Source organism: Spirosoma jeollabukense, from assembly GCF_054777855.1.
The window spans coordinates 922,742-980,412 of sequence record NZ_BAAHAD010000002.1 but is presented as its reverse complement, the minus strand read 5'-3'; the positions used below and the strand labels follow the sequence as shown (position 1 = coordinate 980,412).

Below are 57,671 nucleotides of genomic sequence, written 5' to 3'. Positions count from 1 at the left end.
TCGTCGGCGGTGATGAGCCAATCGGTGCAGACAACGCCATCGTATTTATATTTGGTACGTAGCAAATCGTTGATAATATATTTGTTGTAGCTGTTACCCACGTTTTCGTTGTATTTCTTGTCCTGATCGAACGAAATCGTGTAATAGGGCATCACGGCCGACGCCATGCCCGTTTTGCCTTTCAACTTAAACGCGCCATTCAGAAACGGCAGAAAGTGCGTCTGGAAATTCTTCCCCGGATACACAGCGTATTTGCCGTAGCCGTAGTGTGCATCGCGACCGCCTTCGCCCGAACCACCGCCCGGCCAGTGTTTCACCATTGCATTCACACTGTGATAGCCCCAGCCGCCCGTAATTTCATTGGCTCCGGTCGATGTTTGAAAACCGTCGATATAGGCGCGGGCCATGTCGGTAGCCAGTTTAGGGTCTTCACCGAACGTACCACTAACACGGTTCCAGCGCGGATCAGTGGCCAGATCGACCTGGGGAGAAAGGGCCGTAGCAATGCCCAGGGCACGATATTCTGTGGCCGCAATCTGACCAAAGCGTTGCACCAGGTCGGGATTGAACGTAGCGGCCAGCCCTAACGAGCCGGGCCACATGGAAATGGCACCGCCCGCCCCCGCATTAAATTCGGCATCAGCACGCGTGCCATGACGAGGGTCCGAACTGCTGTTTATGGGAATTCCTACACCAAGTCCTTCGACCAGTGCCTGTGCTTTGTTATTCCATTCGGCAGCCGCTTCGGGACTCTGCACGGATGTAATGAGTACATGCCGCAGGTTGTCTTTATTGAGAAACTCCTTCTGCTGATCCGACAGATCGGAGACGTTGGCCCCGCTCTGCGCGAAGATTTTCCCGCCATACGTACCCGCAAAAGGTCCGCCTGCCGCAGCCGGAATGGGTTGGTGTTTGCTGTAGAGCATCAGCCCGGCAATTTGGTCGACAGTTAATTTCGACGCCAGATCTTTAGCGCGCGCATCAACGGGCAATCGCCAGTCTTCGTACTTATCTAATTTCCCGTTCCTGTTCAGGTCTTTGAACGCCAACCCTTTGTCGGTCAGTAATTTTATGCCTGATGTTGGTGAATAGCCCAGCGTTTGACCACCCTTATTCGTGACCTTCGTCCAGGTGCCTACTTTGGTTTCAGCCCAGTTCTGGCCGAACGTAACGGATGCGGAGACCAAGCTCAGTACACCGATGTAGATAGTTCGTTTTCTCATAGTTATAGATTTAAATTGATAATTTTTTTTGTCATTCCTCCTGCGTTGGGATGACAAATTAACTCACTTCCCTACTCCGTAATAGTCCTCCCAGAAAGCGAGTTGCGACTTGGTTGGCAACGCTTTATGCTGAATCGTTTTGTCCAGAATCAATACATTCTCGGCAGCTGGTTTGTAGGCTGGCCAGTTTGGTAAATTTTTACCATTGGGGTTACCCGTCCGGGCAAAATTTACCCAGTAGGATGACATGGCCTCTGCTAATTGCTGATCAATGGGTTCCCACGGACGGTTTAACGTGTGCAGGTTGTTGTAGGCATACACAACTTCACCCGAGTGGAATGCGCCAAACTGGCTCTCAGGCGTGTTAGCAGGCAACTTCCGATTGAAGTTATACACGTAAACCGGCGATTTCCCTGTTTTAGTCTGCATTTTGGCCCACGTATAACCCTGAATTCCAAACGATTCGTCCCGGTTTATGTTTCCCTGCGCCTGAGCGGCTTGCTCGTCTGTCGCTGCCGGATAAATAGCCAGCAATGCGTCAGTCTTATCTCCAAACCGTTTTTTGACCTGCTCCCGAAAGGCATCCGCTTTCGCAGGTTGACCCATTGTTTTGTCGTCTTCGTTCCAGCCGACGATGAGCGATACGTCATTTTGCCTGCCTTTTTTGTAGATGTCATAGACGCTTTCGGGCATCACATAACCATCTATTATAGGCGCACTCAAGCCGCCCGTTGCTTTTTGGATTTCATCGGCGGACTTCGATCGAAGCTCGTCAAGTGAACTTGCATTCAGGGATTTAGCAAATGAAATACCCTGCTGTTCAGCGGCCTGCAAAGTCAATTTAGGCCGGTTAGGGTTAGACACAAAACTTCCGCCACTTTCAGCAATGGCGCGCTGGAAAAGTCCTTTTGCCAACGGCGACGCCGTCAGAAAATTAACGGCAAACGCCCCCGCCGACTGTCCGGCGATTGTTACGTTCGCGGGGTCGCCCCCCATGGCCGCTACGTTATTTTTAACCCATTTCAAGGCATCTATCATGTCCAGAAGAGCGTAATTTCCTGATGCCTTGTAACCGGACTCTTCTGTGAGTTCGGGGTGAGCCAGAAAGCCAAAAACGCCGACCCGGTAATTGATCGACACGAAAACAACGCCTTTTTTCGCCATTGCCTCGCCGTCATAGATTGGACAGGCGCTCCCTCCGCTCCGAAAACCACCCCCATAGATATACACCAATACAGGCCGTTTTTCGGTGGCACTTTTGGCACCCGTCCACACATTCAGATACAGGCAATCTTCGCTGATGGGCCCTTCAGGAATCAGAAACTCCGACGACCAGTACATAAACGGCGCGGGTTTGGCCTGCATCGGGCTTGGTCCAAAAGCTACACATTTTCGAACGTCATTCCATTTGGTAACGGGTTGTGGCGCTTTCCAGCGCAGATCGCCAACGGGCGGAGCCGCAAACGGAACTCCTTTGAAAATCCGAATGTCGCCCGCTTTATTGGTTGTTCCCTCAATCGGACCGTCTTCGGTATTGACACGTATCGATTGCCCGAACATCGAAACGGAAATAAGAGATAGTAACAGAATAAGTTGTTTCATAGGGAATTACGTTAATACTTTCTGTTCCGCCATCCGCAAAACGACCGGTCCGATCAGGCCAGAATCCAGCAGGGGCGAGTCTTTATTGTAATGCTTCCAGGTGGTGAACGTTACGCGTCCGTCGGCAGGTTTGGGCTTGCCCTCTTTATACCAGGCTGGCAATTCGACAATGGCGCCGTTACTCAGGCTGGCAAATCCACCGGCTCCCCCACCGGGCGTATACTTATCCGGATCAGGCAAATATTCGTCGCCAATCAGGCGGTTTGGCCACAGGTTCGTCACCTTGATCTCCAGTATATTGGTACCGGTTTTCACTACGTCGGTGATGTCAATCTGATAGGGTCGCTTCCAGAGTGTGCCAAGATCATTTCCATTTATCGTTACTACGGCAATGACTTCTACCCGGCCCAAATCCAGGAATAATCGTTTCCCGGTTGATCGGGTCGGAACGGTAAAGGTTTTAGTATAGGTAGCCGTACCCGAAAAATGCTTCACGCCATCCTGCGTATGGGTATTCAGCGGTATCAATTTAGGTAACGTAATACGTTCGGGAGCGCCCATATTGGGCGGAAAACTCACCTGCCAATCACCAGACAGTTCCGCGGGCTGATTAATCCCCGAAACGGCCAGCGCCGTATCCCGACCCGCTTGATCGCGCAGGGCATATTGACCATTCTGCCAGAAAAGCAACGCGGGTTTGCCATCTCCCGCCATTTCGACAACCGGCAACGTAGCGGTTGTCGGGCGTGCCTGCGTGGCCAATTGCTGAATCCGATCATCGCTCAGCACTTCGACAAGCAGTTGAGGTTCAGTCATATCACCGTTATAAAACGAAGCGCCATCGCTCAGGGAGGCCTGGCCTAAACCCGGATGCACAATGCTTGCTCCGCTTTTTCCAGCCTGAATGAGTTTGCCGTTTATATAAACTGCCGGAACCCCTTCTTTATACACCAACGCAACGTGACTCCATCCCGAAATCGGCGTCGGAGCACCCAGTTTGAAGACAGGTTTCCCGCTGGTACGTTCCCAGACCGCTACACCATTACGTCCCACGCAGAGGCCACAGGCCGCATGACCGGCCCCATACAATTCGACACCCGAAGGCGGGTAAATGGCGTAGTAATCCGTCCAGGGTTCTTTTACGTGTTCCAGAAACCCGTTGGGTGCCAGCATGACATTAAGCTCCGGCTTGACCCATAGGCTAATAGTAAAATTATTCGTTACGTCCTTGTATAGTTTTCGGGTCGGAACCGGAAAGGGTTTCGCACTCAGCAAGGTTTCGTTAGCGCGTACTACTGCCTGTAATCGCTTCGCCGGAGCCGGTGAGCGAAAGACTACGAACGCAGAACCAGCCGGTTCGAGCTGAATGGAAACCTGCGTTTGATTCGCCTGCGTATCGAAAATACGTAGCGGTGTTCGCTTGCCTGTATTGGCATCCCACAGTTCAGGCTGCCTGCCATTCACCCGGAATGAACAAACCAGTTTTTCGGCCGTCCGTCGCTGATTCGCCAGAAAGTAAACGTCCGTTCCTGCAATCTGCCGGTGGATGTACGTAACGGGCGCGTCGCCGGAACGAGACGTAATGGCAACATCTGGCTTAATGGCTAATGTAGTGAGGACGGTTTGAATCGATTGTCCCCAGAAAACACGGCCTTTCCCCGAGCGATTTTCCGTAACGGTTGTCCCGTTGATTGATCCCCAGATTTCAGCCGTAAGCTGCTGAAATTCCGTTTCGCCGACCGCTCGACCGCGAAGTCCCAATGAGGTTGTCGGTTTGGCTCCCACCAGCACCAGACCATTCTTCACAAAATCGCGCAGCTTACGTAACAGATCCAGGCTGATTGCTTTATGATCCTGAAGCACCAGCATCCGGTAACTCATGCCGTCGGGCAAGGTCAGGTTACCGTTGGAAATTTTGGCCCGTTTCATCAGCGTTTCGCCGTTGATCAGATCGTAATCGTAGCCCTCCCCCGGAGGTGCCGGGGTCAATTCCTCGGGCAACACCTTCGTATATTCATTGCCTTCTTCACCCGTAAAATACGCCAGATCAGCCACAAACAAACCCTGCTGCAACAGGCTTTGGCAACGCGCCAGGTAATCCAGCCACGCCCGGCCCTGATTCCACCAGGTCGTTGTGCGATCGAAATGAATGCCCCAGGGTCCCATCGTCATACCGGGCAGGGCGGTCGGATGCGGCTGGTGAGCGTAGCGGTGAAAGATAATTTTGTTCAATCCCTGGGTGAACATCTTGTCGCCCGTCGCTTTCATAGCAAACGGATATTCCTGCCAGCGCGACGATTCAGGCTCGCCGGTAAACGATTCCGCGCCAACAACCTGGGGGTTATCGGGTGTGCCGCCCCCCGCCTTCTGGCCGTTGATGTGCGCGATGGAAGCGGCCAGTTTGGTGGTTCGGCGCATGGTCCAGTTGTTCTGAAACAGCGACGACAGGCCATTCCAGAATTCGCCCATGTTCACGTCGACCCGTGCGCCAATCTGCATCTCTTCCATCGGCCCGCGGTCATAGGGTTCTGCGTAGGCAACGATATTCTGCTGATGGCACAATTCCCGAAACCGACCGTAGTAATTATCGGCCATCAGATCGGCCTGCACCCGACGGAAATCCCACAGGAATCGCTCCGTTGTGTCAATATTGCCCACAATCCGGCCGGTGAGCGCTGGCAGGTACGTCAGGAGTGAATAGCCCGAACGTTGCTGGAATTCCTGCGGGAGCTGGGCCGTCCAGTTCTGCATCCCGACTTCATAACTATCAATCAATAAACCAACTTTCCCTTTCCTGGCGAGTGGCCCCAACGTGGGCAGCAGGCTCTCCATCATCTTTTTGAAATGCGCGTCAATGGCCGACTGACTGTATTTATCGCATTCCAGCCCAACGCCCGTATCAGGTGCCGATCGATTCAGTTCGCCTTTTGGTGTATAGCCAATCCGCAGGATGGTCCAGTTTCCGGCGGGTGCCTTCCAATTCAGGACACCGTCGCTTCCCATCTGCTTACTGATATCGACAACCGATTCCAGCCTGATAGCGGCCTGCCCAGCCACCGCTTTGGACTCGCTAACGCCTATGACGCCAAACGCATTATTCGTTTTTCTGAGCCAATCATCCAGCCGCGCCGTTCCCGAAAAACGAACCTGCGAATAATGCCGGGCACCGGGTGACGAAATCCGAAAATACGTCGCTTTGGTCGCCGGGAATTCAAGCAGACTCAGTGACTCATCGGCACCACGTCCGGCACTACCTGTAGCTACCTTTCGAAATTGGATGCCATCGTCCGAGGCTTCGAGCGTGAGTGACGGACCACCCCCAAAGCCACCGCCACCCGAAGGGACGGCTCCCATCGGCTTGCTCAGAAAAGCCAGGGCGTGAGCCTCGTATGGTTGCCTGAATTCAAATTGCAGATACGCTGGTTTGCCATCCGCAGCCGGTTGCACCGCTACACCTTGTGAACCAGCCAGTTGCTCAACAGAAATAGCGTCGGCAGACCCGCTACTCGTCGCTTTACTGACCAGCGTTTGCAAGAGAGCTTCGCCGGGGAGGGACGGAAAAGCAATCACCGCTACGTCCCGATAATAGTCAAGTTTGGTCAGTGGTTTGGGTAACGTAACCGATACGTCTTTGCCGCCCGCAACGAAGGCTTCGCTCCAGGTCACCTGCTGCATCGCCATGTCGGGGGTAATCCACGGACCACCGCTCGACGACCAGCCGGGACAATTGTGCATGGTGAATTCCAGCCCCAATCGCTCGGCTTCTTTGATCGTATGCTGTTTCAGGCTGAGCCATTCCGGACTTAAATACACGACCGGGCCTTTCGGAATTCCCGTTCCGGCGTCGAAATTCTGGAACCCACCGAGGCCAATTTGCTTCATGGCTTCCAGATCGCGGGTAATCCCGTCGGCCGTTACGTTGCCATTCATCCAGTGCCACCAGCACTGCGCCCTCGCCGACATTGGCGGATTCGCAAACGCGTCTTCAAATGAGTCAGCCGCCCCGGATGCCAGGGCGGCTTGTTTCGATTTGACCTGAACGATGCCCGATGGCGTAATAACGGCGACTAAGCCAGTCGTGGCACTATTTTTCAGAAAGGTGCGTCTCTTCATCAATTAAGGCGTTACAACCCCATTTGCCTTCAATATCTTATTGAAAAATAAGACGTGAAAGGGCAGTGAATTTTCCCAATACTCCCAGGTATGACCGCCGGGATGCTCCGTATAATCGTGCGGTGTTTTATTGTAAACCAGCCGCCGATGCAGCTCCCGATTGGGTTCGATCAGAAAATCGTCAACACCACAATCGATGATGATTTTCAAGTCGTTGGCTTTTAATTTATCGACCATATTCACCACTGAATTGGCCGCGTATACGTCGGGCGTAGCACTAACGGGTCCCAGGATTCGCTCAAAAGGGGCGGCCACCTGTTTCTCAAATTCCGGCGCTATTTTCCAGTTTTTACGGTCCAGATCGACAGCTCCGCTCATGCTACCAGCCGCACAATATAAATCAGGATGGCGCGCCGAGAGATATAAAGCCCCGTGTCCGCCCATGCTAAGGCCGCTGATCACCCGGCCTTTCCGATCCCGGATGGTTCGGTACGTATTGTCAATCTTCTCGATAACTTCTTTGGTGATGTACGTCTCAAACTGGCTGTCTTTCTGAAACTGACTATCGATATAGCCGCTCAGGGGTTCCCCTTCCGGCGTCACAATGATCAGGTTGTACTGGTCTGACAGGTTTTGCAGCAGCATTTTGTCGGGCGTTTTAGAGATCCAGTCACTAAACCGACCACTGCCGCCGTGCAACAGATACAAAACAGGATAGGTTGTTTTGCCCTTACCGTACGAGTTTGGCGTAACGACAACTGCCTTCAGGTTTTTCTGCATCACTGCTGATGGAATATTCAGCGAATCGACTTTGGCGGCAAATGAAAAGGCAGGTAGGCAAATCAAGCAAAGGAAGCGTAAAAACCGAATTGGATTCATGGCTTATTGAATGAGTCAATTATTTAAAAAGCATCGGCACGTACTGGTTCAGGTACTGCCGCCAGTTGATCCAGGTATGGCCCCCCGCTGTTTCCTGATACTGGTATTTGATCTGGTGTTTGTCGAGCATTGCCAGCGTTTTTTTGTTGGCCTCCATCACAAAATCATCTTTGCCGATACTGACCCAGAAAAGCTTTTTGTTCTTGTTGAACGAAGGATCATTCAGCGCTTTGGCGTATTTCGTCTCGGCCTCATCAATTGTAGCGCCAAAGAAACCCGAACTGAACACGCCTACATAATCGAATAATTCGGGGCGTGTCAACGTAACGTCCAGCGTCTGAAAACCGCCCATCGACAGACCCGCCAATGCCCGGTTTTCACGGTTTGGCAACACGCGGTACGTCTTCTCAACGGTCGGCATGATCTCTTTCAGGAGTTCGCTGGAAAACAGATCCCGCATGCGGTTCATCATATTCGCATCGGGCATACCCGTTGACGGGGGCATGGGCATACTCCCGTTGGGCATAACAACAATCATAGGTTTGGCCTTTCCGGCCGCAATCAGATTGTCGAGAATAAAACCAGCCCGGCCTATACTATTCCAGCCAGAGTCATCATCACCACCGCCGTGCAGCAGATAAAAAACGGGGTATTTGGTATTGCCTTTTTCGTAACCGGGTGGGGTGTATACACGCATCCGGCGCTCCATGCCCAACGTATTGGATTGATACCAGACTTCCCGTACTTCACCATGAGGCACCGCCTTGTTGTCTTCAAAAGCGGTTTCGGCGCCGGGCACCACCATAACATTCTCAAGGCTACTGATTCCCTGTTTGATAACCGGATTCTTGGGGTCCATCGTCCGGACACCATCCACCATCAGCGTATAGGTATAATAATCGGGTTTGAGCGGCCCGGTTATTACGGACCACACGCCCTGATCATTTTTAGTGAGACTAAGCGGTTTAGCACCAGACATGAAATCACCACCCACCACGACCTCAGTGGCTTTGGGTGCATATAATTGAATCATGGCCCGCTTGTCGGCCAGCACTTTGGGGGACGTCAACGTATCATTGGGCGTTGGTGTCCGTTGGGGAGTTTGTGCCATTGTCAGCGACGAAGCCAGTGAGGCACAAAAGGCAAGGACAAGGCCACGTGGGTTGATTGATAGCATTTGTTTTTGGAGTTTCATTTGTACAAAAGGGTTAAGAACAAATAGGCAAAAACCTATAGCGTGTGTTTAAGTTAACCTTTTAGGATGTGGTTCGGCGAAGTTTTTAACTATGTTCAACACAGCCAACTCAAACACGCCTTACGGGTTTAACGTCATTTAGTACGCCATAAATTGGGCAGCAGTTTGTAATAGAGCAGATGCCGCCAGGTGCCCCAATCGTGCGCTCCGTCGCCACCGACGTAGTAATCGTGTTTGATGTTGTGTTTTTGCAGGGCTTCGTGCAAGGCCACAGCCCGTTTGCCAATGGTGGCTACTTCGCCGGTTCCCTGCCCAACCAGCAAGTAATCTACTTTCTGGTTGGCTGCAGGATCGTTCAGCAGTGCCGCGCTAACGGTTTCGGTTTCCAGGTCGCCCGCACTCAGGACGCCAAACGAGCTGAACAGATCCAGGTTCTTGAGCCCCACTAACTGCGTATGCCGTCCACCCATCGACAGACCCGCCAGTGCACGCCCTTTTCGGTCGGCCCGTGTGCTGTATGTCTTGTCCACAAAAGGGATAATCTGTTTTTTAAGCTCGTCCTCAAAAAGGGGAAATGTCTTTTCGGTATGTTTTGGATCGGTCCGGTGAACGACCTGATTATTCGGCATGGCAATCAGCATCGGCACCATTTTTCCTTCGGCAATGAGGTTATCCGCAATAAAATTCGCCCGACCATCGAGACTCCAGCCTGAAGCCAGTTCGCCACTGCCGCCCACCAGATACAGCACTGGGTATTTCTTTTTGGCTGAATAACCGGGGGGCGTATAAACGTACATTTCCCGTTCGCCATTCAGTACGTCAGAATGGTAGATATGGCGGGTTACGGCCCCGTGGGGGACGGGTTTGGCATCATAATAAGCGGGGCCATTTCCCTGAACCACTACGTTACTATAGCCCGGCTGATCGTTGAAACCCGTTAGCGTATTGTTAGGGTCGGGAACGGTTACGCCGTCGATGATGAATTTATAGACATAAATATCCGGCTTGACAGGCCCGACAGTCAGCGTCCAAAGACTGTCGGTATCTTTTCGAAAGGGAATTGGATCTTTTTTCGCCAGCGCCAGCAGAATGGGTCCACCAGTCAGCATCACCTGTTTGGCATCAGGCGCTTTGAGCCGGAAGGTAATTGTATGATCGTCGCCAACTTCGGGAGAAATAACGTTGGCTCCGAATGGCATCAGATTCTGCGTATTTTTCTGGGGATTCCAGTCCAGATTGACATGCGCTTGCTGAGCATGTGCCCCATATATTCCAGCCAGAAAAAGTACACTGAGCAGGGAGTTACTTCTAGTTGTGGTCATGAATTTACCTTTGCGTTAAAAGTACGCAAAGTTTCTAACCGTCAAAAGTACGCAACTACATTTCTTGTAAATTTTAATGACTAACTAGCACAATTTGACTTTTTCTTCACAATACTTATGTGGCCGTTTCGCTCGATCATCACTTTGTCTATTGCTTCAAATGTTGCTTCATTTCCATTAAGACGAACCGCTTCTTCCAGGTCCTGTTCACTGACGAGCATGGCTTTCATATTCGCCTGGTTAAGCCGACCCTCTTCGTAAAGTACCTTATTTTTTCCGCTGACGAGTCGGCTGACTACCGTACTGTGAAGGCACACGTAAGCCAGCAACCGATGCAGGACTACCAGGACTAAACAGGCACCCAACGTGCCGGTAAACGAAGAGGCTCCCACAACGCCCCGACTTAGAGTAGCCCCCAGTAACAGCGAAATAACCGTATCGAAGGGAGATTGTAGACCAAATGACCGCCGTCCGGCCAGACGGACCAGAACAATGGCTAACAGGAAGGCTACCCCTGCCCGATCAGCCATTTGCCAATCGGTTAAGTGGTCATCTTTATGCAGCAAATCGCCAAAAAGTTGGTTTATCATAACTTCGTCAGATCATATTTTTCAGTAGGCTTTAGAGAGTGTCTAAAAATATTCCTTTAGGTCTGTAAATCTCCTTTTCATCAGGCTGTTTCACCCCTAAATCCCCTAAAGGGGACTTTGCTCATCGTTAAACCAAGTCCCCTTTAGGGGATTTAGGGGTGAAACAGCTTAAAAACTAATTTTTAGACAGTCCCTTAGAGCTTTTATTTATAGCGATCCCGCCTGTCAGGTCACATGGCAGGTCTGCTTCTTAAACAATTAAATTAGGTACGTTAAACTGCTAATCTTCCTTCTTGTTGTACCTCAAATCCGTTTTCTCAGGTAATTTTTCACGGTCAAACAAATGATACCTTCAATAGTTTAGTGGCAAAATGAACTAGTAACTAAACCACATATAACTATGCCACGAGGAGATAAGTCAGCGTATACCGATAAACAAAAACGGCAGGCTGAACACATTGAAGAAGGTTACGAAGATCGGGGGGTACCTACGGAGGAAGCCGAGCGCAGAGCCTGGGCAACCGTCAATAAAGAGTCGGGCGGTGGCAAAAAGAGCGGCTCGGGCCGGGGCCATGCCGAAAATAAGGAACCAGCCCAGAAAGGAGGTCGCAAAGGTGGCGCTGCTTCGGCGTCGCGCACAGCGGAAGAACGGTCAGCCTCGGCCAAAAAAGCGGCTGCCACGCGCAAGAAAAATGCAGCGAGCGCTTAATAATCAGGCAGTTTATACGCTTTATATAAACCGGGCGGCACTTTAGGTGCCGCCCGGTTTATGTTTACAGTATCAAGCCGCTACGTCGTAGCATGGCTTTGGGCGACGGTTCGCGCCCCCGGAATTTCTTATAGAGTTCCATCGGTTTTTCGCTGCCACCTTTTTCCAGTACGTTCTTGCGGAAGCTTTCGGCAGCTGCCTTATTGTCCAGTCCCCCTTTTTCCTTGAAGAATTCGAAGGCATCGGCATCCAGCACTTCACTCCATTTATAGCTGTAATAACCAGCCGAGTAACCACCCGCAAAAATGTGCGAGAAAGCGGGGCTAATGGCAATACCCTCGACATGCGGGAATAAATTCGCCACCGAATCCACCCGACTTTCCACTTCCGTAATGGTTTCGCCGGTAGGTTTCTGACCGTGGTAGTACATATCTACCAGGCCCAACCGTAGTTGTCGTAAGTTGGCTAAGCCGGCCAGGAAGTTCTGACTGGCACGAATTTTCTCAATCAACTCATTGGGAATCACCTCGCCGGTTTGGTAATGTCTGGCGAAGAGTTTGAGTGCTTCGGGATCGTAGCACCAGTTTTCCATTACCTGCGATGGTAACTCAACGAAGTCGCGGGGAACGCTCGTACCCGACAAACTTTCGTATTGGCTATTGGCCAGCATCCCGTGCAACCCGTGGCCGAACTCATGAAACAACGTAGTGACTTCGTTGAAGGTCAGCAGCGACGGCTTGGTATCCGTCGGCCGGGTGAAGTTGCAGACGTTGACAATGTGCGGCCGGATATTCTCGCCATTTTCCACTTTTTGTCCCCGCACATCGTTCATCCACGCACCACTACGTTTGCCCGGACGCGGGAAATAGTCGCCGTAAAATACCGCCAGAAACTTACCATCCTTATCGAACACGTCGAAGGTTTTCACTTCTGGGTTATAGACCGGAATATCGGTACGTTCCTTAAAGGTGATCCCGTAGAGCTTGTTCGCTACGGTAAACGCACCATTCAGTACGTTATCGAGCTTGAAATACGGTTTCAGCGTTTCATCGTCGAGGTCGTATTTCTCCTTTTTCAGTTTCTCGGCATAATAGCTATAGTCCCAGTTCTGCAATTTATCTTCCGTAAATCCGTGGGCTTTGGCATAGGTGGTCAGTTCGGCCAGCTGGCGTTCGGCAGCCGGGCGGGCATACGTAACGAGTTCGTCCAGAAATCCCTGCACCTTATCTCTTGAACCAGCCATGCTTTCTTCCAGCACAAAATCGGCGTGGGTTTTGTAGCCCAGCAACTTGGCCCGTTCGTAGCGCAGGTTCACAATTTTCTGGATAATAGCCGAGTTGTCGTTCTTATCGCCGTGAAAACTGCGTCCGTTGTAGGCCAGGTACAGTTTTTTGCGCAACTCCCGGTTGTCGGCATACTGCATGAAGGGCATGTAGCTCGGCGCTTGCAGGGTGAACACATAGCCTTCTTTTCCTTTCTGGTTTGCGGTAGCTTTAGCGGCCTCAAGTACATAATCGGGCAGGCCGGTGAGTTCTTTTTCGTCCGTAACGACCATCGAATATTCGTTGGTTTCGTTCAGTACGTTCTCCCCAAATTGAAGCGAAAGCTGCGCGAGTTCTTTGTCGATGGCGCGCAGCCGTTCTTTGCCTTTATCGTCCAGATTGGCCCCGTTACGTGCGAAGTTTTTGTAATTTTTTTCAAGCAGCATTGCACTCTCGGGATCGAGATTCAGGCTGGCACGCTGATCGTAAACCGCTTTCACACGGGCAAACAGTTTCTCATTCAGCGTAATATCGTTACTAAATTCACTCAGCAAGGGTGACGCTGTTTTCACAATTTTTTGAAGTTCGGGCGATGTTTCGGCACTGTTCAGATTAAACAATACCGATGTCACCTTACCTAACAGATCACCTGAGCGTTCGAGGGCAACAATCGTGTTTTCGAACGTCGGTTTGGCCGGATTATTAACGATGATCTCTACGTCTTTGCGACCTTCCGCCAAGCCTTCTTTGAGGGCAGGCAGGTAATCCTCCTGTTTAATTTTGTCGAAAGGCGCCGTCTGGTGAGGTGTCGTATACGGCGTTAAGAATGGATTTTGGGTCATCTTGAGTGCTGGTGGCGATGGCTGGGCAATAGCCGTTGTTACGACTACCGCCAGTAAAACGCCGGTTTTCCTGATTTGTTGATGGCTTAACATACTGTCTTACAAAATGAGTTTCCTGGCAAACGATAAGACAAAGATAAGTCGATCAACGTAACGTTGCATAAACAGCCAGTGACCAGGGCAATTGGCAGGGGGATCTGGCTGATTAACAATAGAACACTGATTTTTATGATTGCTATGATTTTAACCTGATTCAAAACCCAAATCCTGGACCAGTAGCAACAGAAAACCATATTATTCAGGATTGCTTTCTAGCCCTGTAAGGCCTTAACAGCGTAGCGTCGGTAGAAATGTGCTACCAAAATGATTCTTGACGTGCCGTAGGTACATAACCAGTCGCGTACCTACGGCACGTCAAGGCGATGGGGTAAATGGATTTCCCCTACCGACGCTACGCTGTTAAGGCCCTACGGGCTAAAACAAACCTGTTACTAGTTGATCTAATCCTGAACTCACGTTATCGTACAAATCATGAAAAATCAACGTTCCACAACAAAAAAAGTCGACCAATATGATCGACTTTTTAACGACTTCCTTCCAGACTCAATACCTCAGTAACCGTAAGGGCCGTAACCCGACCCACCCCCGTATCCATTTCCACGACTCCGACCAGCCGTACGTTCATAAGGCCGCATTCTGGCAATCACCTGATCGCGTTGTTGTGGACCCAGTACGGCCATCATATCGAAAAATTGCCGTTGCCGAATTTGACGGAACGTATCGCGCTGCCGGGGATCACGCGGATTAAGCCCCTGCGTTTGCTGGGTATAGCGATCCCGAATCCGGCGAATTTCGCGCTCCTGCCGACGGCTTAGATTCAGCTCCCGATCCCACCACTCTAAATGACGGTCGAAGCTATAATCATCGTAATCGTAGTTGTAAGTAGGTTGGCCGTAGCCCGGGCCACCCTGCTGGTTGTAGCCAGGTTGATTATAGCCGGGTTGTTGAGGATAGGGCGAATTGGGATTACCGTACCGTTGTGCCAGCGTAGCCGTCGAGAGGAGAACAACCAACGTAGCGGCTGTCATCAATACTTTTTTCATGGTAGTAATTGTTTCAGGTTGTATTCGGCCTTTTGAACAACTTCCCACGAAATGGTTTAATTAATTCTCAAAATATATCTAAAAGTTCTAACACAGAGCGCACAGAGTAAAAAGGAGGAGGTACACAGAGGATTTCTTCTTCATCTCTGTGTACCTCCTCCTTTTTACTCTGTGCGCTCTGTGTTAGAAACGCTAATATTTGTATTCAGGCAATTCATGGTTGGTTTCCTGACGTAGTACCCGATCATACTTTGTCCGATCAAATTCACCTTCATTGTTGGCGATGAAGATGGTGGCGACGGTATTGCCAATGATGTTCGTGATCGATCGCGCTTCCGACATAAACCGATCAACGCCAAGCAGTAAGGCTAACCCTTCTACCGGAATAACCTTGATCGCGGTCATTGTGCTGGCCAGCACAATGAAGCCACTGCCCGTTACGCCCGCTGCGCCCTTGGACGTAATCATCAGAATGCCAATGATGGTCAGTTCCTGGCCGATTGTCAGGTCGACGCCGAATACCTGCGCCAGAAATATTGTAGCCATCACCAGGTAAATAGTTGTGCCATCAAGGTTAAATGAATAACCCGCCGGAACCACCAGCCCCACCACCGAACGGGAACAGCCCAGTGTTTCGAGCTTGTCCATAATCTGCGGCAACGCCGACTCCGACGAGGACGTACCAAGTACAATCAGTAGTTCTTCCTTTATAAATTTCAAAACTGCCCATAAGCTGATTTTGTAGTAGCGCATGAGCAGGTTCAGGATCACGAAAATGAACAGAAACATCGTTGCATACACCGTTCCCATCAGTTTGGCGAGTGGGAGTAACGTACTGAGTCCGAATTTACCAATGGTAAACGCCATCCCACCGAAAGCCCCTATAGGAGCCAGTACCATCACGACACCCAGAATATTGAAGAACACTTTCGACAAACGCTCGAAGGTCAGGATAAGCGATTTTCCGGCATCACCCATGCGCGTCAGGCCAACGCCGAAGAGGATTGAAAACACCAGTACCTGCAAAATATCACCATCGGCAAACGCCTTGACGGCATTGCTCGGAACGACGTGCATGAAAAATTCCGTCCAGTCCATCTCGGCCCCCTGCTCCGCATATTTGCTGATATCTCCGCCTTTCACGGCGGCCGTCTGCACACCGTCGCCGGGACGAATGACGTTGGCCAGGATAAGCCCGATGGCCAGCGCGCCCGTCGTCACAATTTCAAAATAGAGCAGCGCTTTCCCCCCTACCCGACCAACCTTTTTGAGGTCGCCCATATTGCTGATTCCCAGCACGATGGTCAGGAAAATGATGGGCGCAATGACCATCTTGATCAGGTTGATGAAGAGGTCGCCTAGCGGTTTGAGTTTCGCCGCGGTTTCGGGAAAGAAGTACCCGGTCAGAATACCAAGCGTAATGGCGATGAGTACGCGGACGGTGAGGTTGTTGAGGAAACGCACGTAGTTCGAAGGTTATGATACGCAGTATACGGTTTTCGCCCGAGAATCCAGCACATTCAGGCTGAAAACCGTATACCAGGTGATCCTCCTCCGGAAAACCAGTTTATACCCTGCTCAGATCATCGTCACAACCTGATGCTTGATCTCCCGAATCCGGTCGTTGAAATGCAGACTTGGAAAATCTATATGCGGAACGAGCGTTGCCTGTAGGAAACCCATGACAGTCTCATCATGCGGAATGCGCTTGCCCGTGAGTACGCTCACGTACTTAGACGTCACCCAGAGCACATTTTTGAGGTGTGTTTTCCCATCGTCGGTCATAATGTATTCGGTCACGGTGGTATCCTCGTTGAAGTAGATTAATCTCGACATGATACGTACCCATTCACTCACCTGAGCGGGTCGGACGTAGGCAATCTGGTGCTGATAAACGACCCAGCTTGTTTTCAGTTCATGGAATAGTTGCCCTGGATTGAAATCATAGAGCTTGGCAGCCTGATCTTCCCGGGCGTTAAAGTAATAGTCGAAGTATTTAGCATTGTTGAGGTGCTGCAACGGGTCGCAGTCCTGAAATCGAATAATCACCCGCGATTCGGTTTCGGTTGGGTAACTACGGTTGGGATCTCGTTTAAACATCTTTGAACCGGGATTTATTTGATTGAAATGATTTGTATGATCTTATCAAAAATTAGTGCAATAAAGTAGCGTACCTAGGAACTTACAGCAAGTATAATCCCGAAAATCATTTCAATCACAGGAATCCCGGTTTCAGACAATTTTCCCTCATCTTTACGTTAGTACAAAAAATCAATGGTTTAATCTAAAATAGAGGATTTATGAAACGCGTCCATTATCTGCTACCCTTATTTTTCCTGATCATTACGTTGACAGCCTTTGCACCCGCTGATGACTCTGAGGCCGTAGTTGGAACGTGGCTGAATGGCACTAAAAAAGGACACGTAGAGATCTACAAGAAAGGAGGCACGTATTTTGGCAAGCTCGTCTGGTTAGGGCAACCCACCGATCCCGCGACGGGCAAACCCCGAACCGATGAAAAAAATCAGGATGCATCCAAACGGTCGCGACCTTTAATGAACATGCCCTTGCTGTATAACTTTAAGTATGACGGCGGGAAAGTATGGACTGATGGAAAGATTTATAATCCTGAAGATGGCAAAGAATACAATTGCAAACTGACGCTCAAAGACCCAAATACACTCGAAGTGCGCGGGTACGTTGGCATTTCGCTATTGGGCAAAACTCAGGTGTGGACAAGGGTGAAATAAGTTTTTGGTTTACCGTTTTCGGTACGAGCCTCTACCGCAGATCAGAATACCGAAAACCGTAAACTAAAACCTACAATTATGCAGACGTTAATTATTGGCGCTGGCCCGGCGGGATTGGCGATGGCCGGACAGCTTGCCCACCGAGGCCTACCCGCAACGGTGCTGGAAGCCAGCGATCATATCGGCTTTTCCTGGCGCAATCATTACGACCGACTTCATCTGCATACCGTTAAGCAATACTCGGCACTCCCCCATTTCCCGTTCCCCAAAGACTATCCCCTTTACGCGTCTCGCCTACAGTTTGTCGAGTACCTTGAACGATATGCCGACCATTTCAAGATCAGGCCACTCTTTAACCAGCCCGTTAGCAGCATCCGTCAAAACGCCGATCAGACGTGGGAAGTAAAAACGAAAACCGATACGTTCACGGCCGGCCGGGTTGTTCTGGCAACGGGCTATAACCGCGTACCCAACAAGCCGGAACTGCCGGGCCAGCTCAACTTTCGGGGAATCATCTGGCATAGTCACGAATACCGGAACGGCGCCCCTTTCCGACATGAGAACGTATTGATCGTTGGTATGGGCAACACGGGTGCCGAGCTGGCGCTCGACTTGCTGGAGTACGAGGCAACCCCATTTATTTCAGTGCGTAACCCCGTCAATATCATTCGGCGCGAGGTTTTTGGCAGACCCACTCAATCTACCGCTATTTTACTGAGCAAACTTCCCAACTGGCTGTATGATCTGATAGCCGGATTTTCGCAGCGACTGACCGTGGGTGACGTATCGGCCTATGGCTTGGGCAAACCCGCTCATCCGCCATCCTATGACTCCCGCCGGGGCAAAACACCCGTGATTGACGTCGGTACGCTGGACCAGATCAAAGCGGTGAACATTACGGTTGTTCCGGGTATTAAGCACATCAACGCGAAAACTGTTACGTTCACCGACGGGCGAGAACTTCCCTTTGAGGCCATTATTCTGGCAACGGGCTACCGACCGGGCTTGACGGCTTTGCTCGGTGATACGCTGGAAGCTAAAATCCCGAGCGAGCGAGGCTATCCGAAAAGCCTTTGGTTCAACAATGCAGCGCTGAAAGGTTTGTATTTTTTAGGATTTTCGGTACCTACAACTGGGGTTCTTCATGCCCTCACCCTCGACTCGGAACGTATCGCCGAACATATTTCTGAAAACAATTTCATCCCCGCATAGTTCTATTTGTGTATTTGCAATAAGCTCATAAAACATTCAACGGTATAAACACTACGATCATGAACGAGACAACAATCAAAGGTGGCTGGAACGAACTGAAAGGTAAAATCAAACAAGCTTATGGCGACCTCACCGACGACGATCTAACGTACGCTGAAGGGCAGGAAGACGAAATGTGGGGCAAAATCCAGCAGAAGACAGGAAAAACCAAGGACGAAATAAATAAAGCGGTTGCCGACATTTAAGCGACCAATTCAACCAGTTTCTGATTCAGAATTTTCAGATTGCTAATCGGAGCTATAGAATTTACCTCTTTAAATCGGGGAATCGATTGATAGAAAAAGCCGGAGCTCAAGTTTCCGGCTTTTTCGTTTTCTGGCTATTTTATCACATCGGTGGCTCCCAGCCTTTTTCGTATTGCCGACTCCACAGCTTCATGGCAGCAGCGTCGTGGATATGGCCATTTTTCGAATCAAGCGATAAGGGTTTGTTGGTGCGGTAAGCGATGTTCGCCAAATGACACAGCAGCGTGCTTTTGGCACCTTCGTCAATCGTGGATGCCTGCTTAGCCTTCCCCCGAACAGCCTCAAAGAAATTCACGATGTGGCGGGTCGTCATATCTCCACCCCCGCCCAAAGCCGTACCCGCTTCTGATCCTTTTGACTTACTATCTTTGATGGCTTTGCCGTCGCGATCAAACAGGGTGTAGCCATTTCGGTCTACATATACGGTACCCTTGGTGCCGTAGATATAGGTCCCTCGATCGCTGCCAAATGTTTTTTGTCCATTTCGGCTGTTGCCATCCCACTTGATGATTTTATTGCCCGGAAAGCGGAACGTAGCATCCATCGTATCATAGACTTCCCAGCCATCTTCCGGGAAATACCGCTTGGCAGCCTCCACACTGACAAATTCGGGGTATTCAACCTGTAGTGCCCACCGGGCTACATCCAGTTCATGAGTAGCGTTATTTCCGGCTTCGGCAGTCCCGTACAGCCAGCCATACCAGTGCCAGTTGTAATCCCAGGTTTCGGAAGTGTACTCCCGGCGCGGGGCCGGTCCCTGAAATAACTCCCAGTCGAGGCCATCAGGCACGGCAACCTTCTTCTGGTGAGGCACTTCGCCCCGGGCACTGGCATAAAAGGCAACGGCTTTGTAGGGCGCTCCGATAACTCCATTATGAATCTGACCGATAATGTCGAGGGTTTCGACGGAGGACCGCTGCTGATTACCCATTTGAATAATTTTGCCGGATTTTTTCTGAAGGTCGATCAGAATTTCACCCTCGCGGGGATTGTGGCTGCACGGCTTTTCGACGTACACATGCTTGCCGCCCTGCACCGCCAGCCACGTGCCGGGCGCATGCCAGTGATCGGGCGTAGCGTTGATCAGCACATCCACGTTTTTGTCGGCGATGACTTTGCGAATGTCGTTTTCCAGCTTTGGCGTATACGTAATGTGTTTGGAAAATTTCTGAACCGCGGCTTCCCGCTGTTTCTTCATGACATCGCACAAATACACCAGCTCGACGTTACTGTCTTTTCGCCCAATTGGCTCATAGTAGGCTCCCAACCGCCGACCCAATCCAGCAATCGCTACGTTGAGCCGCTCATTGGCTCCGATTATTTTAGCATAACTTTTCGCCGACATCCCATTCGCCAGTCCGCCAATGGTGATGCCCGCCGTGCCTAAGGCTGCTTTTTTAATAAACTCTCTACGCGAATTTTCCATCTCAGACTGTATTTCATTAATTACCAATTCAATCAGGCTTTGCGTTTACCTGACTTTGTGGCATCGCAAACGCCCTTAAAATAACCTACCGATTCAGCAATACCGGCTAAAGGGTCTTTCATATCCTTTTCATACTCCAGGCTGCAACTGCCGTCGTATTTTATTTTCCGTAGCATACTCACGAAGGCGGGAATGTCGATCACCCCCCGACTAAGTTCGCAGGTTTTCCCCTCCTTCGAAGCGGCCGTTACGTTCTTCAGGTGAATATCGAAAATTCGTTTGGCATATTTTTCCAGGTCCGCAATGGCATCATCCCCAAAGCGCGTATCGTGGCCCATGTCGAAGCAAAGACCAACGCGTGGGTCTAAATTTTTAACGGCATTCATGACCGACGTAGCATTTGGCCAAAGCTTAATATCGGGACCGTGAATATGAATGGCGTACCGCATATCGTACTCTTTCACCTTTTTGTCGACATAGGGCAACAGCTCTTCATTGGGCACGCCCACGATGAGTTTTACCCCAACGCGTTTCGCATAATCGAAGCCATTGTCGATTTCCTGCTCCGTTTTCATGTAGATCGGCCCAACGCCATAACCCGTCACACCCGACTGCTTCAGCTTTTCATGAAAGGCGGCAATTTGCTCGGCGGTACTGGCATAGGGAAGATGAAAATCCTTGATACACAAGTAGTGTACATCAACTTTTCGCATCATCTCCAGCGATTGATCCAAATTGAAATTGACGAACGAAAAACCCGCCATCCCCAACTTAAACAAGTCGTCGCCAGCGACTTTACTGGATTCTGGTGCGGCCACTGAAGCGACGGCCGGAGCCATGCTGGCCAGTGCTACGGAACCACCTGCCTTTTTAAGAAATGTTCGTCGTGTAGTCATTAAATGTACCGGGAAAGTTATCAATTGTTACCACTCAAAAAACCTGAAGCCTCCTTTTCTACTCCCATTAGCTGTATAGTATCCTGTCAAAGCAACACACTATTGTCCAAACACATGGAATGAGCAGGGCGCAATTTGTAACTAATTGATAAAATAGATTTATTATAGTGAGTTGCAATTTCATGAACCATCAGCCTAAAAACAAGTCCATTTATACCGACCATGGGCGTGCCGAGATTTTCTTTCAAACGATTAATCTCGACCATTATCTGACCAAATACCTGAGTGATCTCAACAAACCAGATGACAAACGATTTCATCGACTAACCTTCAGCGAAATCACCAAGGTGTTAAGCCAGGGAAACGTTCTGATTGAGAAATAGGCTGATACAAAGAAGAAGTGTTTCGCTATTTCGTTTTATGAAGGACGTTACTACTGCATCGTCTTCTACTTGGAGAAACGGGAAGATTGTGATAAATTGTTGGCTATAATTATTACTTGTTATGCCACAAACAACAAAGACATCCACCAACGGTACGAAGCCTACAACCAAAAATCTAAAATCACCTTTAGACGATGAACTGGGTGTAAACGAACCTTATCTAAATCCAGAGCCTGATTTCGCAACAATGATGATGCGCGTTGATGGCAAATATTATAAGTTTGATGCTGAGGGGAATCCATATCGATTCTATCCACCCGGTTTAAGGAAACCCCGCCCGAAAGCCGAACCAAAATCATAGCCGGAGCCAGACACGCCGGCTTTTTTATGTCTAAAAACAACTGCCTCATTTATCTTTTTTGCCGCTTCGCCGAAACAGGCAAATTCGACGAGTAAAAACCCATTTCCTTTGGGCATCCATTCGACACAATCATGAATCGGTTTGCCTGTATCAGCCTATTGTTTTGTTCACTCAATGCCACCGCCCAAACGGTTGTGTCGACCGTGCAGGAAGCGCTGGTGCTGGCTCGTCGGCAGAATCCGGAGTTGGTTAATGCCCGGCAAAATCAGGTGGTGCAGGCGCAACAGCGAACCGCTACCCGCGCGACGCTCCTGCCCCAGGCTCGCTTCTTTACTAATTTCGATTACAACTTCGCGCTCCCGGTTCAGTTGGTTCCCGCCGAATTTCTAGGGGGCAAACCGGGTGAGTTTCGTTCCCTGCAATTTGGCCTTCCGTACGTACTGGCTTCTGGTGCCGAGGTAACCGTTCCCATTATCAATCGGCCCGTGCGTGCCGACCTGGGTATTGTTGAACAGAACCTACGTATCGCCGACCAGCAGACACTGGTTTTACAGGATGAACTGTCGACCCAGACAGCCCGCGTTTACCATGCTGTACTCCTGACCCGGTCGGCCATTGGGATCACGCAACGCAATCTTTCAGCCGCCGATACACTCACGCAAATTGCCCATGACCGGTTGGACAAAGGGTTGATTGAGCCGCTTGAATACAACCGGATTCGCTCGGTACAACTAACAACCGCCGACGTACTGTACCAGAATGAACTGGCTTACATCCGCAACCTGAATCAGCTTAAACTGATGCTGGGGTTAACGACGACCGACAGTCTGGTTTTGTCGGAAGATCTGGCAAAGCGACCTAATGGAATCCTCGTTCCTGCTACGTCTGTTAACCTTGTCGAGCGGCCACAGATAACGCTCCAGCAGGCCCGGATCGAATTATCCCGCTTGCAGCTCAACCGCGAACGCCTGCAACGCTGGCCTACTCTATCGGCATACGCCCGCTTTACGGAGCAGGCTCAACGTAGTGAAATCAACTTCCTGAGTACAGGTCAGCCCTGGTATCAGATTGGCGTGACAGGCTTGCAGTTCAACTGGTCGATTTACTCGGGAGGGTTACGGAATAGTAATATCGCCCGCGCCCGGCTCCAGCTAAAACTGGCGGAATCGGAATTGGCCTACGAACGTAACAAACAGCAGACCGATGCCGAAGACATCCGGAATACGTATAATCAGGCCGTTCGCTCGCTGGATCTGAATCGTCAGAATTACGAACTCAACAGCCAGAATGTACAGATCGCCTTAATTAAATACCGATCGGGTTTATTCGCTTACGATCAATACCTGAACGTATTCAACGAAGTTTTGACGGCACAGAACCGCTATCTGAATAACCTGTCGAACGTGTTTATCAATCAGACAATCTTACAGATACGAAGTGGGCAATAAAAAGTCGATAGTCGTCAGTCTCTGGTCATTAGTAGCTGACGACTATCGACTATCGACTACTATGAAAATAAAACTATCCCTATTTTTACTAATTGCGCTATTTAGCGCAGGCTGCAAACGTAGCACCGACGGTACGTCGCCTGCCTATCGGGAGTTGACCGAAGCGGTGTATGCGTCCGGCAATGTTTACCCACGCAACGAATACACCGTAACGGCCGATGCCCAGGGCGTGTTGCAACAGCGTTTGGTTAATGAAGGCGACTCGATTCGCCAGAATCAATTGTTATTTGTGCTGGAAAGCGCCACCGAGAATGCCCGCCAGCAGGCAGCAGCCAGTGCCTATCGCCAGTCGCGGGCGAACCTGGGCGCAAACTCGCCCGTGCTGGCCGAACTGGAAGCGCAGCTCCGTAACGCCCGAACCCAACTAGCCAACGATTCGATCAACTACAATCGGTTCAAAGAGTTATACGGCCAAAACGCTACGTCCAAAGCCGAACTGGAGAAGGCCGAACTGAATTATACGCTGTCCCGCAACAACCTCCGCGCGCAAACCAATACGTTCCAGCGCAGCCGGGATCAGATTCGGCTCGACGTCGAAAATAATCGCAGTCAATTGGTAACCAGTGAAGTAGCGGGCCGTAACACACGCATTCGCAGTTTCGTGGATGGCAAAGTATATGAGGTTTACAAAGAACCGGGTGAGGTGGTAAAGCCGGGCGAGCAGTTGGCCTTAGTGGGAAGCGGAAAGCAACTTTATGTTCAGTTAGCCGTCGATGAAAGCGATTTTGGTCGAATTCGGGTGGGACAGGCGGTTATCCTGAAAGCCGATGTGTATCCCGATAAAGTTTTCAAGGCCCGCGTCAGTAAGATTTATCCGAAACTCAACCGTACTGATCAGTCGTTTCGGGTCGATGCCGAGTTCGTTGGCGAACGGCCTGCCTCCTACTACGGTCTGACGGTGGAAGCCAACATCATTATCAGCCAGAACCGGCACGTACTGACCATTCCAAAGTCCTATATTTTTGGTAACGACAGTGTGTGGGTCGATCAGGATGGCAAGAAGCAAAAAGTAAAATTCCAGAAAGGCGCTGAAAACTTCGACCTGGTTGAAGTGAAAGGTGGCCTGAATGAAAAGTCAATTTTAGTGAGTAACGAATAATAGTTAAACACAGAGTAACGGAGAACTCACGGAGTACACAGAGAATCTCTATCCTATTTCTGTCAACTCAGTGCACTCTGTGCATTTCTCTGTTACGCTGTGTTTAAGAAAAAATATGGACCTTCATATCGCTTCTCAAATTGCCAAAACGCACCTGCTGGCCAAGAAACGTCAGACGCTCGTTGCCATGCTTGGCGTTACGTTCGGGATTGCCATGTTCATTACTATGATCTCGTTTATGCAGGGCGTCAACCAGTTTCTGGAAGATTCGGCGCTGGATGCCAGTCCGCACATCCGGTTGTACAACGAGGTGAATACGCAACGAAAAGGGTTGATCGAACAAATCTGGCCTAACCATTTCAACGTCATTTATCACCAGAAGCCTAAAGATGAACAGGCACGAATTAAAAATGGAATGGCCATTGCCGAACGTATCGAAAAGGAGCCGGGGGTATTAGGCGTGTCGCCCCAGGTAGCAACGCAGGTGTTCTACAACAACGGCCCGATTCAACTATCCGGAACGATTGCGGGCGTTGACATCGAACGGGAGAACCGACTCTACAATCTCGAATCCCGGCTTAAATCAGGCAAGCTCAATACGTTGAAAACCAATCCCGATGGATTAATTATGGGCACCGTACTGGCCCGGAAACTCAACGTCCAGGTGGGCGACAAAGTAACGGTGACCATCCCCAAAGGCGGCACCCGCATTCTGCGGGTGGTGGGCACGTTCGGGTTCGGGGTGGGCACGGTAGACAACACAAAGAGCTATGGAAACCTGTCAACGGTGCAGGAAATTCTGCAGAAAGACCCAAGCTACATCACCGACATTCACATCAAAATGATTGATCCGTTGCAGGCCATTCCGTTTGGCCAGAAACTCCGGGCGATGTATGGCCACTACACCGAAGACTGGGCGACGGCTAACACGGCCATTCTGGCGGGCGAAAAAATCCGGAATATGCTTACCTACGTCGTATCGATTACGCTGCTGGTCGTGGCGGGTTTCGGGATTTACAACATTATGAATATGACCGTTATCAACAAAATCAAGGACATCGCCATCCTGAAAGCAACGGGATTCGAAGGGCGCGACATCATCGCTATTTTTCTGTTGCAGGCCATATTCATTGGATTCTCGGGTGGTTTGTTAGGCCTGGGCATTGGATTTGGCTTGAGTTATCTGCTATCCATTACGCCGTTCGACGCGGGTGATTTTCTGAGTATCAAGACATTCCCCGTCATTTTTTCGGGTAAGTACTACGTTATGGGACTTCTGTTTGGTGTTATCACGACGGTGCTGGCTGGCTATTTTCCCTCTCGTAAAGCTTCGCAAGTCGATCCCGTTTCGATTCTACGTGGATAAGTCTTGATGTATGATATAGGATGTATGATTTATGTCCTGCCTCATACATCCTATATCATACATCATGCATATGCAAACCGTTCTTTCCGCTCAGCACGTCAATAAATACTTCTACGACCCGGAGAAATTTCGGGTGCTGAACGATGTTACGTTTGAGGTACAGAAAGGTGAATTCCTGTCCATTGTGGGCAAATCAGGATGCGGTAAATCAACGCTGCTGTATTTGCTTTCGACAATGGATACCGACTATGAGGGCACTATCGAGATGGCCGGTACGTCGCTGAGAGGACGCAGCCAGGATTTTTTGTCGCACTTTCGAAATGAGCATCTGGGTTTTGTGTTCCAGTTTCACTTCCTGTTACCTGAGTTCTCGGCCTTGCAGAACGTAATGCTGCCGGGCCTGAAACTAGGTAAGTACTCCGAGAAGGATGTGCAGGAACGGGCTATGGAAAAACTGCGGCTCATTGGCATGGCCGATTTTGCCCGCAAACCTGCCAGTAAACTCTCGGGCGGGCAGCAACAACGGGTGGCCATTGCCCGCGCCCTCATCAACGACCCGACCATCATTATGGGCGACGAACCAACGGGAAATCTGGATCGGGCCAATACCGAAAATGTCTTCGATATTTTTCGCGATCTTGCCGGTAAAGGACAGACCATCATTACGGTCACCCACGATCCCGATTTTGCTGACAGAACCGACCGGGTCATCGAAATGTCGGACGGCATGATCATCGCCAGCCATGAAAATAAAGTTTAACAAATACGTCGAGATCCTGCTGTTATGGATAGCGCTGGGGGGTATTGTAGCCCGGCAATGGCTTATCCCGGGTATCTCCTGGCAACGGCAGGCCCTGCTCTTCGTTATGTCGTTTCTGGTCTTCAATTTTATCTGGATCTTTCATTTTCGATTCAATGAATGGCTAAACCGACGACTTCCTTTCGAGAAAAATGTTCGCTGGCGCATCGTTGTCCAACTACTGGGCGGCTGGAGTATCGCCAAAACCATTATCTTCCTGGTTGGCTATACCGTTGTTACGTATGTGGTTCCTGAAGTGTTGACCCAGATCAATAAATTCACGATTATCATTATCGCTCTGTTGATTTTTATGGTCAACACGGTAATGGGCTTAGGTTTCATTGCCAGCCATTTATTGAAACGTTGGCAGGAAAACTCCCTCCGGGCCACTCAGTTGGAAAAGGAAAAAGTACAGGTGCAGCTCGCCAGTCTGAAAAACCAGATCAGCCCGCATTTTCTGTTTAATAGTCTGTCGTCGCTGGATAGCTTGATTGACGATAATCCCGCGCTGGCCCGGCAGTTTCTGCAGCAGTTATCAAAAGTCTTTCGCTACGTATTGCAGCATAAGGAAAAGGCGTTAGTACCGCTGGAAACTGAACTGGCCTTCATTAAAAACTACGTATCGCTCCTGCAAACCCGCTTCGATGGTGCTTTTCTTGTCATCTGCAAACTGGATGAAGATGCGCTGGAACAGCAGATTGTGCCTGTTACGCTCCAGATCCTAATCGAAAACGCCATAAAACATAATTCTATCAGCCAAACGCATCCGTTAACCGTGACAATTAGTAATAATAATGGTTATCTGGACGTAGCAAATCCAATTCAGCGCAAACGACAGGTAGAAACGTCAAATAAGCAGGGGTTAGAAAACCTGAAATTATTGTATGGCTACCTGAGTCCAAAACCCGTTAAGATTGACGAAACTGAAACAGTTTTTCGCGTCCGGATCCCGCTGCTACACGTACAGGGAAGTCTGGTATCGACTCCGCGCTAAATGAACTTACACAGGCTTTTTAGTCTTAAAAACAAATGGAACTACTCGTCACGGCAGCCATCATCGGGTATATCATTTACCTGCGCTACTACGCGGATTTGCGGAGTAAGTCGGAGCAGGATTTCGAAAAACTACAGGTTGGCATCAAGCTGTATACAAGCGGACAGTTCGATGATGCGCGGGTGTTTTTTGAGCAACACATTCAGCATGAGCCTACATCCAGCGTGGCTTATCTGTATCTGGCCCGTTGCTATCGGGCGTTGGGCAACGTATCATTGGCGGCTACGGCCTTAAAAACGGGCGAAAGCTACGACGATACCGTAGCGGACCTGCATCTGGAAATGGGACAGGTTCTGCTGGATCAACAGGACTACAATGGCGCATTTCTGGAGTTCGACAAAGCAGTATTCCATTCAAAGGGAACCCAGGCCGATGCCTACCAATGGCGCGGTATGGCTCGGCAGAAACTCCATCAACCTACAGAAGCGCAACAGGACCTGGAACGCGCCAGTACGCTCCAGCAAACCCAGGACGCTACGGAATTCGTAACCGACCCCAGCCAGGATGCATTTTTCAACCGCAAGTTCATAAGCCATGCCCTACTGATTCTGGTCAACAGCGCCATTCTGCTGGTTGTCATAAAAAACGCAACCGTTATCCACCTCCCCTACTTACTGGCTGCCGTTGCCGCGACGGTAATTGGTTTTCTTGAACCGAAAAAAGGCTGGGCGCTGGCCATTTTACAGGCATCGACGCTCTGGCTTGGCTATACGTTTTTCACCACAACTCCTCAGGCAAGTGGTGCCCGCGATCTGGAACACTTTGGCCTCTATGGTTCCATGATTTTAACGTTCATTGGCAGTTTTATCGGCGGAGTACTCAAACGCCAGTTAGCACGCTGAGTCAAGTGTTTATCTAGACCCTGACGGGTCTAATGCCATTCAATTAACCGACGTAGTAGCCGTCCTTCGTCGCCTGTATACTTTCCGGTGGAAGCAGGCGGTTTTTTCAGACCTGATCTTCCCGATGCCCATTAAACAAACCAGGCGCTAAAATACGCTTCCATTTGCTTCTCAGTCTATATTGACCGTTCTTAGTGTATTGACGGCGCGCCCGCTATAGTTAGGTATGAACCTTCTTCGATACATCCTCTTTCATGAAATATTTCTGCACTCTGCTGCTGCTGCTGACGGGCGGGAAAACAGCCCTGGCCCAAATCCCAAAAATAGACAGTTTAAATCGGCTTATCAGTCAGGCTAAAACCGATACGGCACGGATTAATCTGATCAATGCAAAAACGGCGCTACTCACTCAGGTAAATATCGATTCATCCATTAGCCTGGGACTCAAAACGATTGAACAGGCCAAACGTATTAATTATAAAAAGGGAGAGGCTGATGCCCGAATGCGCCTGTCGTACAGCTATAGCCTTAAAGGCAATTATGCAGTGGCGAAAGCCAATCTAAAACGGGCCGAAGCGCTTTCCTTAACTGATTCCGCTCAGTTAATCCGGGTCTACAGTAACTATGGCGCTACGTATGGCATGCAAAGCAAATACGATAGCTCTATTGCCTTTCTGGAAAAAAGCAGGATTATGGCCGAGCGACTGGCGGATTCGTCGGCACTGCGTAGAATCTATATGAATATCGGCATTTCCTACAGCATGCAATCGAATCTGCCCCAGGCCCTGCAATACCTGCAAAAGTCGCTGATCATCGCTGAAGCTCTGCATGATATAGGGGCACAGGCTTTCTCGCTGGTTAACATCGCCAATACCTATAAAACGATGGGCAACGTGAAAGAATCTGTGCAAACGTATCAGAAAGGCCTCAGGTTAGCGAAGCAGGAAAGCTTCAAGAACGTTGAGCTGAACGCTTACGCCAACCTGGCAGATATTTACGATGAGATGCATGATACTCAAAAAGCGTATGAAACAGCCATCAAAGCGGCTAGTCTGGCCAAAGAAATTGGGGATGATGGCATGCAGGCCACCAGTTTAGCCAAGGCCGCGAAAATGCTGGCGGATCAGAAAAAGTTTACGCAGGCGGCTCCCCTGATCAAACAAGCCATTACCATTGCCGATGCGTCTAATCAACCCCTCAATATCCACCAGGCCTATTCGAATATGGGCTACATTCTTAAACAGCAGAATCGCTGTGGACAAGCCATTCCCTTCTATGAAAAAAGCTTTGCCGTTCTAAAAGAGACGGATATATATGACCAACAGACCGGAGAGAGTTATCAGGAATTGGCTGCCTGTTATGAACAGACCGGCAATTACCCCAAAGCGCTGGCGGCCTTCAAAAAATCGGCGGCCATTGCCGATTCAGTACGTAGCAAAGAGAATGTGCAAAAAACCACTGAACTCACCATGACCTATGCCTTCGACAAGAAGCAGCAGTTGGCCCAGGTTGAACAGCAAAAACAGAATGTGCTGGCCGAAGCCCGCCAACGGGCGTTACTCTGGGGGCTGGGCTTTGTGTTGCTGCTGGCCGCTGTCAGCTTCTATGCCTACCGTTCGAAGCAAAAAGCCAATCTCCTCCTCCAGTTTCAGAAACAGCAGCTGGAAACACAGAAACTACAGCTAGAGGATCAGAAGCAGCAGTTACAAGCCACGCTCACCCAGCTCCAGACCACCCAGCGCCAACTGCTCCAGGCCGAAAAAATGGCCACCATGGGCAAGCTCACCAAAGGCATTGTCGACCGCATTCTGAATCCCCTCAATTACATCAACAACTTCTCCCACACGGCTCAGGAACTGCTCCAGGAAACACAGACGATCACTCAAAGGCACCAGGACACTTTTTCGGCTGATGAGCAGGATGACCTGGCGACTACCACGACGATGCTGGAACAGAACCTGACCAAGATCCACGAGCATGGCAGCAGCACCGCCCGTATCCTGCAGGATATGCAGAAACTGCTCAAGGAGCGCTCGTCAAGCTACGTCCTCATCGACCTCAATCCTTACCTGGCAAAGCAGATTGACATCTGTTTCCCCAAAGCGCTGGCAAATTACCCCTCCCTGCCTATTCACCTGGATCTACAACTGGCACCTCAGCCCCTTCCAGTGAGTTTATTACCCTATGAATTCAGTGAAGTGCTGGCTAGCCTGGTCGATAACGCCTGCTATGCCCTGGCTGAAAAGTGTCGGCGAGTGAAAGGCTTTGAACCTCGACTCGACGTGAGCACAGCCCTGGTCGATGATCAGGTGCGGCTCCAGGTGCGGGACAATGGCCGGGGCATTCCTCCTAAAGAAGTCAGCCAGTTGTTTAGTCCCTTTTTCACCACCAAACCTACGGCCAAGGGCACAGGGCTGGGTTTGTACATGAGCAAAGACGTAGTGGAGCATCTACAGGGCCAGATGCAGATCGATTCCGTCGAGGATCAGTACACGCAGGTGACCATTCTGTTGCCATTGAAATCGGCATTGGCCACTGCCTAGCGCAACAGAAAATCGTGTTGGCTCATACCAATCCCACAACCGAGGGCGGGTATATTCCCTGACGGCGTAGAGCAACGGAGTTTATTCGTTGTCACTGCATTCTTTTGTATTTCGGATTCCTAACTGAGCTACTTTTACAGCTTATCGAAAGAGAGTACCCGATTACTAAAAGATAGGCAACGTATGACTGATAACGAACTCATTTTCAAGATAAAAAAAGCGCTTGAACTCCTGCACACGCATGACTACTGGTTGTTGAAAAACGATTTAAGCGAGCAGAGTATTTCCCACAAACTGGCCGAACACCTGCAACGGTTGATTCCTGACTATAATGTCGATTGTGAGTACGATGGTGACATTGATTCTATCAATTGGAAACAAAAAATCACCTTCTTAAAAGGCAAATTAGAGACAAAACTTCTAAGTGAAAACAAAGTCCATCTACTCGATCATGAGCCGATTGAAAGAGCGGTATTTCCCGATATTATCATTCATCACCGGGGGACGAACACGGGCAACGTATGCATTATAGAGATCAAGAAAAGTACCAATAAAACCTCGTTTGACTATGACCGCATTAAGCTGGAATCGTATACATCAGCCATTAACGGCAAAAACTTAGGCTATCAGCTTGGTGTATTTATCAATTTCCAGACCGGCCAGGATGTGTTGAATGAAACGATTCTATATTTCAAAAACGGGGAAGAATTCCCGTTGCCTCAAAAGCTGGATGTCTGAGTACTGTTTTTGCCGTTATTGACACTAGCAAATGTTCTCTATTTCATTGACAGTTAGCTTATTAGTAACAAGCATGAATCCTCTTTTGATACGTACCATTCATGAAAAATCTCGGTACCCTGCTCCTGCTACTGGCAAGTCTGGAATTGGCCCAGGCCCAAAACCCCAAGATCGACAGTTTGAATCGGCTTATCAAGCAAGCCAAAACCGACACGGCACGAATCAATCTGGCTAACCAAAAGATTAGAATATTTACCCGTATAAACATTGATTCGGCCATCAACCTGGCCCTCAAAACGATTGCAACAGCCCAGCGACTACAGTATAAACAGGGTGAAGCCGCGGCTAGAGTGCGTCTGGCGTTTAACTATAGCGCCAAGGGCAACTATGCAGCGGCTAAGCAGAATCTGAAACTGGCCGAAGCGCTGTTTAGCTCCGTAAATGATTTGACTGAACTGGCCAATGTATATGGCACCTATGGCAGTGTGTATGGGATGCAGAGTAAATACGACAGTTCCATTATCTTCTTGGAAAAAGGGAAGGCAATGGCCGAGCGGAATCACGATACAACTACCTTAAGGACAATTTATTCGAATCTGGGAATTGCCTATGAAATGCAATCGAACCGACCCCAGGCCCTGCGGTATCTTCAAAAGGCCCTGACCATCGCCGAAGCGCAGCATGACCTAAGTGGACAAGCGTACACGCTGGTTAATTTGGCCAATACTTATAACACAATGGGTAATCGGAAAGGATCTGAACAAGCTTTCCTGAAAAGCATTCGCTTAGCTAAACAGGAAAGCCTTAAGAACGTGGAGTTGTACGCCTATTCCAATCTGGTAACTGTTTATAATGAGATGCAGGCCCCCATAAAAGCCTACGAGACTAGTATGAAAGCTGCGACTCTGGCCAAAGAAATGGGCGATGATGGCATGCAGGCTACGGCCTTATCAGGAGCGGCCAAAATACTGGCGGATCAGAAAAAGTTTGCGCAGGCGGCTCCCTTGATCAAACAAGCCATCATCATCGCTGATGGCTCCCATCAACCCCTTAATATCTATCAGGCCTATTCGAATATGGGCTACATCCTCAAACAACAGGATCGCTGCGCCCAGGCCATTCCCTTCTATGAGAAAGGCTTTGCGGGTCTGAAAGCGGCCGATATTTATGATCAACAGACGGGGGATAGCTATAAGGAACTAGCCGCCTGCTATGAACAGACTGGCAACTTCCCTAAAGCCCTGGCTATCTTTAAAAAATCGGCTGCTATCTCTGATTCAGTACGTAGTAAACAAAATGTGCAAAAGTCCACCGAACTGAGTATGACCTATGAATTCGACAAAAAACAGCAGATCGCTCAGGCCGAACAGCAAAAACAGAATGTGCTGGCCGAAGCCCGGCAACGAGCTTTACTCTGGGGATTGGGCTTTGTGTTGCTGCTGGCCGGGCTGAGCTTTTATGCCTACCGGGTCAAGCAGCGGGATAATACGTTGCTGGAAGCTCAAAAACAGCAATTACAGGAACAGAAAGACCTACTCGAAGAGCAGAAGCAGCAGTTACAAGCCACGCTCACCCAGCTCCAGACCACCCAGCGCCAACTGCTCCAGGCCGAAAAAATGGCCACCATGGGCAAGCTCACCAAAGGCATTGTCGACCGCATTCTGAATCCCCTCAATTACATCAACAACTTCTCCCACACGGCTCAGGAACTGCTCCAGGAAACACAGACGATCACTCAAAGGCACCAGGACACCTTTTCGGCTGATGAGCAGGATGACCTGGCGACTACCACGACGATGCTGGAACAGAACCTGACCAAGATCCACGAGCATGGCAGCAGCACCGCCCGTATCCTGCAGGATATGCAGAAACTGCTCAAGGAGCGCTCGTCGAGCTACGTTCTGACCGATATCAATCTTTATTTGACGCAGCAAATGGATACGTCGTTCAAAAAAGCGTTAACTACGCATAGGCCCACCGTGCCCATCAAATTAAACGTAAGTCTGGCCCCTCAAGCGCTCCCGGTAAATTTATTGCCCGTTGAGTTTGGTGAAGTGCTGGATAGTCTGATCGATAACTCGTGTTATACCTTAGTGGAAAAGTGTCGGCGGGTGGCGGGGTTTGAACCCCGGCTGGAGGTGAGCACGGCCGTGATCGACGATCAGGTGCAGCTTCAGGTGCGGGACAATGGCCGGGGGATTGCCCAAAAAGAAATAGCTCAGCTCTTTAGTCCTTTTTTCACTACAAAGCCCACGGCAAAGGGAACAGGACTGGGCTTATACACGAGTAAAGAAGTCGTGGAGGAGTATCTTCAGGGTCAGATGCGGATCAATTCGATCGAGAATGAGTACACCCAGGTGACCATCCTGCTACCGCTTAAGCCTACGTTGTTAACCCCAGCGGCCTGATAGCCATGACGATCCTGCTTATTGAAGACGAACCGCTTATTGCCCGCCAACTCCAGAAGTTAGTACGTCAACTGGAGCCGAGTGCTGTTATTGACGGACCGTTAGCAAGCGTGCAGGCTGTTTGCGATTATTTCAGCGGACTTCGAGCGGCTGGCCACCCTTTACCCAACCTTGTTATCTCGGATATTCAACTCGCCGATGGGGTGAGTTTTGAGGCATTTCGGCAGGTAAATTTAAGTTCTCCTATCATTTTCACAACGGCTTATGATGAATATGCCATCAGAGCGTTTAAACTAAATAGCCTCGATTACTTACTGAAACCGATTGACCCCGAAGAACTTAAAGCGGCTCTGGCTAAATACCACCGCTGGCTATTGACCGATACAGCCGGTTTTGGTGAACAGTTTCGGCATTTTCTACATCAGATGGCCGAACAAACACCGTCAATCCAGTATAAACGTCGATTCACAGGACATCACCTCCGGCAAATCATTTCGGTACCGCAGGAGCAGGTAGCCTACTTCATACGTAACGAACTAATTTACCTGCATACCATTGAGGGAAAGAAATTAGTAACCGATTACAAAACGCTGGATGAGCTCGAAGATCTGGTCGACCCAGCCTGTTTTTTTCGCGCCAATCGCCAATGCCTCGTCTATCTCGACGCCATTGCAGGTTACCGACCTTACGACAGCAGCAAACTACAGGTACTCCTGAAAAGTCCGAACGAGGCTCTCGAACTGATCGTCAGCAAAGAGAAAGCCAGCGCCTTCAGGAACTGGGTCGAAGGATAATAGTATCCAATATAGCTACCGTTTATCCTAAATTTTGATAAGCCACTGTAAAACCCGTTGACAGTCTATCCGTTTGTTCGTAACTATACAATTAGTTTTTGGCTACCCAACTAACCGTATTTTTATGCAAAACAATATTTCCCGGACTGGAAACTCCCGGTCCGGATTGCCTCGTACGGGCGGATTTCGAAAGGGCGCGCTAGCCGCAGCTTTGCTGGTTAGCAGTCTGACACTCTCGTCCGCTCAGAACAAACCGGCGGCCGTTGCCCTGCCAGAAGGTGTCACCAAAGGCGCATCCGTCGAAGGCATCAGCGAATACAATCTCAAAAATGGCCTGAAAGTATTGCTCTTCCCCGACCCATCGAAACCGACTATTACCGTCAATATTACGTATCTGGTGGGTTCGCGGCACGAGGGTCTTGGTGAAACGGGCATGGCGCACTTGCTGGAACACATGGTCTTCAAAGGGTCCACCAAACATACCAACATTCCGCAGGAACTGACATCGCACGGTGCCCGACCCAACGGCACAACCTGGCTCGACCGTACGAACTATTACGAGACATTTTCGGCGACTGACGAAAACCTGAAGTGGGCACTCGACCTGGAGTCTGACCGGATGGTGAATTCGTTTATCAAAAAAGAAGACCTGGCTACGGAGTTTTCCGTTGTACGAAACGAGTTCGAGAGGGGCGAAAACTCCCCCCAGAGCGTACTGAATGAGCGCGTTGTCTCTGCCTCTTATCTGTGGCACAATTACGGCAAATCGACCATTGGCAACCGGTCTGACATTGAGAAGGTGCCCATCGAAAACCTGCAGGCCTTTTACAAGAAATTCTACCAACCCGACAATGCGGTGCTGGTGATTGCCGGTAAGATCGACGAAGCCAAAACACTGGCGATGGTGAACCAGTATTTTGCGTCCATTCCCCGGCCAACGCGGGTGCTGCAACCTACCTATAGCATCGAACCTACCCAGGATGGCGAAAAACTGGTGACGCTACGTCGGGTAGGCGACACAAAAGTTGTTTCGGCGTTGTATCACATCATGCCCGGTTCGCACCCCGATTACCCGGTCATGGATGTCGTGATCGAACTGCTGACCAACGAACCGAGTGGTCGTTTGTATAAAGCCCTCATTGACACCAAAAAAGCCTCACAGGAATACGGATATTCGTTCACGACGAAAGATCCTGGCTACGTATATTTTGCCGCCGAGATGCTAAAAGATAAGTCGATTGATGAGGCAAAGGCAGCCCTGCTCTCAACGCTGGATTCAGTCGCCATCAAGGCTCCTTCGAAAGAGGAAATCGACCGGGCAAAAGCGAAAATTCTAAAAGATGTTGAGCTGAGTTTCAAAAACGCCGAACGCGTTGGCCTGGCCATGAGCGAATACATTGCTACCGGCGACTGGCGGCTGGGCTTTCTCTATCGGGACGCCCTCGAAAAAGTGACGTCTGCCGATGTCCAGCGCGTCGCCAACTACTACTTCAAACCCTCGAACCGGACCGTCGGTATGTTTATACCCGACGCAATGCCCGACCGTGTCGACGTACCCAACGCGCCCGACATTGCCGCCATGGTGAAGGATTACAAGGGTCGCGCATTGGTAGCCCAGGGTGAAGCGTTCGACCCATCGCCCGCTAACATCGACGGTCGCACCCGGCGTTCGGAACAGCCAAACACGATCGAACTGGCGTTGCTGCCCAAGTCGACACGCGGCAATGAAGTAAATGCACGCATGACACTACGGTATGGCGATGAGAAAAGCCTGATGAACAAGAGCGCTATTTCGGTCTTTACCGCGTCGATGCTCGACCGGGGCACGACCACCAGGAGTCGCCAGCAAATCCAGGATGAACTGGACAAATTGAAAGCGCAGGTTAGCGTGTCGGGCGGTGCGAATCAGGTTAATATAACCATGAAAACGACCAAGGAAAATCTGCCTGCCGTAATTCGTATTGTGGGCGACATGCTCAAACATCCGGCCTTCGATGCCAAGGAGTTTGACAACCTTAAGCAGGAACAACTGGCGGGGATTGAGTCGCAACGCTCGGAACCAGAGAGCATGGCGTTCACGGCCTATCAGCGCCAGATGAACCCCTACCCAAAAGAGGACATCCGGTACACCTCGACGCCCGATGAAGATGTGGCGGATGTAAACGCCCTCAAGCTCGACGACCTGAAACAGTTCCACAAGGACTTTTACGGTGCCCAGAATGCAACCATGTCGATCGTAGGCGATTTCGACGAAACGCCCGTTCGGAAAGTGATTACGGACGAGTTCGGGACCTGGAAAGCGAAGAAACCGTTTAGCCGCCTAGTTTCGACCTACAATGACATCAAGCCAACGCCCCAGTCGCTGGAGGCTCCCGACAAGGCCAATGCCTTTATGGTAGCGGGTGTCAACATTCCGCTACGTGACGATGATCCCGATTACCCAGCCCTGGTACTCGGTAATTATATGCTGGGTGGTGGTTTCCTGAACTCGCGCTTAGCGGTACGTATCCGTCAGAAAGAAGGGATTAGTTATGGCGTTGGTTCGCAATTATCAGCGAATCCGCTCGACAAAACGGGAATGTTTATGACTTATGCTATCTACAATCCGGAAAACGCGGAACGACTGGAAAAAGCCTTTCGGGAGGAAATGGACAAAGCCGTGAAAGAAGGTTTTACGGCCGATGAGATCAAAGCAGCTCGTTCCGGCTTGCTACAGGCACGCATGGTAGCGCGGGCGCAGGACCCTTCGTTGGCTGGTACGTTGAATAACTACCTGTATCTGAACCGGACACTAAACTGGGATGCCGAGTTCGAGAAGAAAATAGAATCCCTGACACCGGAACAGGTTAACGCGGCTATGAAGAAACACATCGACCCATCGAAAATTTCGATCATCAAGGCCGGTGACTTCGCCAAAGCCGCCAAGAAAGCAACGGACGCCCAGCCCGCTTCGGCCGTGGGTGGTGGCAAGAAAAATTAGCCTGACTGCGCGGGCGGTCCCGCCGGGATTTATCAGATTTAGGGATTAAACAGATTTTGCTTTCAACAAAAGCCGTTAACAAAATCCTGTAACTCCCTAAATCTGATAAATCCCGGTTCTTTTTATGGAATTTAACTATAAAATTAGTCATATACCTAAACCTATCGTTTTCCATGAAAAAACTACTTTTACTATTGATTTTTGGATCGTTTTCAGTACCGGTATGGGCGCAGGTAAAGGTGATCCTATTGCGGGATACAACCACGTATCAGATCAGTCGAACGGCGCTGGATAAACAATATGCCATTCTCACCGAACTGTTTCGGACACAACCACAAGGCGCCAACAGGGCAATGCAAGCCCGGCAAAAGCAATTAGACACATTTATAAAAAAACAGATTGACTTGCCCAGAAAAGCCTTTGTTCTGTTTCTTTCTGAGTATTATCAACCAGATGGTAACGCGCAATGGGTGCTGGTTGATGCTGATCGATCGCAGCCGGATTCTGTTGTGGCGAAAGCCATTGCTAAGTTACAGGAATTTTATTCTAAAACGCCCTATCCGGCAAGTGGCACAGTGCCATTCCGAATTTCTTCGGCGGTGATGTATGGAAAAGCTTATGTCCCTGCCCGCACCGTTCGGCGTGGATCGGGTATCATCAGCACATTGGAAGCAGCCGAAAGAACTACACGACCTGACACAGTTACGATGCTGGCGTTTAACCAGTTAGAGCTAACAACCATACCGGAAGTTGTTTATCGATTTCCAAACTTAGCCGAACTGGACCTGTCGAAAAACCTATTGCATGAGCTTCCTTCCCGATTGACCGCTGCTATTCCTACGCTGAAACGGTTGAGTTTGCTGAGTAACGTCATACCAGACGACAGTGTTTTTATGGCTCGCAATAAACACTTGGTCTCGCTAAATCTGCAAGGCAACAAACTAACGCGAATTCCGGTATCTGTTCGCCAAAATCGCCATCTCGAAAGCTTATGGATGGGCAATAATGAGTTGAAGGAACTGGATGTTAAAACGCTACGTCGTCTGCACCGACTTAATGACCTGAACCTCTACAACGCAGGACTAACACAACTTCCTAAGTCCATCGGGCGGTTGAAACAGGTGAAGGTACTGGATTTGTACTATAATAAGTTCACTAAGTTGCCCTATCAACTGGGCCGGATGAAACGGTTGGAGCAATTAGCCGTTGCCTACAATGATTTGCATGATTTACCGGCATCGCTGGCAAAATTACGTCGGCTGAACGTACTGTTTGCGCACCATAACCGGCTCAGTCAATTGCCCAACGCGTTTCAGCGGTTAACGAATCTACGTATCCTCGATCTGGGTTATAACTGGTTCTCGGTCGCACCAAATGTGTTGAGCACATTACCGGCACTGGAGGAACTAGACCTGAATAACAATAATTTACGTGAGCTGTCACCATCGTTGAGTGAGTTAAAGACATTAAAGAAACTGTATCTGCGGTCGAATCCACTTTCCCGGGATGACCTTAAAGCAGGTCCTTATGCGCCATTAATCCAGCAGTTGGAAGCCAACAAGACCGAGGTCTTTTATTGATCAAATAAAACGCTGGTCAGATTTTTTATAATCAATTCCAGATACCCTGAAAATATACGTACTGAACGGAGAAAAATATAACTTTTTAGTGTTACTCCGGCATCAGTAAGTCTGTTGTATGCAAGCCATTACATCTCCCGTGACCAGTACCCCAAGCCGCGCTACGCTCTGGGGAAATTTGATTTCCGTATATATCCTGTGGGGCTCTACTTACCTGTTCATCCATTTCATGACCGAACAGATGCCTCCCCTCTACATGGTATCCATACGGTATCTGATTGCAGGCTCTATTTTGTACAGCTATGCACGACTGACGGGCACACCCGCTCCCACACGGCTCGAATGGCGGTCAGCAAGTATTATTGGCGTGTTGCTATTGACAGTATCGAATGGTTGCCTGTCCGTTGGACTTCAATATATTCCAAGCGGTATGGCGGCTTTATTGGGGGGTCTATTACCAGTTTATCTGCTTACGCTCAACTGGGTTTCCTTTGGAAAAAAGCGGCCCAGCAATCTGGCTTTAGCGGGATTGATTGTTGGCCTGATTGGTATTTATCTGCTGGTTAAACCGGATAAACTACAGGGAACGGGCGGTATCGACGCCAAATTAATTGGCGTTGGACTCGTTGCCTTCGGCAATTTCTCGTGGGCGATTGGTACGCTGCTGACACCCCGACTCACATTGCCATCGGGTACGATTTTCAGTGGTATGCAGATGATTATTGGTGGAATCGCTACGTTGCTGGTGAGTTTAGTGCTGGAGCCCGTTACGCCACTGAGCATTTTTGAGGCCCCCGCAAAGGCCATCTGGTCAATGATTTATCTGGTCATTTTTGGCAGCATCATTGGTTTTTCGTCCTATTCCTGGCTCGCTCGTAATGCGCAACCTCAGCTGTTGTCTACCTATGCGTTTGTCAATCCGGTTGTCGCTATGTTACTCGGCACGACGTTCGCGGGGGAAGTCTTTTCCAGCCAATCTTTTATCGGCGCTCTTGTCGCGCTAGTCGGGGTGGTGCTCATTACGTTAGGGAAGAAGTAGATGTCTGACGGGACTGCGTTTTTAGACAAATGTATGCAGCCCTATTCGATCACATCCGGAGATTTGTGCCGCTAAGCAGCGACGAAGAAACACTACTTTCGTCGCACCTGCGGCACAAAACGGTTACTAAAAAGAGTTTCCTTCTGGAAAGCGGTCAGGTCTGCACGGCCAATTATTTTGTCATCCGCGGCTGTTTTCGAATGTACTTAATTACCGAAAGTGGCCATGAGCAAATCATCCAGTTTGGCATTGATAATTGGTGGATTACGGATTACCTAAGCCTCGATTCACAAAGACCCTCTACGTTTCATATACAAGCGGTCGAACCATCCGAAATCGTCATACTCGACAGACAAATTCAGGACGAGTTGTTCCGACAAATTCCCCAGTTAGAGCGATACTTCAGGATGATCTTACAACGAGCGTATTCGGCTTCATTAATGCGGATACAATATATGTTCAACCTATCGGGTGAAGCCCTGTATCATCAGTTCAGTAGCTCCTTTCCTGACTTTGTTCAGCGTGTGCCGCAATACATGCTTGCCTCCTACCTGGGCTTTACGCCCGAATTTCTAAGCAAAATCAGAGCGAAGAAATCTTAATTTTAACGTAAATACGGGATTGAAAATGGCCCATTAGGGCCTTCACAGCGTAGCGTCGGTAGGAAAAATGAGTTTCTCTCGGTCTTGTGTGCCGTCAGGTACATAACCGTGGTGTACCTGACGGCACACAAATCCATCTCCGCTCCATACTTCCTACCGACGCTGCGCTGTATAGGCCCTACGGGCCAAATTGGCCAATCTATGATTGAACCTAATCCTGCATTCACGTAAATTTTATTGTTCTCTGTACCGCAACGGCGGACCGCTCTGTGGAGAGCGATTTTGTCGTTTACCTGAGTTCGTTTCTTGTTCTAGATTAAGTTTTTCCGGAAAACCAAGCTCTAACTTTGCAGAAACAAATCACACGGTTATCATGGAAAAGCGAATTATTCTTAGAGAAATTGAACCGGATGCATACAAAGCCATGCTGACGTTCGACAAGTATTTGAGCACAACAAGTCTGACTCCCACGCACGTAGATTTACTCAAAATTCGCGCTTCGCAGATCAACGGCTGTGCGTTTTGCATTGATATGCATACGAAAGAAGCACGCCATCATGGCGAAACCGAACAACGTATCTATGGGCTGTCTGCCTGGCGGGAAACGCCTTTTTTCACCGAAGAAGAGCGGGCGATTCTGGCATTGACCGAAGAGGTAACGCTAATCAATCACCACGTAGCCCAGGAAACGTATCAGCAAGCCGCAACCCTTCTGGGCGATAAATACCTGGCTCAGGTACTCATGGCCATCATTTCGATAAATGCCTGGAACCGAATTGGTATCGCAACAGGCATGAGCCCTGCGCTGGGCTAGTTCCAACCCGCGCCAGCTACACCGGCGGGGGACTAATACTCGTCCAGCCACCATCGACCACCAAACTCTGACCGGTGATGTGACGTGAAGCGGGAGAGATTAGAAACAGGGCCGCATTGGCGATGTCTTCGACCGTAGCCGGGCGGCCCATTGGCGTAATACGCGACCAGATTGGCACATACGACGGATCATCTAAAGTGCGCTCAGTTAACGTAGCACCGGGCGCAATAGCATTGACGGTGATGCCGAGGGGGGAAAAATCAATGACTAATTGCTTGGCCAGCATCTCCAGACCCGCCTTGGTCATGCTGTAAACTGGTAAACCCGGATGCGCCTGATGCCCCACGACCGACGACATAAACAGGACACTCCCACCTCGCCCCTGTTTCCGCATTTGCTTAGCGGCAGCCTGCGCCAGAAAAAAACTACCCCGAAGGTTGAGATTTACAATGGTCTGAAAGGCATCGGGTGTAGTCGTGAAAATATCCCCAAAAATTGTGATGCCCGCGTTGGCAATGGCAATGTCCAGCGATCCGAACGTACTGACCGCCGTTTCGACCATCTGTTCAACAAACGCTACGTCGGAGGCATCGCCGGGGCAGGCTTCGCAGCGCCCTGCTCCCTCCTGCCGGATGGTTTCAGCCGCTTTTTTCGCTAATTCTTCGTCATAATCATTGAGAAGGACATTGGCTCCCTGCCGAACTAACGCGTTGGCAATGGCAAAGCCAATCCCGATTCCGGCACCGGTAATGAGGACTGTCTGGTTGGTGAATACTGAATTCATACTTGCGTTAAAATCGTGCTTTTCCCGCATCAAAATGATACGGTGCCGGTATTGGTAAATTGAAGTTTTCCTTTCATCGTTACTGATTTAGCCTGAACCGGTTGACTTACCGATATGGTATGGCCATTCGAAATGATTACGTCGTCATTTGCCGTAGGCAGACAGTTGCAATTCCACGTAGCCGGACTGGACCAACTCCCATCCTGAACACTGGTAATAACTATAACTTCAGCGACAAGCTGATAAAGCTTACCGTCAGCCAGCGAGAGCACATACAATTCTCCCTCGGCACCTTCGGCGAAGGAGACAGGACTTGACCCAATAACCGATGTTGCCTGCTGGATGGTCTGATACGTTCCATTCGCATTTCGCTTCAGCGTCCAGTAGGTGCCCGTCGCATAGTCACCGTACACATACCAACCTTTCAGACTGGGATACGTAGAGCCCCGATAGACAAATCCACCGGTTATGGATACCGATTGCCCGCCATTGTTAGTATAGCCGGGATAGTCCAACAGGGGCATATGATACGTTCCATTCGGTGGACAACTCAACGCGTACGGATGACTTCCTTCTAAACAGGGCCATCCATAATTCTGGGGCGCTGGTGTGTTGGGCGCCGTGAAATTTAGCTCTTCCCACCCATCCTGACCTATATCACCTAACCATAAATCACCGGTTTGCCGATCAAAACTCCACCGCCAGGGGTTACGCAGACCCAATGCATAGATCTCAGGTCGAGTGCCGTCTGTAGCATTTGCATACGGATTTGTTGCGGGAATGACATACGGATTCCCACTGTTCACATCAATACGCAGCATTTTCCCGTGTAAATCCTGCAAATTCTGCGCTAGTTTCTGCGCCAGCGAATCAGGATTGCTGACGGGACCACGGGAACCGGATGATGAATCGCCGGTTGTTAAATAAAAATAACCGTCGGGACCAAAGCCCATCTTTCCGGAGCGATGCCCACCATTGGGATACGGAATCGTCAGGAATACGAGTTCCGAAGCTGGGTCTGCCTGGTCTGGATTCGAAGCTTTTCGCGTATATCGGGCAAAAACCGATGTCATAATACTATTGGAGTAATGGACATAGATATAGCCGTTGCTGGCGTAGTCGGGGTGCAGCGCAATCCCGAAAATACCTTCCCAGGTTGGATCGCGAATTTTATCGCTAATATCTAAAAACGGAGTAGCTTGCACTACCCCGTTTCGAACCAGCTGAATTTTGCCATCCGTTTGAGAAACCAGAAATTCAGTGGGGCTAAGCACGACCACATCGCTCGGTCGGGTTAGGCCACTAGCCACTAAAGACAATTGTAGCCTAGGCGTTTGGGCCAATAACCTGGTACTTAGCAAAAGCACAAGAAGATAACGTAGTGGCATAGATACAGTCAATGGAGCTGAAAGTCTATCCACAAACATACGCATTAAAAATACGTTAAAACACTGCTTATCAGTGCGAATCCCGCTTTACTTCGCTCCCCGAACTACCCCGTAGAAAGTCGAAATCGGCCCCTTCGTGGGCTTGCGTTACGTGCCGGATGTACAGATTCACATAGCCCCGCGAGTAGCCCAGATCAATCGGTTTGAAGCTCACAATGCGCGTGGCCAGTTCTTCATCCGATACGTGCAGATGCAGGCTCCGGTTGTGTACGTCGAGCGTAATCAGGTCGCCATTCTGCACCAGCGCCAGGTTGCCGCCAACAGCCGACTCGGGGGATACGTGCAGAACGACCGTACCAAAGCCCGTACCACTCATACGCCCATCCGAAATGCGAACCATGTCATGCACCCCCATCGCCAGAATCTTGGCGGGCAGTTGCATATTACCCACTTCGGGCATTCCCGGATAGCCTTTGGGTCCAACATTTTTCAATACCAGCACGCAGGTTGGATCAACGTCCAGATTGGGGTCGTCGATGCGGGCTTTATAGTCGTCGATGTTTTCGAACACGACTGCCCGGCCTGTGTGCTGCATCAGCGCGGGCGACGCGGCCGATGGCTTCAGCACGGCTCCATGCGGGCAAAGATTGCCACGTAGCACCGCAATGCCTGACTCAGGCTTGAACGGCTGTTCAACGGAGGCAATAACGGCAGGATCATAACATTGAGCTTCAGCGCAGTTCTCTCCAATGGTCCGCCCATTGACCGTCATCGCATCATTGTTCAGTACGCCACGAAGTTCGCGGATGATAGCAGGCAGTCCGCCCGCGTAAAATAAATCTTCCACAAAATGCTCGCCGGAGGGTTGCAGGTTCGCCAGCAGCGGAATCTTCGCCGACAACGTATCGAAATCGTCCAGTGACAAATCAATACCCACGCGACCGGCAATAGCGGTCAAATGAAGGATAAAATTGGTAGAACCACCCAGCGCGGCATTGACCATTATGGCATTCTCGAACGCCTGACGCGTCAGAATTTTGGACGGTGTCATATTCTCCCGAACCAGCTCAACCATCCGAACACCCGTCATGTGAGCCAGCACTTTACGGCGCGAATCAGCCGCCGGGATCGTGGCATTATCCGGCAACGCCAATCCCAGCGATTCGACCATCGCGGCCATCGTTGAGGCTGTTCCCATCACGGCGCAGTGGCCCTGCGAGCGCGCCATCCCGGCTTCAGCCGCCACAAACTCCGACTGGCTCATTTCGCCCATCTTGAAGGCTTCGGCAAATCGCCAGAGGTCGCTTGTCCCGACTTTACGACCCTGAAAACGGCCCGCCAGCATCGGCCCGCCCGACACCACCATCGTTGGAATGTCGACGCTACAGGCCCCCATTACGAGCGAGGGCGTGGTTTTGTCGCAGCCGCACATCAGAATGACGCCGTCAATCGAATTGCCCCGGATACTTTCCTCCACGTCCATGCTCGCCAGATTGCGGAACAGCATCGCCGTAGGCTTGATCTGGCATTCTCCCAGCGACATAACCGGAAATTCCAGTGGGAAACCACCCGCTTCCCAAACTCCGCGTTTGATGGCTTCGGCCAGTTCGCGGAAGTGTGCATTGCAGGGCGTCAGTTCCGACCAGGTGTTGCAGATGCCGATAACGGGCTTCCCTTCGAATTCATGGTGTGGAAACCCCTGATTTTTCATCCAGGCGCGATAAATAAAGCCGTCTTTTCCGGTGCGGCCAAACCATTCTCGGGAGCGTAATGGCATTTTGTAAGCAGATTAGCAGTAGTCAGTAAAGGCAAAGAAGATTAAATTTTTACTTCTGGCCAATCTATTTTCCGCCTTTTAAGTTTATCATTTACCCTACCCTTAACGTATTACGTCATGAAAACGAATGTTTATCAGGCACTTATCCTATTGCTGATAACCGCGACGCTGGCTTCCGCACAAAGCCGATTCGCACTGTCTATAACGGGCGGTCCCGTGGTTAATCATGCCAGTATGATGTCAACTGTTTTTTTGCCTGATCAAAATGGACAACTGACATCGACTACAATTGATAGCCGGTCGACAACCTATGGACATGTACTTGGTGTGTCAGCGCACTATTCATTTACACCTGACTGGTCGATGTCAACGGGCTTTTGGTATAACCGATTAAGCATGAATGGCACAAATCCGTTTAACTCAACTCCCTTACCTACGCGAATTATTGCACAGACAATTCAAGTGCCTCTTTTCGTAAACTACCGGCCAGGCCGCAAGCGCTTATCGCCGTATTTTTCAGCCGGTACCCTGGCCAACTTTCCTCAGTCAACTATCTATCGGGATCAATCCAATACGGGTCAGGGCGATCTGAAAATAACCTTCAATAAAAAAACCACGTTTCAGGCCGTAGTCGGCGCGGGCGTTGCGTATACGCTCAATACCCATCTGTCATTAACCGCGCAACCTATGTTGATCTGGCGCTTCAAACCAGCAGGCGACTACGAACGCTACGTAGCGTATCAGGTGAACGGGCAACTTCAATTGATGTACTCATTCTGACGTAGTTCTCGCTATTTCTTATCGGAGTGACCGAGATCTTTTTCAGGATTCACTACGTCCCGAACGAGTTGCTTCAACTCTTTTATGTCGGGAAATCGCCCCGCCACTTTTCGGTCGAAGATGACTTGATCATCAACTTTAACCAAAAAACGGCCACTGAATTCAGACGGATGAAGCAGTACCCCATGAACATCGTCGGTGAACGTAATAAGCACTTCCTGCGCCATCCAGGCCGACCGTAGCAGCCAGCCGCACTTCGGGCAGTATTCAATCGTGATTGTGGGTTTCATGGATTTGGTTTAAGAAAATCATTGCCAGATGACCGAGCGGTCTATGCTGGCAAGGGTAGCTCTACCCGTCAGGGCCATCGTCAGTTCGAGTTCATTTCTGAGAATTTCCATCACTTTCGCTACGCCTTCTGCCCCGGCGGATGCGAGGCCGAAACACACGGGTTTGCCTACCAGTACGGCATCAGCGCCTAACGCAATGGCTTTCACTACGTCGGTGCCCCGTCGTATGCCACCATCCATCAGTATGGGCATTCGCCGGTTTATTTTTTCGGCAATGCGGGGCAGGGCTTCGATGGTAGCGGGAACAGTATCTAAATTTCGACCGCCGTGATTAGAAACTATAATACCCGATACGCCAGCCTGTAGGGCTTTTTCGGCATCGTCGGGATTCAAGATCCCTTTCAGTAACACCGGCGTTTTTGCGAACGATTGCAACCACTCGATGTCTTTCCAGGTGAGGGGCTTTTGTTCGAGTAATGAGCCGGGCATGTGCGGTGTCTGCACGTCATCCGGCAACGTAAAATTAGCCCGTTGCTGCCGATTGCGGACACCCACTACGGTGGTGTCGACGGTAACGCACAGGACGCCATAGCCGTGTGCCTCGGCTTCCTGAACAATGTCTCTGGTAAACTCGCGGTCATCCCGAACGTAAAGCTGGAACCAGAGGGGTTGCGTAGCTACTTCCGCTATTTCCCTGAGTGGGGTTGTCGTAAATGAACTGACCACATAAACAGCCGAAGCGGCCCCTGCGCCACGCGCCGTGGCCAGTTCACCTTCGGGGTGCATGAGTTTGTGATAAGCGGTTGGCGCAATAAGAATGGGATACGGCAGGTCGTAGCCAAACAGCGTGACGCGGGTATCGAGCTGGCTGACATCGGTGAGCACGGTTGGCTTGAGTTTTATGGCGTCCAGTGCTTCCCGGTTCCAGCGGAGCGTCCATTCATCAGCGGCTCCACTGGCTACGTACTCATAGGCCATTTTTGTCATGTTGCGCTCGGCCATTTTTTCAAGGTCAAACAGGTTTAGTATTCCCGATAAATCGCCCTGATCACCCGCCAGTAAATCGCCTTTACTCATCCTGATTTAGGGTCTTCCAGCACCAGTACGGTTAGCTGTCATTATAATAGATTATCTAATTTTTTAACCGATCCGAGAACCCCTAAATCCCCTGAAGGGGACTTTGCTCGTGATTAGACAAAGTCCCCTTCAGGGGATTTAGGGATTCTCGGACAGCTTCTGCTATTTAACTTTGCTAATTATGTCAGATAACGACTCTAAACAAACACCTGAATGTCACACTAGCCGGATGCCCTTTTCTTCCAGCACAATCTTTCGCTCGCGGTATAACGTACCAATGGCTTTCTTGAACGTCTTCTTACTCATCTCCAGCGCCTTATAGATTTCTTCGGGCGGGCTGTTATCCGTCAGGGGTAGGAACCCATTTTCTGATTTTAGCGTCGCCAGAATGCGCCGGGCGTTCGGTTCGACATTCTCGAAACCAGCTTTTTGTAAACTCACGTCAATAAGACCATCGTCGCGAATGTTCTTGATGTAGCCGATCAGCGGGTCGCCGGGACGTACCGTCCGGAAAATTTCGTTGGCATACACCAGGCCTTTGTAGCGGTTATTGATGATCACGTTTACACCCAGATCGGTGGGTTCGTAGGCCAGTAGTTGCACCTCATCGCCCATAACCAGATCGTGCACATCGGGGTCAAGAAAGCGACTGATCTTGGTCGATCCCACCAACCGGTTGGTGCTCTTGTCCAGATACATAAATACGACGTACCACTCCCCAACCTGCATTGGGCGGCTCTGTTCACGATGTGGCACGAGCAGGTCCTTCTCCAGGCCCCAGTCCAGAAACGCACCGGCACTGGAAACGGCAACAACTTTTAGGGCAGCAAACTCATCGCGCTGGATGGCGGGCGTTAATGTAGTGGCAATGGGCCGATCTTCGGAGTCGGTATAGACGAATACGTCAATGTCATCGTCGATGGCGAGTGTATCGGGGACGTATTTGTTGGGCAACAAAATGTCGTTGCCAAAATCCTGGGTTTTGCGATCCGATAAGTCGCCGAGAAAGAAGCCAACGCTGGTTTCGCGAAGGGCTGTAAGGGTATTGATTCGTCCGATGTCAATCATAAAGTACCAAAAGCTTCCGCGAACGGCACCGCAACAGCGGACCGGCCGGAGCTAGCCGCCTGGCCGAAAGTTATGAATTTTTAGCCGTACCACCCGCTTTGGCATACGACGTTGCTGACCGGCAACGCCAGAAAAGAGAAACAATCCGGCTTACCTACCCGATGCTTTTTTTGGTACTTTCAGCCTCGTATACATAAAAAACAGTTTGTTTCAGTAAGGCTGTGAGTGTCAGTTTGTTTGCTGCCAGATAGGTTTATACGTCAGTTGTCATTTGAAGGGTTTTTATATATAACATTGATTATCAAGGCACTAATTCACGCACGTTAGTCGTTTTAAACCCAGTACCATCCAAAATGAGTTTTGTTAAAGTGTGTTGGAATTTCATTATTGATGGCCGCCGTACGTCCGGCCGTCGCAGTTGCCGCTAAGTTTACTGCCTCTCCGCTCCTCAGCGCATCCTCAATTTTCAATCGTACTCCAGCCAGAATCAACGTAGTGGTTCGTCCTGAACTACCTCAGTCTGGCGCGATTCAGGCCGATGCAACAGTCTCCCAGGTAACGCACGCGATGATGCCCCTGGCCGCCCATGCGCCCGACCTTCCGTTGCTCGATGTTGATTTCTGTGGCGAATGCCTGCCGCTCGATCAGACCGACGTAGTTGACCGCTGGAAGCACGTTTTTACGCTGTTCCGCCCCCACATCAGCGACCTCGGCAACCTTCGTCAGCGGGCCGAAGCCTTTTTCCCGATCATTGATCCCATTCTGGATAAATACGACATCCCCGACGATTTTCGCTACGTACCCCTGGCCGAAAGTGCCCTGCGTCCGAAAGCCGTTTCGCGGGCTGGAGCGGCTGGTTACTGGCAACTGATGCCCGGCACAGCCCGGGCGCTTGGCCTGAAAGTGAGTAAACGCACGGACGAACGATTCAATGTTCAAAAAGCCACCGAAGCCGCCTGTCGCTACATCCGGACCTTATACAACCAGTTGGGTTCGTGGTCATTAGTTGCAGCAGCTTACAATGCCGGACCGGGGTACATGAAAAATCAGCTTAAACGGCAAGACCATCGCGACTACTACAGCATGCGTTTACCCCGCGAAACCCGTTATTATCTCTATCGCGTGCTGCTTTACAAAGAAGTAATGTCGCGCCCGGATGATTATTCATCGTTTCTATTGCCGGCTCCCGCCGAGCAAACGGCATTCCGGCTCTGGCCAGCGAATCCTTGGTACAGGGTGGCTTAGTTAAGCTTACCAAAACAAATAGCCGGACGAGGGTGCCCCCAGCCCGGCTATTTGTTTTCCGGTTTATCAACAATTACGGGTGTCAAAAGCTATTTAGATTAGGCTACTTTTGTCAAATTAAAACCCCAGCCTCACAAATCAGTTAATAGGGTACAGCTGACTAACCGATCGGCACTCTTTCCAGTAGTTGAATGCAATCTGACGCGACTAAACCTACAAACGAGGCCTCTGGCAGACCCATCGTTACCCGAGGGGTTGACCGATTTTTCCTGGCGCTGGCCGATGTGGCCTCTTTTATCGGTCGCTTCTTTCGGGAAGCCTTTCTGCCTCCCTATGAATTCAAAGAAATTGTGAGGCAATGTTACGAGGTCGGTTTCCGGTCGCTGCTGCTGATTTCTACAACGGGCTTCATTACGGGTATTGTCTTCACGAACCAGTCGCGCCCGTCGCTGGCTGACTTTGGGGCTACTTCCTGGCTACCCTCGCTGATTGCTATCGCTATTGTGCGGGCGCTGGGACCGCTTGTGACAGCCCTGATTGCCGCGGGAAAAGTGGGGTCGAGCATCGGGGCCGAATTAGGCTCGATGAACGTAACGGAGCAGATCGACGCCATGGAAGTATCCGGCACCGACCCGTTCAAGTTTCTGGTTGTCAGCCGGGTAATTGCTACGTCGATCACCATCCCCTTATTGACGATGTACACCATTTTTGTAGCCTTGATTGGGGCCTACATTAACGTCAGTCAGAATGAGCAGACCAGTTTTACGTCTTACATACAGGAAGTCTTTGGTGCCATTACGTACCTGGATATTTTTGCATCCATCCTTAAATCAATCGTGTTTGGTTTCACCATCGGCATGGTTGGCTGCTACAAAGGCTACCATTCATCGAAAGGCACCGAAGGCGTTGGAAAGGCGGCCAACTCATCTGTGGTAACGGCAATGTTCCTTGTGTTTATCGAAGAATTACTCTCCCTCCAGATTGTCGGCGCAATCCGGGGAAGTTGACACTATACTGAATGAAAGAACGAAGGACCGGGCTGGCGTTCCAGTGAATGAGCGAAAATTGATGCGCCAGCCACTCGTTCGCTTATTCACTCCGCACCGGCGGCCCGGTTTCACTCTTTAACTATGGCAGACGAGAAAACAGAAACAGTTATCAGCATCCAGGGACTTAAAAAATCCTTTGGTGATTTGCACGTACTACGGGGCGTTGACCTGGAAGTAAAACGGGGCGAAAACGTGGCCGTTCTTGGCAGGTCGGGCACAGGCAAGTCAGTGTTGATAAAAATAATGGTTGGTCTGCTCAAACCAGATGCCGGACGGGTCATTATCCTGGGGGAGGATGTTGAGAAATTGCAGGGTAAGGAGCTGGATGAGTTTCGACAGAAAGTTGGATTCTCATTTCAAAGCAGTGCCCTGTACGATAGCATGAGCATTCGGGAGAATCTGGAGTTCCCGCTGGTCCGGAACGTTCGGAATCTGAGCCGCGACGACATCAACAAGGCTGTTGAAAAAGCGCTGGCCGACGTTGGGTTGTCGCAGACAATCAACCAGATGCCATCTGAACTATCGGGTGGTCAACGAAAACGTATTGGTATTGCCCGGACGCTGATTCTGAAACCAGAGATCATGCTCTATGACGAACCAACGGCTGGCCTGGACCCGATTACCAGTATTGAAATTAATAATCTGATCAATGATGTGCGTGAACGATTAGGGGCAACGTCGATTGTCATTACCCACGATCTAACCTGTGCCAAAACCACCGGCGATCGTGTAGCCATGCTGCTTGACGGTAAGTTCGAGCGGGTTGGCACGTTCGATGAAGTCTTCGCTGATCCCGACGAGCGTATCAAACAATTTTATAATTACAAATTCGTGAATTAAACAGAATAAGTTGTCAGTAGTTAGTCAAGAGTCGATAGCGGTGTCACAGATGATAACTGCTTACGAATATTAACTAGCCAGACAACAACCGCACGGGCGGCCCCGTATCAACTAACGACTCCTGACTATTGACTAACTTATGAGTACCGAATCAACTAGACGCTCCGTTATCGTCGGCATTTTTGTGCTGGCGGGCATTCTGATTTTCGTAGCCGGGGTATTTGTGCTGGGTGGTCAGCAGAAGCGCTTCACTAAAAGCATCAAGCTTATCGCCGTTTTTAAGGATGTCGGAGGGCTTAAAGCGGGAAATAATGTCTGGTTTTCAGGTGTTAAAATTGGCACCGTAAAGCGCATCAGTTTCTTTGGCAATGCGCAGGTAGAAGTAGACTTAAGCGTTGAACAGAGTTCGCAACAATATATTCGAAAAGATGCCAGCGCCAGCATTGGCTCCGACGGGTTGATTGGAAACAAAATCGTTGTGATTGCAGGCGGCACCACCAGTCATCCCGAAGTGGATGATGGCGACCGGCTTAAGACGTCAGAAGCTTTGAGTTCAGATCAGATCATGGCAACGCTCCAGGAGAACAACAACAATTTGCTACGTGTTACCAACGACTTTAAAGAGTTGGTTGGCAACCTCAAACGCGGAAAAGGCACGGTGGGCGCTGTACTGACCGATTCGATGGTGGCCGAAAATTTTAAAAAGGCGATGAAGAACCTGGAACGTGCCTCGGAAAACACCACCAAAATAACGGGTTCCGTGTCGCAGTTTGCCGCCAGATTAAACACCAAAGGCACGTTAGCCAACGAGTTAGTCACCGATACGACGGTTTTCCGGCGATTGAGCCGTTCGGCGGCCCAGCTCGAAAATACAGCCAGTTCGGCGAGTCAGACCGTTGGCAACATGAACAAAGCGTCTGAAACGCTCACCAAAACCTCCGAGAATCTCAATAAGGCATCCGAGAAACTCAATAACACGAATAGTCCGCTGGGCGTGTTACTTACCGATCAGGAAACCGCCAAAAATTTACGTACGACACTCAGTAACCTGAGTCAGGGTAGTGCGTTGCTCAATCAGGATTTAAAAGCAGCGCAAAGTAATTTTCTGCTACGTGGTTTCTTCAAGAAACAAAACAAGGCAGCCGCGAAGGCAACAGCGGACAGTATCGCAGCTGCAAAACCGTAGCACATAAAAGTATTTTTTCATTCTCACCAGATTAAAACCTAGTGCAGTTTATTATCTCCATTGCATTGCGCCGGGTTTTAACCCGGCGTTTTTTTTATCAGTCATTCTGCACCGTACTGGCTCCGCTTACCCGCTGCTGCACAGTAGGTTTACCCCGATAACGGATGTTACTGGCGCCACTGGCATTAACAACCAGCGTAGAAGCTACGTTGACATTCGCGTTGCTAGCCCCTGAAGCGTCAAGACCCACATTATCAACCGGATAACCGAAAGCCTGTAAAAGTGACTCCCCCGATAAATCAGCCGACAAGGCAGTTCCCTGTCCACTTAGACGTAATACGGACGCGCCCGACAGTTTCACATTCGTTCGTGTAGCCTGCCCGGTAAATTGACTTTCGGAAGCGCCCGACAACGTAATGTCCAGCGTACTCAGGTTCGAAAACCCGGTTATGGTAGACCGGCTAGCTCCCGAAAAATCAACACCACGTAAGATCGGCATGGTGATCGTGAAGGAAGTTTTATACTCCCGACGCCGGGCAATCCGGTATTGCGCCATGAGCGTTCCGTTACGCGTATATACCTGAAGGTCGGCCAGATTTCGTCGGTCGCCTTCAACTGTAACCCCATACGTAGTGCCCTGTTGTACTGTTATAATGAAAGCACTGCCCATGTCGATCCGGTCGAAGTCAGTGAAAGCGTAGGTTTGCTGATCACCCTGATACGGTCCTACATCCTCCCGCTTCAATGAGCATCCCGCCAGGTTGAGCAATAAGATAAGAAGGGTAACCGTGTAAAAAAGAGTAGATTTTCGTTGCGTAATTTTGGTTGTGTTCATGTCTGTGTACGTTGTTTCCCAGTCATGACAACCATATTGGCAAGTACCCCTATTGAAAGAACGATTTTTTTGAGCTTAGTTTCTCGTGGAAACATCACTGCTATATGATAGCCTAACCCGATTTTACCCCTAAATCCCCTAAAGGGGACTTTGCTCACCAGCAGACAAAGTCCCCTTTAGGGGATTTAGGGGTAAAATCGTCATAATAGTAGCATCCAAAGAAAAGGTATCCTTACTAATTCCCGTAACGCAGGCCGATATGAAAGCCAATCCAGCCCCAGTGGCGATTGTTGCTAAAGGAATCTGTACGATCAGAAAAGAGCGGAATCTCGGGTTGAAGGAGTGGCCGGGTAGTGTCGTCGTTGCTGAAGTACCAGTTGACAGATGGTCCGAAGGCCAACGCCAGATGCCGACTGAGTTTGGTTTCAAGCAGTGTACTCAGCCGAATCTGACTGTTCCACTCCTCTGTGAATGGCTTATCGAAATTAAACAGATGGTGATACGTTCCCTCCAGCGTAAACAGTGTTTTTGGCGACAGCACAAAGGCTGTTCCCAGTCCATAGCCCGCGCTTAGGTCTGGGCTGCCTTCACGCTCAAAACTATAGCCCGCTGTCAGGATATTGTAGAATTGGCGTACACCGGTACGTACCGTCACGTTAAGCAGATTAACTTCATCAGCGCCGACTTCGAAGCGTTGAAAACCACCCTTTCTTACATAACTGATCAAGCCGATGGGCACATTTCCGGCCGAATCGGCGATGTTGATCAGGCCAATCTGATGACCACCTGATACGTGTTTAGCCCGGTTAAGGATACCACTGATCTGCCAGCCTTTCACATCCCGCTGCGCGTAGTTGACCAGCCCCGCTAACTGGGCACCTGTAACGGACTGCCCCGCCGTATTGATGAGACCGCCTAACTGTACCCCGTCCACATCCTGATTCGTATAGTTGACCAGGCCAGCGATTTGTACCCCGTCAAGTGACTGTCCAACGGTATTGATCAACCCACCAACCTGCACACCCTGCACGCGCTGATTCACGTGATTGATTAGTCCACCCACCTGTACGCCATGGACCCTCCCGCCAACGATGTTCGCCAAGCCGCCCGCCTGTAGGCCCTGCACATCGGCCCGAACGAGGTTCATCAACCCGCCGATTTCAAACGCCCGTACACCAAATGAATAACCGACCAGTGCATTCACCGAAATGCGATTACTGATTCGTCCGCTCAGGCGAAGGTTGGTGCCCATAAACGGCAAAAACGACACCTGCCAATCGCGGTAGAGCGTATCCCGGTTGAGGTTCACATCGTGAATTGCCTGCTGCGCTGACACAAACAAGCGCGTGATGCCATCCCGCCCCTTGTCAAGAATCGATACGGGTCGTTGCTGGGGGGTGGAATCGGCAGGGAGAACGGGCATTTCGACGGCAACCGTAGCCAGTCCTCCCACCGGTTGAAGCGTATCCTCCGTGACGCGAATGGGTGGCAGTGCTTTTACAGTCGACGTATTGAGCGGTTGGGGCGTCATCCGGATGCTCAACGAATGAGGAAGCCGGGACCGAATAATAACCGTCTCGCCCAGATAATCCCGCTTGCGAACGTCTAAACGAACCGATGGCAGGTTCGTCGGGAGCCGAAGCCGATAGTATCCAAATGGATTGCTGACGGTAGACGCCAGCGTTGTTTTCTCGAAAATGCTGGCCTGAGCGATACGTTCCCCTGTCTGCTCATCCAGAATATAGCCATCGAGCAGGAAGTTTTTAGGTGCTGTTTCGGGTAGTTCGGCACGTAGCAGAATGACGTGATTCCCCCGCGATTTGAACGTCACCCGATGCTGAAATACCCGATTCAATACGTCGCGAACAGGCACATTGACCAGTCGGATCGTTATGAGCGCGTTGCCCTCCAGGATCGTTGTGCTATATGAAAAGTCGAACCGGCCAGCGTTACTGATTTGACGTAGCGCATTTTCGACTTTCTCATTACGGATATCGACTGAAATCAACCGGTCGAGCGGAGGTGTTGGCTGAGCCAGCAGTTGACCGGTTGTGAAGACGAAAACCAGATTAATTAAATAACGCATGACACTCATAGCAGATGGTTTTCTTCTGAGACACCCATCTGTCCGTTTCCCCCTATTTACTGACAACCAGCCCCCTCTAAAATTACCTGCTTCCCTTCGTGGCGGATACGCAAACCGAGGGTTTCGGCCGTAACCGCCAGCACCGTTTCCAGGGAGGTTCTGTCGAAACGGGTAGTCAGGCGACAATTACCAAGCCGGGCATTTGCCAGCCGGACATCGGCATTATAAACCTGATTAATCGCCTGCACCACGTCGCGTAGCGGTTCCTTGTCGAATACCAGTTGGCCAGTTTTGTAGGCAAAAGCATTCTGAGACAGGAGCATTGCCCGACGGATCGTATCGGCTGAAGCCTCGAAGGTTGCCTGCTGATTTCTGGTAAGCAAAACGACTTTTTTACCCCCCGAAAACCGAACTTTCCCCGTCTGAACCGCCACACTCACATTTGCATCGTAGGCCCGAACACTGAACGACGTCCCCAGTACCTGCACCACATTTTTACGCGCCTGAATCCGAAACGGACGCGTCGGATCGGGCGTTACGTCGAAAAAAGCCTCACCGGTTAAAGTAACCTCTCGTCGTTCGTCGGCAAAGGTGGCGGGGTAACGTAGCGTCGAGTGGCGATTCAGTAAAATTCGGGTTCCATCGGGTAATATCTTGCTGATTTTCTGTTCATTCGTCGTGAGCGTCACCATGTTCCGGGCCGGATGATCCTTGCCCATGAACTGGAGTCGGAAAGTTAGCCAGCCCATCCCCCCTACTAGGGCCAGAAAAGCGGCAACCCGCCACAGCGCTTGGTACCCACCTGTCTGACGATCGCCAGGCTGGACCGGCAGTGGCTTAACAATGGGCTCCGATTTAGTAACCGGTTTCCGATCAACCGTTCGTATTTTCTGCTGTACTTTTTTCCAGGCCGCATTCGTATCAACC

The 57,671-nt window shown here is 50.2% G+C and carries 48 protein-coding genes (2 of these 48 running past the window's edge); 26 read left to right on the top strand and 22 right to left on the bottom strand.

Annotated features, from left to right (window positions below):
* The 7 genes from ACYVEA_RS12440 to ACYVEA_RS12410 all read right to left on the bottom strand — a co-directional run.
* Positions 1-1,223 carry the 5' portion of a glycoside hydrolase family 3 protein gene (locus ACYVEA_RS12440; RefSeq protein ID WP_461113744.1) on the bottom strand. It extends 1,117 nt beyond the left edge of the window, so the window shows 1,223 of its 2,340 coding nt (coding positions 1-1,223); the start codon lies at positions 1,221-1,223; its stop codon lies off the left edge, out of view.
* A 63-nt stretch (positions 1,224-1,286) separates the two neighbouring features.
* Positions 1,287-2,825, bottom strand: coding sequence for a carboxylesterase/lipase family protein (locus tag ACYVEA_RS12435; RefSeq protein ID WP_461113743.1), 1,539 nt, complete (start codon positions 2,823-2,825; stop codon positions 1,287-1,289).
* A 6-nt stretch (positions 2,826-2,831) separates the two neighbouring features.
* Entirely contained in the window at positions 2,832-6,938 is a 4,107-nt protein-coding gene (locus ACYVEA_RS12430; RefSeq protein WP_461113742.1) for a glycosyl hydrolase, read from the bottom strand.
* Positions 6,939-6,941: 3 nt separating this feature from the next.
* A complete protein-coding gene (locus ACYVEA_RS12425; protein ID WP_461113741.1) occupies positions 6,942-7,817 on the bottom strand; it encodes an alpha/beta hydrolase in 876 nt (291 codons plus the stop codon).
* Positions 7,818-7,836: 19 nt separating this feature from the next.
* Positions 7,837-9,012: an esterase gene (locus tag ACYVEA_RS12420; protein ID WP_461113740.1), complete on the bottom strand. Its 1,176-nt coding sequence runs from the start codon at positions 9,010-9,012 to the stop codon at positions 7,837-7,839.
* Between the two features lie 134 nt (positions 9,013-9,146).
* Positions 9,147-10,334 (bottom strand): alpha/beta hydrolase, encoded by a 1,188-nt coding sequence (locus ACYVEA_RS12415; protein ID WP_461113739.1) that lies wholly within the window; start codon positions 10,332-10,334, stop codon positions 9,147-9,149.
* 80 nt (positions 10,335-10,414) lie between these two features.
* A complete protein-coding gene (locus ACYVEA_RS12410; protein ID WP_461113738.1) occupies positions 10,415-10,924 on the bottom strand; it encodes a DUF421 domain-containing protein in 510 nt (169 codons plus the stop codon).
* Between the two features lie 400 nt (positions 10,925-11,324).
* Between ACYVEA_RS12410 and ACYVEA_RS12405 the strand changes: the two genes are divergently transcribed.
* Positions 11,325-11,633: a plasmid stabilization protein gene (locus ACYVEA_RS12405; RefSeq protein ID WP_461113737.1), complete on the top strand. Its 309-nt coding sequence runs from the start codon at positions 11,325-11,327 to the stop codon at positions 11,631-11,633.
* A gap of 64 nt (positions 11,634-11,697) precedes the next feature.
* On the opposite strand, the gene ACYVEA_RS12400 is transcribed toward ACYVEA_RS12405, so the two are convergent.
* The 4 genes from ACYVEA_RS12400 to ACYVEA_RS12385 all read right to left on the bottom strand — a co-directional run bounded on the left by ACYVEA_RS12400 (position 11,698) and on the right by ACYVEA_RS12385 (position 16,940).
* The gene (locus tag ACYVEA_RS12400; RefSeq protein WP_461114080.1) at positions 11,698-13,737 is read right to left on the bottom strand and encodes a M3 family metallopeptidase; all 2,040 of its coding nucleotides are present in this window, start codon (positions 13,735-13,737) and stop codon (positions 11,698-11,700) included.
* Between the two features lie 611 nt (positions 13,738-14,348).
* Entirely contained in the window at positions 14,349-14,840 is a 492-nt protein-coding gene (locus ACYVEA_RS12395; RefSeq protein WP_461113736.1) for a hypothetical protein, read from the bottom strand.
* 192 nt (positions 14,841-15,032) lie between these two features.
* Positions 15,033-16,304, bottom strand: coding sequence for a dicarboxylate/amino acid:cation symporter (locus ACYVEA_RS12390; RefSeq protein ID WP_461113735.1), 1,272 nt, complete (start codon positions 16,302-16,304; stop codon positions 15,033-15,035).
* 114 nt (positions 16,305-16,418) lie between these two features.
* Positions 16,419-16,940: an acyl-CoA thioesterase gene (locus ACYVEA_RS12385; protein WP_461113734.1), complete on the bottom strand. Its 522-nt coding sequence runs from the start codon at positions 16,938-16,940 to the stop codon at positions 16,419-16,421.
* A gap of 200 nt (positions 16,941-17,140) precedes the next feature.
* Here ACYVEA_RS12385 and ACYVEA_RS12380 point away from each other — a divergent pair, with 200 nt between their 5' ends.
* From ACYVEA_RS12380 to ACYVEA_RS12370, 3 genes are all read left to right on the top strand, one after another.
* A complete protein-coding gene (locus tag ACYVEA_RS12380; RefSeq protein ID WP_461113733.1) occupies positions 17,141-17,590 on the top strand; it encodes a DUF2147 domain-containing protein in 450 nt (149 codons plus the stop codon).
* A 78-nt stretch (positions 17,591-17,668) separates the two neighbouring features.
* A complete protein-coding gene (locus ACYVEA_RS12375) occupies positions 17,669-18,802 on the top strand; it encodes a flavin-containing monooxygenase (protein WP_461113732.1) in 1,134 nt (377 codons plus the stop codon).
* A 59-nt stretch (positions 18,803-18,861) separates the two neighbouring features.
* Entirely contained in the window at positions 18,862-19,047 is a 186-nt protein-coding gene (locus ACYVEA_RS12370) for a CsbD family protein (protein WP_093825190.1), read from the top strand.
* Positions 19,048-19,189: 142 nt separating this feature from the next.
* Here the strand turns inward: ACYVEA_RS12370 and ACYVEA_RS12365 are convergent, their stop codons facing one another.
* Together ACYVEA_RS12365 and ACYVEA_RS12360 are read right to left on the bottom strand one after the other, a co-directional pair.
* Positions 19,190-20,533, bottom strand: coding sequence for a Gfo/Idh/MocA family protein (locus ACYVEA_RS12365; protein ID WP_461113731.1), 1,344 nt, complete (start codon positions 20,531-20,533; stop codon positions 19,190-19,192).
* A 32-nt stretch (positions 20,534-20,565) separates the two neighbouring features.
* Positions 20,566-21,429, bottom strand: a complete 864-nt coding sequence (locus tag ACYVEA_RS12360) for a sugar phosphate isomerase/epimerase family protein (RefSeq protein ID WP_461113730.1) — start codon at positions 21,427-21,429, stop codon at positions 20,566-20,568.
* Between the two features lie 182 nt (positions 21,430-21,611).
* On the opposite strand from ACYVEA_RS12360, the gene ACYVEA_RS12355 reads away from it, so the two are divergent.
* The 17 genes from ACYVEA_RS12355 to ACYVEA_RS12275 all read left to right on the top strand — a co-directional run bounded on the left by ACYVEA_RS12355 (position 21,612) and on the right by ACYVEA_RS12275 (position 42,339).
* Entirely contained in the window at positions 21,612-21,812 is a 201-nt protein-coding gene (locus ACYVEA_RS12355; RefSeq protein ID WP_461113729.1) for a hypothetical protein, read from the top strand.
* Between the two features lie 121 nt (positions 21,813-21,933).
* Positions 21,934-22,173 (top strand): hypothetical protein, encoded by a 240-nt coding sequence (locus ACYVEA_RS12350; RefSeq protein ID WP_461113728.1) that lies wholly within the window; start codon positions 21,934-21,936, stop codon positions 22,171-22,173.
* Between the two features lie 131 nt (positions 22,174-22,304).
* Positions 22,305-23,621: a TolC family protein gene (locus ACYVEA_RS12345; RefSeq protein WP_461113727.1), complete on the top strand. Its 1,317-nt coding sequence runs from the start codon at positions 22,305-22,307 to the stop codon at positions 23,619-23,621.
* A 61-nt stretch (positions 23,622-23,682) separates the two neighbouring features.
* The gene (locus tag ACYVEA_RS12340) at positions 23,683-24,780 is read left to right on the top strand and encodes an efflux RND transporter periplasmic adaptor subunit (protein ID WP_461113726.1); all 1,098 of its coding nucleotides are present in this window, start codon (positions 23,683-23,685) and stop codon (positions 24,778-24,780) included.
* 115 nt (positions 24,781-24,895) lie between these two features.
* Positions 24,896-26,146, top strand: a complete 1,251-nt coding sequence (locus ACYVEA_RS12335; RefSeq protein WP_461113725.1) for an ABC transporter permease — start codon at positions 24,896-24,898, stop codon at positions 26,144-26,146.
* 70 nt (positions 26,147-26,216) lie between these two features.
* Complete coding sequence (locus ACYVEA_RS12330; RefSeq protein ID WP_461113724.1) at positions 26,217-26,906, top strand: ABC transporter ATP-binding protein; 690 nt, start codon at positions 26,217-26,219, stop codon at positions 26,904-26,906.
* Positions 26,890-27,939, top strand: coding sequence for a sensor histidine kinase (locus ACYVEA_RS12325; RefSeq protein WP_461113723.1), 1,050 nt, complete (start codon positions 26,890-26,892; stop codon positions 27,937-27,939). The genes ACYVEA_RS12330 and ACYVEA_RS12325 overlap by 17 nt, the downstream gene beginning before the upstream one ends.
* 35 nt (positions 27,940-27,974) lie before the next feature.
* Complete coding sequence (locus ACYVEA_RS12320) at positions 27,975-28,841, top strand: tetratricopeptide repeat protein (RefSeq protein ID WP_461113722.1); 867 nt, start codon at positions 27,975-27,977, stop codon at positions 28,839-28,841.
* A gap of 254 nt (positions 28,842-29,095) precedes the next feature.
* Entirely contained in the window at positions 29,096-31,384 is a 2,289-nt protein-coding gene (locus ACYVEA_RS12315; protein ID WP_461113721.1) for a tetratricopeptide repeat protein, read from the top strand.
* Between the two features lie 183 nt (positions 31,385-31,567).
* Positions 31,568-32,122 (top strand): hypothetical protein, encoded by a 555-nt coding sequence (locus tag ACYVEA_RS12310; RefSeq protein WP_461113720.1) that lies wholly within the window; start codon positions 31,568-31,570, stop codon positions 32,120-32,122.
* Positions 32,123-32,223: 101 nt separating this feature from the next.
* Complete coding sequence (locus tag ACYVEA_RS12305; protein WP_461113719.1) at positions 32,224-34,530, top strand: tetratricopeptide repeat-containing sensor histidine kinase; 2,307 nt, start codon at positions 32,224-32,226, stop codon at positions 34,528-34,530.
* Between the two features lie 5 nt (positions 34,531-34,535).
* Positions 34,536-35,324, top strand: a complete 789-nt coding sequence (locus tag ACYVEA_RS12300; protein ID WP_461113718.1) for a LytR/AlgR family response regulator transcription factor — start codon at positions 34,536-34,538, stop codon at positions 35,322-35,324.
* Between the two features lie 124 nt (positions 35,325-35,448).
* A complete protein-coding gene (locus ACYVEA_RS12295; RefSeq protein WP_461113717.1) occupies positions 35,449-38,304 on the top strand; it encodes a M16 family metallopeptidase in 2,856 nt (951 codons plus the stop codon).
* A gap of 173 nt (positions 38,305-38,477) precedes the next feature.
* Positions 38,478-39,884: a leucine-rich repeat domain-containing protein gene (locus tag ACYVEA_RS12290; protein ID WP_461113716.1), complete on the top strand. Its 1,407-nt coding sequence runs from the start codon at positions 38,478-38,480 to the stop codon at positions 39,882-39,884.
* A 118-nt stretch (positions 39,885-40,002) separates the two neighbouring features.
* Positions 40,003-40,923 carry an EamA family transporter gene (locus ACYVEA_RS12285; protein WP_461113715.1) on the top strand — a complete coding sequence of 307 codons (921 nt, stop codon included), beginning with the start codon at positions 40,003-40,005 and terminating at the stop codon, positions 40,921-40,923.
* A gap of 29 nt (positions 40,924-40,952) precedes the next feature.
* Positions 40,953-41,525 (top strand): Crp/Fnr family transcriptional regulator, encoded by a 573-nt coding sequence (locus tag ACYVEA_RS12280; RefSeq protein WP_461113714.1) that lies wholly within the window; start codon positions 40,953-40,955, stop codon positions 41,523-41,525.
* A 373-nt stretch (positions 41,526-41,898) separates the two neighbouring features.
* Positions 41,899-42,339, top strand: coding sequence for a carboxymuconolactone decarboxylase family protein (locus ACYVEA_RS12275; protein ID WP_461113713.1), 441 nt, complete (start codon positions 41,899-41,901; stop codon positions 42,337-42,339).
* 16 nt (positions 42,340-42,355) lie between these two features.
* Here the strand turns inward: ACYVEA_RS12275 and ACYVEA_RS12270 are convergent, their stop codons facing one another.
* The 3 genes from ACYVEA_RS12270 to ACYVEA_RS12260 all read right to left on the bottom strand — a co-directional run bounded on the left by ACYVEA_RS12270 (position 42,356) and on the right by ACYVEA_RS12260 (position 46,288).
* Positions 42,356-43,123: an SDR family NAD(P)-dependent oxidoreductase gene (locus tag ACYVEA_RS12270; protein ID WP_461113712.1), complete on the bottom strand. Its 768-nt coding sequence runs from the start codon at positions 43,121-43,123 to the stop codon at positions 42,356-42,358.
* 29 nt (positions 43,124-43,152) lie between these two features.
* Complete coding sequence (locus tag ACYVEA_RS12265) at positions 43,153-44,511, bottom strand: PQQ-dependent sugar dehydrogenase (RefSeq protein ID WP_461113711.1); 1,359 nt, start codon at positions 44,509-44,511, stop codon at positions 43,153-43,155.
* Between the two features lie 70 nt (positions 44,512-44,581).
* Positions 44,582-46,288, bottom strand: a complete 1,707-nt coding sequence (locus ACYVEA_RS12260) for an IlvD/Edd family dehydratase (protein ID WP_461113710.1) — start codon at positions 46,286-46,288, stop codon at positions 44,582-44,584.
* A gap of 117 nt (positions 46,289-46,405) precedes the next feature.
* On the opposite strand from ACYVEA_RS12260, the gene ACYVEA_RS12255 reads away from it, so the two are divergent.
* On the top strand, positions 46,406-47,068 hold the full coding sequence (locus tag ACYVEA_RS12255; RefSeq protein WP_461113709.1) for an outer membrane beta-barrel protein: 663 nt from the start codon (positions 46,406-46,408) through the stop codon (positions 47,066-47,068).
* Positions 47,069-47,079: 11 nt separating this feature from the next.
* On the opposite strand, the gene ACYVEA_RS12250 is transcribed toward ACYVEA_RS12255, so the two are convergent.
* The 3 genes from ACYVEA_RS12250 to ACYVEA_RS12240 form a co-directional block, all read right to left on the bottom strand.
* The gene (locus tag ACYVEA_RS12250) at positions 47,080-47,358 is read right to left on the bottom strand and encodes an Rdx family protein (protein WP_461113708.1); all 279 of its coding nucleotides are present in this window, start codon (positions 47,356-47,358) and stop codon (positions 47,080-47,082) included.
* A gap of 18 nt (positions 47,359-47,376) precedes the next feature.
* Positions 47,377-48,435, bottom strand: coding sequence for an alpha-hydroxy acid oxidase (locus tag ACYVEA_RS12245; RefSeq protein ID WP_461113707.1), 1,059 nt, complete (start codon positions 48,433-48,435; stop codon positions 47,377-47,379).
* Positions 48,436-48,651: 216 nt separating this feature from the next.
* Positions 48,652-49,503, bottom strand: coding sequence for a CvfB family protein (locus ACYVEA_RS12240; protein ID WP_461113706.1), 852 nt, complete (start codon positions 49,501-49,503; stop codon positions 48,652-48,654).
* Between the two features lie 390 nt (positions 49,504-49,893).
* Between ACYVEA_RS12240 and ACYVEA_RS12235 the strand changes: the two genes are divergently transcribed.
* From ACYVEA_RS12235 to ACYVEA_RS12220, 4 genes are all read left to right on the top strand, one after another.
* Positions 49,894-50,748, top strand: coding sequence for a lytic transglycosylase domain-containing protein (locus ACYVEA_RS12235; RefSeq protein WP_461113705.1), 855 nt, complete (start codon positions 49,894-49,896; stop codon positions 50,746-50,748).
* Between the two features lie 191 nt (positions 50,749-50,939).
* Complete coding sequence (locus ACYVEA_RS12230; protein WP_461113704.1) at positions 50,940-51,755, top strand: MlaE family ABC transporter permease; 816 nt, start codon at positions 50,940-50,942, stop codon at positions 51,753-51,755.
* A 123-nt stretch (positions 51,756-51,878) separates the two neighbouring features.
* Positions 51,879-52,637, top strand: a complete 759-nt coding sequence (locus ACYVEA_RS12225) for an ABC transporter ATP-binding protein (protein WP_461113703.1) — start codon at positions 51,879-51,881, stop codon at positions 52,635-52,637.
* A gap of 139 nt (positions 52,638-52,776) precedes the next feature.
* Positions 52,777-53,823: an MlaD family protein gene (locus ACYVEA_RS12220; RefSeq protein ID WP_461113702.1), complete on the top strand. Its 1,047-nt coding sequence runs from the start codon at positions 52,777-52,779 to the stop codon at positions 53,821-53,823.
* A 97-nt stretch (positions 53,824-53,920) separates the two neighbouring features.
* Here ACYVEA_RS12220 and ACYVEA_RS12215 read toward each other — a convergent pair whose 3' ends face one another.
* From ACYVEA_RS12215 to ACYVEA_RS12205, 3 genes are all read right to left on the bottom strand, one after another.
* Positions 53,921-54,658 (bottom strand): head GIN domain-containing protein, encoded by a 738-nt coding sequence (locus tag ACYVEA_RS12215; protein ID WP_461113701.1) that lies wholly within the window; start codon positions 54,656-54,658, stop codon positions 53,921-53,923.
* Between the two features lie 235 nt (positions 54,659-54,893).
* Positions 54,894-56,744, bottom strand: coding sequence for an STN and carboxypeptidase regulatory-like domain-containing protein (locus tag ACYVEA_RS12210; RefSeq protein ID WP_461113700.1), 1,851 nt, complete (start codon positions 56,742-56,744; stop codon positions 54,894-54,896).
* Between the two features lie 56 nt (positions 56,745-56,800).
* Positions 56,801-57,671 carry the 3' portion of a FecR family protein gene (locus ACYVEA_RS12205; RefSeq protein ID WP_461113699.1) on the bottom strand. It continues 203 nt past the right edge of the window, so 871 of the gene's 1,074 nt are visible here — the last part of the coding sequence; its start codon lies off the right edge, out of view; the stop codon is at positions 56,801-56,803.

What these genes read in the sequence shown, in the direction of transcription:
- ACYVEA_RS12435 (WP_461113743.1), bottom strand. Translation starts at nt 2,825, where the DNA reads ATGAAACAACTTATTCTGTTACTATCTCTTATTTCCGTTTCGATGTTC.
- ACYVEA_RS12430 (WP_461113742.1), bottom strand. Translation starts at nt 6,938, where the DNA reads ATGAAGAGACGCACCTTTCTGAAAAATAGTGCCACGACTGGCTTAGTC.
- ACYVEA_RS12425 (WP_461113741.1), bottom strand. Translation starts at nt 7,817, where the DNA reads ATGAATCCAATTCGGTTTTTACGCTTCCTTTGCTTGATTTGCCTACCT.
- ACYVEA_RS12420 (WP_461113740.1), bottom strand. Translation starts at nt 9,012, where the DNA reads ATGAAACTCCAAAAACAAATGCTATCAATCAACCCACGTGGCCTTGTC.
- ACYVEA_RS12415 (WP_461113739.1), bottom strand. Translation starts at nt 10,334, where the DNA reads ATGACCACAACTAGAAGTAACTCCCTGCTCAGTGTACTTTTTCTGGCT.
- ACYVEA_RS12410 (WP_461113738.1), bottom strand. Translation starts at nt 10,924, where the DNA reads ATGATAAACCAACTTTTTGGCGATTTGCTGCATAAAGATGACCACTTA.
- ACYVEA_RS12405 (WP_461113737.1), top strand. Translation starts at nt 11,325, where the DNA reads ATGCCACGAGGAGATAAGTCAGCGTATACCGATAAACAAAAACGGCAG.
- ACYVEA_RS12400 (WP_461114080.1), bottom strand. Translation starts at nt 13,737, where the DNA reads ATGACCCAAAATCCATTCTTAACGCCGTATACGACACCTCACCAGACG.
- ACYVEA_RS12395 (WP_461113736.1), bottom strand. Translation starts at nt 14,840, where the DNA reads ATGAAAAAAGTATTGATGACAGCCGCTACGTTGGTTGTTCTCCTCTCG.
- ACYVEA_RS12385 (WP_461113734.1), bottom strand. Translation starts at nt 16,940, where the DNA reads ATGTTTAAACGAGATCCCAACCGTAGTTACCCAACCGAAACCGAATCG.
- ACYVEA_RS12380 (WP_461113733.1), top strand. Translation starts at nt 17,141, where the DNA reads ATGAAACGCGTCCATTATCTGCTACCCTTATTTTTCCTGATCATTACG.
- ACYVEA_RS12375 (WP_461113732.1), top strand. Translation starts at nt 17,669, where the DNA reads ATGCAGACGTTAATTATTGGCGCTGGCCCGGCGGGATTGGCGATGGCC.
- ACYVEA_RS12370 (WP_093825190.1), top strand. Translation starts at nt 18,862, where the DNA reads ATGAACGAGACAACAATCAAAGGTGGCTGGAACGAACTGAAAGGTAAA.
- ACYVEA_RS12365 (WP_461113731.1), bottom strand. Translation starts at nt 20,533, where the DNA reads ATGGAAAATTCGCGTAGAGAGTTTATTAAAAAAGCAGCCTTAGGCACG.
- ACYVEA_RS12360 (WP_461113730.1), bottom strand. Translation starts at nt 21,429, where the DNA reads ATGACTACACGACGAACATTTCTTAAAAAGGCAGGTGGTTCCGTAGCA.
- ACYVEA_RS12355 (WP_461113729.1), top strand. Translation starts at nt 21,612, where the DNA reads ATGAACCATCAGCCTAAAAACAAGTCCATTTATACCGACCATGGGCGT.
- ACYVEA_RS12350 (WP_461113728.1), top strand. Translation starts at nt 21,934, where the DNA reads ATGCCACAAACAACAAAGACATCCACCAACGGTACGAAGCCTACAACC.
- ACYVEA_RS12345 (WP_461113727.1), top strand. Translation starts at nt 22,305, where the DNA reads ATGAATCGGTTTGCCTGTATCAGCCTATTGTTTTGTTCACTCAATGCC.
- ACYVEA_RS12340 (WP_461113726.1), top strand. Translation starts at nt 23,683, where the DNA reads ATGAAAATAAAACTATCCCTATTTTTACTAATTGCGCTATTTAGCGCA.
- ACYVEA_RS12335 (WP_461113725.1), top strand. Translation starts at nt 24,896, where the DNA reads ATGGACCTTCATATCGCTTCTCAAATTGCCAAAACGCACCTGCTGGCC.
- ACYVEA_RS12330 (WP_461113724.1), top strand. Translation starts at nt 26,217, where the DNA reads ATGCAAACCGTTCTTTCCGCTCAGCACGTCAATAAATACTTCTACGAC.
- ACYVEA_RS12325 (WP_461113723.1), top strand. Translation starts at nt 26,890, where the DNA reads ATGAAAATAAAGTTTAACAAATACGTCGAGATCCTGCTGTTATGGATA.
- ACYVEA_RS12320 (WP_461113722.1), top strand. Translation starts at nt 27,975, where the DNA reads ATGGAACTACTCGTCACGGCAGCCATCATCGGGTATATCATTTACCTG.
- ACYVEA_RS12315 (WP_461113721.1), top strand. Translation starts at nt 29,096, where the DNA reads ATGAAATATTTCTGCACTCTGCTGCTGCTGCTGACGGGCGGGAAAACA.
- ACYVEA_RS12310 (WP_461113720.1), top strand. Translation starts at nt 31,568, where the DNA reads ATGACTGATAACGAACTCATTTTCAAGATAAAAAAAGCGCTTGAACTC.
- ACYVEA_RS12305 (WP_461113719.1), top strand. Translation starts at nt 32,224, where the DNA reads ATGAAAAATCTCGGTACCCTGCTCCTGCTACTGGCAAGTCTGGAATTG.
- ACYVEA_RS12300 (WP_461113718.1), top strand. Translation starts at nt 34,536, where the DNA reads ATGACGATCCTGCTTATTGAAGACGAACCGCTTATTGCCCGCCAACTC.
- ACYVEA_RS12295 (WP_461113717.1), top strand. Translation starts at nt 35,449, where the DNA reads ATGCAAAACAATATTTCCCGGACTGGAAACTCCCGGTCCGGATTGCCT.
- ACYVEA_RS12290 (WP_461113716.1), top strand. Translation starts at nt 38,478, where the DNA reads ATGAAAAAACTACTTTTACTATTGATTTTTGGATCGTTTTCAGTACCG.
- ACYVEA_RS12285 (WP_461113715.1), top strand. Translation starts at nt 40,003, where the DNA reads ATGCAAGCCATTACATCTCCCGTGACCAGTACCCCAAGCCGCGCTACG.
- ACYVEA_RS12280 (WP_461113714.1), top strand. Translation starts at nt 40,953, where the DNA reads ATGTATGCAGCCCTATTCGATCACATCCGGAGATTTGTGCCGCTAAGC.
- ACYVEA_RS12275 (WP_461113713.1), top strand. Translation starts at nt 41,899, where the DNA reads ATGGAAAAGCGAATTATTCTTAGAGAAATTGAACCGGATGCATACAAA.
- ACYVEA_RS12270 (WP_461113712.1), bottom strand. Translation starts at nt 43,123, where the DNA reads ATGAATTCAGTATTCACCAACCAGACAGTCCTCATTACCGGTGCCGGA.
- ACYVEA_RS12265 (WP_461113711.1), bottom strand. Translation starts at nt 44,511, where the DNA reads ATGCCACTACGTTATCTTCTTGTGCTTTTGCTAAGTACCAGGTTATTG.
- ACYVEA_RS12260 (WP_461113710.1), bottom strand. Translation starts at nt 46,288, where the DNA reads ATGCCATTACGCTCCCGAGAATGGTTTGGCCGCACCGGAAAAGACGGC.
- ACYVEA_RS12255 (WP_461113709.1), top strand. Translation starts at nt 46,406, where the DNA reads ATGAAAACGAATGTTTATCAGGCACTTATCCTATTGCTGATAACCGCG.
- ACYVEA_RS12250 (WP_461113708.1), bottom strand. Translation starts at nt 47,358, where the DNA reads ATGAAACCCACAATCACGATTGAATACTGCCCGAAGTGCGGCTGGCTG.
- ACYVEA_RS12245 (WP_461113707.1), bottom strand. Translation starts at nt 48,435, where the DNA reads ATGAGTAAAGGCGATTTACTGGCGGGTGATCAGGGCGATTTATCGGGA.
- ACYVEA_RS12240 (WP_461113706.1), bottom strand. Translation starts at nt 49,503, where the DNA reads ATGATTGACATCGGACGAATCAATACCCTTACAGCCCTTCGCGAAACC.
- ACYVEA_RS12235 (WP_461113705.1), top strand. Translation starts at nt 49,894, where the DNA reads ATGGCCGCCGTACGTCCGGCCGTCGCAGTTGCCGCTAAGTTTACTGCC.
- ACYVEA_RS12230 (WP_461113704.1), top strand. Translation starts at nt 50,940, where the DNA reads ATGCAATCTGACGCGACTAAACCTACAAACGAGGCCTCTGGCAGACCC.
- ACYVEA_RS12225 (WP_461113703.1), top strand. Translation starts at nt 51,879, where the DNA reads ATGGCAGACGAGAAAACAGAAACAGTTATCAGCATCCAGGGACTTAAA.
- ACYVEA_RS12220 (WP_461113702.1), top strand. Translation starts at nt 52,777, where the DNA reads ATGAGTACCGAATCAACTAGACGCTCCGTTATCGTCGGCATTTTTGTG.
- ACYVEA_RS12215 (WP_461113701.1), bottom strand. Translation starts at nt 54,658, where the DNA reads ATGAACACAACCAAAATTACGCAACGAAAATCTACTCTTTTTTACACG.
- ACYVEA_RS12210 (WP_461113700.1), bottom strand. Translation starts at nt 56,744, where the DNA reads ATGCGTTATTTAATTAATCTGGTTTTCGTCTTCACAACCGGTCAACTG.